Genomic DNA, 53,540 nt, shown 5'->3' with positions numbered 1-53,540 from the left:
GTCGTCGCCGGGGCGAGTTCGCGGGCCAGCCGACCGCCCTTCAGCGCGGAGACGTGCTTTCGGACGGCGTTGATCCGATCGATCGGGGCGCCGCTCCGGAGCAGTTCCTCGGTGAGTGCCTGCAGATCGGGGAGTGGGATCTCCTCGACGGGCGCCGAGAGTAACGCGCTGCCGCCGCCGGTCACTGCGACGAGCACGAGCGTGTTCTCGTCACTCTCCCGCGCCCGTGCAAGCAGGCGGCGCGTGCCCTCGACGTTGGCGTCGCTGGGGACGGGGTGGGTCCCGTCGACGATTTCCATCGGACCGGCGGGCGCCGGATCGTCGGTCACGACGACGCCCCCCGACAGCGACGACCCCAGCAGGTCCGAGAGGTGAGTCGCGATCTCTCCCGCGGCGTTGCCGCCGCCCAGGACGAGAACCTCGTCGTATGCGGAGAGATCGTATCGCTCGCCGTCGATGCGCAGGTCGTGGTTGTCCAGTTCGACGGCGGTTTCCAGCACTGTCTTCGGACGGGCGGCCTCGATACCGGCCTCGACGGCGTCGAGCGCGAGGCCGACATCGGGGTCGTCTCCGAAACTGCTCCGATCGATCATATCCTCAACTCGTTTTGCTGTATCTAAAAGCTCCCGGAGCAGCGGGGACACCGGGATCGAGTGGTCCCTCGTGATGCGCAACGAGTAACGACGATATCGGGGACCTGGCCGCAACGAGAGTACGGTGCGGTGATAGGAGCTGCGAGGTCGAAGCTGAGAAAGGGACCCTGTTCCCCGGCGACGGCGCGGAACTGGTCGAGATCCGCGAAAACAGAGTTCGGCGGTGCGGACTGCCGGCCGGCTATCTGGTCCCACCTGCGGAACAGTTCAACGACCACAGTCACGCGGAGGCCGAGCGCACTCTCAGCAAGTTGTTCGAGTACGACATCTCGACGATCCAGGCCAGCCACGGGAGCCACGTCACGGAGGACCCGCTCGGTGAAGTACCTCGGGGTCGAGCCCCGTGGCATTCGCCTTGCGATTCTGTAAACGCCACGACTGGCTGCTGAATCGTGAGTGGTCGCTGCTGCACGAGTAGTGGGTTGCTATGACGGGGACCTGCTGTTATATTATAAGATATATTTGTATTATAGAAATTTGTTATTTTATATCTTATACCAGTTATTATATCTATTTTCAAATTTTACTTCTTCACATATTTCACTGAATATAACGGTATTATAATTGAAATCTGCTATAAGTTACAGAATTCAGCCCTCTCTTTTAATATAATATATCATACTTTTTCAAGTGAATATAATTTCAATATAATATCGGATTTTGATACACCGACCGTACCCGAGGGCCACCATCCCGTCACGGAAGCGTCGCACCGATGAGCAAATTTATAACCGGGAGAGTGCTATCGGTTCACATGAAGATCGACGACTTCGCCCTCGCCGCCACGACAAACGACCTGACACGGGAGGGGCGAGCCCGCGCGGCGGCGGACCTCGTCGAGTTTCGGATAGACAAAGCCGACGACCCGATCGAGCAACTGGAGGCGTACGACGGCGAGTTGCCGATTATCGCGACGAACCGAAATCAGTGGTTCGGCGGCAAGGCGAAGGACACGGGACGACTGGATACGCTCTTTGCAGCGTCGCGGTTCGACTCGGTGGCGTACGTCGACATCGAACTCGAAACGGCACGGGCCAAAGAGTGGCTCCTAGAGGAGTTCCGCGCGAACGACGTTCGGCTCATCATCTCCCATCACGACTTCGATTCGACGCCCGAGAAGGACGTTCTGACAGCGATCATCGACCAGTGTGCGAGCTACGGTGACGTTGCGAAGGTCGCGACCTACCCCCAGGACCTCTCGGACACGCTCACGCTCCTGCAGACGCTACACGAGGCCACCCAGGCCGGCATCGACGCCGCAGGGATCGCGATGGGCGAGACGGGAAGTCACACGCGGGTGATCGGGCACATCTACGGCTCGAAACTCGGATACGCGCCGCTCTTAGACGACGAAAGCGAGTACGCGCCCGGACAGATTCCGCTGGGGAAACTCGCCGCGCTCGTCGAATCGACGCGAATCGACGGGACGAATATCGAGCGGATCGAGGCGGTCGAAGACGAGGCGACCGCCCCCTCCGAACTGACCCTCCCGAACTGATTCTGCCGCGCGTCGGTTCTGACCGGCGTACGTACCCGTCTCCGAGCGAAATTCAAGCCGGTGTCCCGCCCGCCAGGGGTTCGATGAGCGTCAGATCCTTTTCGGCGGCGACGTCCCGAAGCCGCTCGATGACCACGTCCGCAGCGCCCGCTTCGGCGGCGATTCCGATGCGGGCGCTGGAGACGTTGGCTGTGCCTTCGGGCGCCGCAAGCGACAGGTCCGTCACGGACGCGTTCGACGACTCCTGGATCCGCGAGAGCGTATCGGAGACGTCGGTGTCGATGACATGCCCCGAGAGGATGACGGTCAGTCCCTCGCTGTACCGCTCGGTGCCTGCCTGAATCACGTTGATTCCGGCGTCGCGCAACCCCTTGATGATCTTCTCGAACCGATCCGGCGGGGCCTCCATATCGACCTCGACCGGGATATGCCCGCGCGGCGTCACGTTCCCTCGCTCGTGAAAGATCGAGAGGAGATTACCGCCGTTCTCCGCGATCGGGCGGAGGGCCCGGAGCAACTCTCCCGGCTCGTCGACCAGTTCGAGTCGTAGCGTGTATGCACGAACGTCCGTCTGTACGTCACTCATCGAACGACCACCGCCCGTTCGTTACGTCCATATCGGTTTCAGTTCTGCAACGAAAATAAGTATACTGTCGGAGTGGCTCGCTCTCGATTCCCCGACACACCTCCCGACGGCGAGGTACGTTCGGAGAAGACGGCAACTCCGAGACCCTCCCGGCTCGAGGGAAGCTACTATAGAATAGATCTCCCTGGTCAGCCTGGAGGGGTTGGACAACTTCGTTCACAGTGTTCCAGATTTTTCGGCTGAACTCCCTGGCGACTCTCGGGTCGAATTTGGGTCTAAATCGGGAAAATGATCATATTCTGATACTACATCGGATCGGATGGGTTCATCCCATGACAACACGACGTGCAGTACTGAGGGGGATTGGAAGCGGAATCGCAGTAACCACCGTCGCGGGAAGCGGCATCGCGGCGGCCGAACCCGGAGAGGAAGCTGGATTGCGGGTCGCCCACGCCTCGCCGGACGCGCCGGCGGTCGACGTCCTCGTCGACGGCAGCGCCGTGATCGAAGGGCTCGCCTTCCGCGACGTCACTGACTACCTCGAGGTCCCCACTGGCGCGTACGACGTCGCGGTCAACGTCGCGGGCACCGACACGACGGTCTTCGAGGCCGAAGACCTGGAACTCGCCGCCGAGGATTACACGGCTGTCGCCCGGGGCGAGGTGACAGCGGATGCCGACACCTCGTTCACCGTCTCGCTGTTCGAGGATACGAACGGCGCGAACATCAGCGACGACGAGGCGCGCGTGCGGGCGATCCATCTCTCGCCCGACGCCCCGGTGGTCGACGTAACCGTCAACGACGGTTCGCTGACGCTCTTCGAGGACGTCTCCTACGGCGAGTCCAGCGGCTACGCGGTCGTTCCGGCCGCCGAGTACGAGGTCGAGATCCGACCGGCCGGCGGCGGCGACCCGGTTTTCGAGGCCGATGTCGCACTCGAAGGCAGAAGCACATACACTGCCTTCGCGGTGGGCTATCTGTCGCCCGACGACGAACCGGCCGACGAGCCGTTCGGCCTCGTCCCGACTCAGGACAAGGGAGCACCGCCCCGAGGTGGTCCCGGCCGAGGTGGTCCCGACCGAGGTAGTCCCGGTGGATCACCGCCCCGAGGTGGCCCCAGCAGATAGGGGTCTTCGCTGGCGCGCTTCGACGGTGCCACACCCGGACTTACCGACCCGGAGATACGAGTCGAGGCATCGTAATTGCTCACGGACTGTCGGCGACAGTAGCAGCGGAGACGCACCTCTCGGAGAGGTGGCCGGTGGGCTTACAGTGCAGGGTCTAGTCTGTCCGGTCGATGGAGGGGGTTCTCTGGTACGTGCTGACTGGGACTCGGGGGGGTAAGAACCGAGTCCGAATCATCCGGGCGCTGGACGACCGCCCCCGGAACGCGAACCAGCTCGCAGAGGACCTGGACCTCGATTACAAGACAGTCCGACACCATCTCGACGTACTGATGGACAACGACGTCGTTGCGAAGAGTGGGGACGACTACGGCGCGGTGTACCTGCCGACCGAGCGGACGCGCAAGCACTGGCAGACGATCGAAACGATATGCGAGGAGGTAGACTGACGATGACCGAAATCAGGGGAAGATATAATCGACGGGAGTCTCGACGGAGGGACAGATGGGCATCTGGTTAGACGCCGCGAGTGCCGCGACGGCGCTGAACATCGTGCTGTTACTCGTGCTCGTGAGCATCTGGGGGCGGAACTACCTGGAGTTCCGCTCGAAACACACCCTCGGGCTCGCGGTGTTCGCCGTGCTCCTGCTTGCGGAGAACCTTCTGTCCTTCAACTACTACGTCCTCGACCCCCAGGTCGCGAACTACCTCGCCGAAGCCGATCCCGTGGCCGGCAGGGCGATGACCTTCGTCCAGCTCCTCGAATTTGGCGCTATTCTGTTTCTCCTCTGGGTCACCTGGGATTGACTCCGTCCCGCTGGTCGCGAGCCGAGAGGGGCGGCTCGCCGGAAAAGCGTACGAGCGTTGCGGCTCCCAGAAGTCGTCTGCGATCGATTGGATCCGAAGAATACGTCCCGACTAGCTGATGAACTTGTTGTCACGCCAGTTCACGCCGTTGGAGCCACCTTCGCCCTTCGAGGGGTTCTCGACGACCTCGATGCTCGCCGGGCGCTCTTCGCCCTCGACGATCCGGTGGGCAGTGAGTTCGCCGTCGACCTCGACGATCGCAGTAAGCGTGCCCTTCTCGGCGCGGAGGGCTATCTCCCGGAGGACCAAAAACATCGGATACTGCAGCGCGGTGTTCTGCAGGACGGTCTCGCGGTCGCCTTTGAAACAGGCGAACTCGACGAGTTCCGATGGAATCTCCTCTTCTTCTTCCTCCCAGCGTGGTGCGCCCGCGCGCGGCGGTTCCTCCTCGTAGACGCGGTTTTCCGTGATGCTCGCTTTCAGCTGTGCGGTCGGCGTGTACTTGCTGAGGTCGTCCTCCGCAGCGACGGCTTTGAGAATGAGCGTGTTGTTTCGACGGTTCACCTCCACGTTCTCGACCTCGGGCGGCAGGTCCGGGTCACCGTTCAGATACGCTTCGACATCTTCGAGGGGCAGTTCCAGTGTCGAGTGTAGTCGGTATACGCGGCCTGACATAGTTAATTTGGGAGGTACTCGTACGAGACGAACGCGACGACGGTACCTGCCTAAGTATACGTACCGGGACCTTATAAACAACACGAGGCGGCCACAGGACGGAGCGGGCGGAAGACCGCCGTGGCTGTCGCTTCCTCCGCTCGGGTGCGTTGGCGGGGTTCGGAACCGAACGGGAACGACGCTGCCGACAGCAGGCTTACGCCTGCAGCGTCTCCTCGAGTTCGCCGCGTTCGTCGAGTTCTGCCAGAATGTCGCTGCCGCCGACGAACTCGCCGCCGACGAACGTCTGTGGGATGGTCTCCCAGCCGCTATGCTCCTCCAGGGCGCTTCGGTAGCCGTCGAGTGCCGGCAGCACGTCGATCGTCTCGAACTCCTCGACGTACTGGGAGATGAGGTTCACCGCGCGCTGGGAGTAGCCGCACTGCGGCATCAGTCGGTTGCCCTTCATAAACAGGACGACGTCGTTGGACTCGATCGCCTCGTCGACGCGCTGTCGAACCTCCTCCTCGCTCAGTTCGGATTCGGGCTGAAACGTCATAGAATCCCATATGCGGTCGGGAGGCATATGGGTTGCGTCGAACGGAGTCACAATGATTACTCTCGTCTCTTCCCGCCGAGTGCCATCCCCGTTGGCGGCGCTCGGCGGTAACAAGTGAGAGTAATCAGTGTCAGCGCTCGTCGTTGCCGACGCGGACGACGTCGATGAGCGAGTAGACCGGGACGTCCTCGATGGATTCGACGCCCTGCTTGTCGACGATGACGACGCAGGCGACGGGGTCGCCGCCCTCCTCCTGAATCGACGTCACCGTCTCGCGCATCGTCGTTCCCGAGGTGATCGTATCGTCGACGACGTAACACTCCCGACCCCGGATCCCCGCGAAATTCCGCGAGAACGAGCCGCCGAGATCGTCGATGTCGCCCTCTTCCCACTGGTGTTTCGCGGGCGCATACGAGCCCAGATCCGTGTCGAGTTCCTGTGAGACGACCGTCGCCAGCGGCGCGCCGGCCTTCTCGATACCGATCGTCAGGTCGACTTCTTCGCCTTCTTTCACCAGCAGGTCGGCCATCGCCCGCCCCACCTGTGTGAGCCGGGCAGAGTCGCGGCCGATCGCGCTCCAGTCGACGTGGATGTCGTGGGGACCGCCGACATCGTCGGTACTGGCAGCCGAGTCGGGTTCCTGCACGCTTCCGGCGGAATCGCCGCGCTCGACCAGCCAACTCGCCGTCTCCCGGGAGACGTTGAGTTCGTCCGCAATCTCGCCTTTCGAGAGGCCGCGCGCAGCCAACTCGGCCGCACTCGAGATCAGATCATCGACGTTCTTCATACGAACTGAATTGCACGGCCGTTTTTATAGTGGTGTCGTCGTCCTCGAACGCCGCCTCGAAGTCGTCGAGATCGTACACGCCGGTGACCAGGACGTCGAGGAACTCCGCAGGGAGCGACGGGAGCGCCTCCGCAGCGGCCGCGAAGTGCCGGACGTTCGAGTTGACACTGCCGACGAGCGCTTTGTTCTGCAAAACAAGCTCGCGATGCAGGCGGCCGCCGTCGACCTCGAACTCCCAAGGTTCGGGGACGCCGAGGAGCGCACCCACACCGTTCGGCGCCAGCGCCTCGATCGTTTCGAACGCGTGTTTGGCGTAGCCGGTCGCCTCGAAGACGAGATCCATCGGCTCGTGTTCGGCCGCGACGGCGTCGACCGGCGTCTCCCGCGAGTCGACGTACGTGGCACCGAGATCCTCGATGATATCGATCGTCGGATCCGGCCGGTCGCGACGACCAAGACAGTAGAGGCGGTCGTAGTCGTAGGCGTCGTCCAACAGCGCGAGCGTGAGCAGCCCCAACCCGCCGTTACCGAGGACGAGCGCCGATTCGGGGGCCCAGTCGAACGACGACCGGGATGCGTACGCGAGGTCGATCGCCTTCTCCGCGACCGAGAGCGGTTCGACGAGAAATCCGACGTCGGCGATCGAATCGGGGATGCGCACGAGGAACTCCTCGGGACTGGTGAAGTACTCGGCCATAAACCCGTGTTCGCCGAGGATCCCGCGTTCGTGGTACGTCCCGGAGGGGGCCATATCTGGCTCGCCGCGCTCGAAGTACTCGTTTGACTCTCCGGGCGGCCGGCGGACCGTCGGCACGACGACGTCGCCAGGTGAAAAGCGCGTTTCCCCGGCCTCCTCGACGACGCCGACCGCTTCGTGACCGAGCACGAAGTGATCCGCTCCTCCCGGGGGACTACCGTGAGTGCCGGCGATGACATCGTGGTCGGTACCGTCGACGCCCACCCGAAGTGTCCGGACGAGCGCCTCGCCGGCAGTCAGGGTCGGCCGTTCCCGCTCGACGACGACCGGCCGGTCTCCCTCACGCTCGACTGCGATGGCCTTCATACCCGGTCCGTAGCGCGCGAGGCGCTAAAAGATTTATTCTATCCCGAGTTAATTATGACACTCAGTCGTCGGGATCGAGTTCGTCGACGAGTTCGTCGCCGACGCCGACGTACTCGGCCGGCGAGAGCGCTCGCAACTCGGCACGGACGTCCTCGTCGACGTCCAGTTCCCCGAAGAGCTCTCTGAAGTCCGCGAGCGTGACGTCCCGGCCGCGCGTGAGTTCCTTGACGCGTTCGTACGCCTCGGTGTCGCCCTCCCGCCGGAGGATGGTCTGGACCGCCTCGCCGATCAGTTCGGGGTGGGCGTCGAGGTCCTCGAGCATCACCGTCTCGTTGGGGACGACCTTGCCGAGTCCGGTTTCGGTCTTCCCGTAGCCGATCAGACAGTGGGCGAACGCCGCGCCGATGTTCCGCTTGACCGTCGAATCCGAGAGGTCCCGCTGGAGCCGCGAGGTGGTGACGTAATCCGCCAGGAATCCCAGATCCGAATTCGCCTTCGAGAGGTTCCCCTCGGAGTTCTCGAAGTCGATCGGGTTGACCTTGTGCGGCATCGTCGAGGAGCCGGTCTCGCCCTCGGAGGTCTCCTGGCCCAGGTAGCGGTCGGAGACATACAGCCAGACGTCGCGGTCGAGATCAAGCAAGACGTTGTTGACCCCGCGGAGCGCATCGAAGAGGGCCGCGAGGTCGTCACAAGGGTTCACCTGCGTCGAAAGCGCCGTGTGTTCGAGGCCGAGGTCGGTGACGAACGACCGCGAGAACGCCCGCCAGTCGACGTCTGGATAGGCCGCGACGTGGGCGGCGTAGGTCCCCGATGCGCCGGCGAGTTTCCCTGAAAGACCGGCTGCGGCGTCGGCGACCCGACCCATCGCGGTTCCCAGGCGCGCGGCGTAGACGGCCATCTCCTTGCCGAACGTCGTCGGCGTCGCTGGCTGGCCGTGCGTCCGCGCGAGCATCGGCGTGGCCCGGTACTCCTGGGCCAGATCGACCAGTTCCTCGCGGACGCCGGTCAACGCCGGCAGCAACACGTCCTCGACCGCCGGCTGCACGAGCAGCCGGTGGGCGAGGTTGTTCACGTCCTCGGACGTGAGCCCGAAGTGGATCCACGGGTGGACGCGCTTGTCGGTTTCCGTTCGAAGGAAGTACTCGACGGCTTTGACGTCGTGGTTGGTCGCGCTGTAGCCCGCCGCGCCCTCGGTTTCCAGCCGCTTTATCAGCCTGGCGTCGTCGGCGTCGAACTCGGCGACGACGGTCCGCAGCGACTCGCGCTCGGCGTCGGTCAGCGACAGCGGCGTGGCGTCCAAGTCGGCCAAAGCGAGGAGGTACTCGACTTCGACGCGGAGCCGTGCCCGCATCAGCGCCGCCTCGCTGGCGTACGGGACCAGCGGTTCGGTCCGGCCCGCATAGCGCCCGTCGAGCGGGGCGACCGCCGCGAGCGGATCGGAACGGGAGAGGTCGTCCATACGCGGACCCTCCGCCGTTCGCTAAAAAAGCGTGTCGATGGGAAGCCCACTTCCGTGCATAGATCGGGAAGAGAGACGCCCCAGTCGCCGAATCGCTATCCGCGATCGTGGATAGATCACCGGCGAGACCGCAACTGACTTACTGTCCGCGCGAGGGGCCAGATGTATGACTACGATCGCCGGCCTGGCGAGCAACCGCGGACGGAACCTGCTGCACATCGAGGATCGACGCCCCGGCGGCGCGGAACTCGGCGTGGTACTCTCGAACCACGCCGAGGCGCCGGTGCTCGACGCCGCCAGCGAGCGCGGCATCCCCACGGAGGTCGTCGAACGCGGCGACGACGAGTCCCGCGAGGCCCACGAGCGGCGCGTGCTGGACGCCCTATCGAGTTACGATTTCGATCTCGTCTGTCTCGACGGGTATATGCGGGTGCTCACGGACACGTTCCTCGATGCGGCCCCGACGACGCTCAACGTCCATCCTTCCCTGCTCCCGTCGTTCCCCGGGACGGACGCTCACGAGCAGGTGCTCGACGCCGGCGTGAGCGTGACCGGCTGTACCGTTCACGTCGTCACCGAGGAGGTCGACGCGGGCCCGATCGTCACCCAGGAGTCCGTCCCCGTCTACGCCGACGACGACGCCGACGCGCTGAAATCGCGTGTTCTCTACGACGCGGAGTTCAGTGCGTACCCGCGCGCAGTGCGGTGGTTCGCCGAGGATCGACTCCACGTCGAGGGCGACCGGACGGACGCGGATGGCGACCTCACCGTGACCGTCGACGGCGACGACGGCGGTGACTTCCCGGAACGCCGCGTCGTCTCCGACGACCGCTCGGCGACCCTGCGCTACGGCGAGAACCCCCACCAGGACGCCGCAGTCTACGCGGACACCGCCGCGTCAGAAGCCAGTGTCGTCGAGGCCCCGCAGTTGAACGAGGGCGCGAAGGCGCTGTCGTACAACAACTACAACGACGCCGACGCCGCCCTGAACCTGATCAAGGAGTTCGAGGCGCCCGCGGCGGCGGTGATCAAACACACGAACCCCGCCGGCTGTGCGACGGCCGACACCCTCGCCGACGCGTACGCCGACGCGCTCGCGACGGACCCGATGAGCGCCTTCGGCGGCATCGTCGCACTGAACCGCGAGTGCGACGCCGCGACCGCGGAAGCGATCGTCGACTCGTTCAAGGAAGTCGTGGTCGCGCCGGGGTACACAGAGGCCGCACTCGACGTCCTCACTGCCACGGAGGACCTGCGCGTCCTCGATGTCGGTGCTCTCGACGAGCGGACGGACCGGCTGACCGAAAAGCCGCTCGTCGGCGGGCGACTCGTCCAGGAGCGGGACCTCTGGGCTCCCGACCGGGCGGATCTCGACATCGTCACCGAGACCGAGCCGACCGACGCGGAACTGGAGACGATGCTTTTCGCCTGGAAGGTGCTGAAACACGTGAAGTCCAACGGCATCGTCCTCGCAGACGGCACAGAGACCGTCGGCGTCGGGATGGGACAGGTCTCCCGGGTCGACGCCGTCCGCCTGGCCGCGATGAAGGCAACGGAACACGCCGAGGGCAAGGGACCCGAAGGGACCGTGATGGCGTCGGACGCCTTCTTCCCGTTCCCGGACGGCGTCGAGGAAGCGGCGGAATCCGGCATCGAGGCAGTTATCCAGCCCGGCGGCTCCGTCAACGACGAGGACGTCATCGCCGCCTGCGACGAACGGGATATCCCGATGGCGTTCACCGGGCGGCGGTGCTTCCGGCACGACTGATCAGTACGAAAGCGCGGGAGAACGGGCCTCAGCCGCGCGATCTCACTCCGACTCCATCCTGATCACGAGAATCGGCGTCTCGGTGTTCTCGACGACGCGTTCGGTGACGCTGCCGAGGTTCGCGAGTTTGTCCCGGCCAGAGCGGCCGTGTGTTCCCATCACGATGAGGTCGACGGGAGTCTCGGCCGCGTAATCGAGGATCGCCCGGTAGGGGATGCCGTCCTGTACCGTCGTGGTACACTCGACGCCCGCGTCTTCGGCCGCCTCGGCGACGCGCTCGACAGCCGCCTCTGCGTTCTCCGTCATCGTCTCTTTCAGTTCCGGCTTCTGTTCCTCGCCGGCGGCCAGATACAGCCGCTTGTCGACGACCGAGAGGCCGTGAATGGTTGCCCCGCGCTCGGCCGCGATGTCGAGCGCGTGATCGAGCGCCTGCATCGTCCCGTCGCTTCCGTCGGTGGGAACGAGGATGTCCTGGTACATCTCGTCTCGCCGTTCGCTCGGCACCCTCTTGATAATGACTGCTCTCGTCTTACCGGCGATCGCCATCCCGTTCGCGGCGATCGCCGGTAAACGGTGAGGGCAGTCAGTATGAACGGTTTCCCCGGTTGTCGGTTCGCGAACGCGACACCCTGGGGCGAAACACCCCAACCGACACCCGCAGTACATAAATGCCAAAGACGCCTCAGTGAGAGAGAGTAGAATGGTGGACGTAGACGTCAGCGAGTTTTTCACGTGGTTGTACCGGGCGGCGCTTTTCCTCATCGGGCTGTGGATCGGACTCATCGCTCTCTCGCTCGTCTCAGCCAGTGCCGACCTCGGGGACGCCGGATCGGTGCTGCTCATCGGCGGTTTCGGGATCATCGTTCCCCTCCTCGCGTATGGACTCCGCCAGGTGATGTTCCCGAATTGATCGAGCGCCGGTCGCCCCCGTCGATGGCGACACGGAATCCGAGGCGGGAGGTATATCCTCCCGACCGCCGTACCACAGCGCGTGTGCACACTGACACTCGCCTGGCGTACGTTCGACGCGGCGCCGGTCGTGGTGGCCGCAAACCGCGACGAGTTGCTGGATCGGGATGCCGATCCCCCGACCGTCGAGGCGGGCGATCCGTCCTTCGTTGCGCCGCGTGACGCCGAGGCGGGCGGCACCTGGATCGGCTACAACGAGTCCGGCGTGTTCGCCGGGATCACGAACCGCTGGGTCCAGGTTGCCGAGGGTGGCGAGCGATCCCGTGGACTGCTCGTCCGAGACGTGCTCCGTGCGGAGAGCGCCGCGGCAGCGCGAGCGACGGTCGAGGCGGCGGTCGAGGCGGATACCTACGACGGGTTCAACCTCGTCGTCGCCGAACGGGACGGCGGGTCGACGGACGAGACGCCGGCAGCGTACCTCTTCGAGTGGGACGGCGACCTGCGGGTCCGCCGCCTCGACCCCGGCGTCCACGTGGTCGTCAACGTCGGCCTCGACGGCGAGTACGTCGAACCAGAGAGAGAGCCCAGCCGCGGTCGCGAGCAGGCACAGAACGCCGAACGAGTCCGCGAGACGCTCGATCCGGAGGCCTTCGAGTCGGCCGCGGCGTGGCGGGATGCCGCAGCCGAGGTTCTCGGCGACCACGAGTTCGGCGTCTGCATCCACGAACCCGAGCGAGGGTTCGGCACCCGATCGTCCTCTCTCGTCACCCTTTATGACGACGGCAGCGCCGACTTCGCCTTCGCCGATGGGCCGCCGTGTGAGACCCCGTTCCGTCGGGTCGAAAGTCAACTTTAAACGACTCGCGGGCGTCCGTCGGGGTATGAGCGCAGGAGCCGCCGAAGCGGAACTCTCGGAGGACGAACTCGAAGGGCTGGAACTCATCCGGGAGACGGGAGGGATCCACCAGAGCGACTTCTGGAAGGAACTCGACATCTCCTCGCGGAAGGGCAGCCGGATCGCCGACCAGCTCGCCTCCCTCGGTCTCATCGAGCGCGAGGAGACCGTCTACAACGGTCACAACACGTACCACCTCGAACCCGCCGCCCGCGACCTCGACTTCTCGCTTTTGATGGCGGGCGATATGCTCTCGCCGTTCATCGGCGAAGAGGAGGTCAACCACAACAGCGACGCCTTCTCGCAGTGGCTGATGAACCTCGCCTACGAGGAGTACTGAGCTTTTCACCCCGGCAGTTTCGCGAACGTCGTCACCCAGGAGTGGCGGGGTTCTGCAGTCACGTGTCTACAGAGAAAGCAAGGCGAGTGCCTCGGGGCTTGACCCCGAGGCGGTTCACCAGGTGTAGTTCGCTCCGTACTCCGATCGGACGTGCTAACGACGGACAGCACCGTGGAGTCGACGGATCGAACCCACGGCCCTGAAAAATCGACGCAGGGTAGTTCCCGCACGCGATGTGCGCTTGCGAGGGATCGTCTCGCCCCCACCGACGGGGCGTTACTCCTCGTCTTCCTCGCCTTCGTCGGCCTCGTCTTCGGACGGTTCGAGGTCGTTCTCGGCGATGTACTCGGCGATCTCGTCGTTGTCGAGTTCAACGAACGCCTCGGTCTCCGTCGAGACTCTCGCCACGTCGACGCCGTCGGCGGCGAGTTCGTCGTCGTTGGCCGTGGCGATGGCGCGCAGCGCCAGCCCGACGCCCTCGTCGAGCGTCAGGTCGTCCTCGTAGTTCTCCTCTAAGTACTCCTGGAGTTCGCTGCGGTCGGCGCCGATCGAGACGGCCTTCCACTCGTAGGGGGTCCCCGAGGGGTCCGTCTCGTAGAGCCGGGGTGTGCCGTTCTCGATGCCGCCGATCAGCAGGGCGACACCGAACGGCCGCGCGCCGCCGACCTGCGTGTACTGCTGGATGTGGTCGGTGACGTTCTTCGTCAGCGTCTCGATGCCGACCGCCTCGCCGTACCGCAGCCGGTTGACCTGCGCCTGCCGGCGCGCGAAGTCGATGAGCTGTCGGGCGTCGGCGACGTGGCCGGCCGAGGCGATCCCGGCGTGGTCGTCGGCCTTGTGGATCTTCTCGACGCTCGTCGGCTCCATCAGCGGGGAGCGCGATCGCTTGTCGGCCGCGAGCACGACGCCGTCCGGCGTCCGGACGCCGACGCTCGCTGTCCCTCGCTTCACCGCCTCCCGGGCGTACTCCACCTGGTAGAGACGACCGTCCGGCGAGAAGATCGTGATTCCACGGTCGTATGCCTGCTGTTGGGCTTGTCCCTGCATAGTATCACTCGAAATCGAGCCGCGTCGCGCCCGCGAACCCATCTGCTCCCGCGACGTCGACGCGCCTGTCGCGAACGACGGCGGAGTGTGGTTCGTCCTCGAACACGACGTCTCTCTGTTCTTCACCTCCGGCCCGACCGTTCAAATACCTTTCCTCACAGGCACGAACGGTCCCCGAGATTCCCCGCACGCGGACGCCCACTGGCTGGCCGTCGACCCGATCCAGCGACGCGATCGCCGCCCGGCCCCGGTCTTCGGTCCCCCTGTACGCCCGGACGATCGCCTCGCCGTCGCCGTCGACGAACTCGAACGAGATCACGGTCAGATCCGTCTCGGCGCTGCCGACGTCGCCGTAGAGATTCTGTGCGGCGTACCAGAGGTCCCGCTGGAACGTCCCGCGGTCGATCGTCGCGTCGGGCCACGCCTCGATCTCGACGGCCAGGTAGCGCCACCGCGGCTGGAGATGTTTCGGGAGGTGTTTCATTCGTCCTCAGTCGGGATAGATACCCGCTCGCTCGCCGTCCCGTACCGCTCGGCGACGAGGACGCCGACCTGCTCGTGGACCCGCTCGACGCCGGTGAGGACGAAGCCCTCGTCGGTCAGGGAATCGACGAGCAGGCCGACCGTCGCGGGGTCGTCGACCTCAGGGCTGTAGAACGGTTCGTCGGGATCCGGTTCGCCGAAGAACATCACGTCGCCGAGGACGAACCGGTCGGGGTCCAGGTCGGCGATGATCGCGATCGCCTCGCGCTTTTCGTCGTCCGAGAGGTGATGCATCGCGAAGTTCGAGGTGACGATATCGACCTGGCCGTCGTAGTTGGGCTCACGAAAGCTCCCCTCACCGAATTCGACGTTGTCGATCCCGGCCGCTTCGGCCTTCGACCGCGCCTCCGCAAGCATCCCCTCGCTGATGTCGCGGCCGACCACGCGCTTTGCGTCCGGTGCCAGCGCGAGTGCGATTGCGCCCGTTCCCGTCCCGAGATCCAGGACGACGTCGTCGGCGTCGGGCGCCGCGTTCTCGACGACGAGATCCGCACACGCGAGATACTCAGTGGAGTCCTGCTCGTCGTCGTACGACGAGGCCGCCTCCGAAAAGCGCGCCGCGTGTTCGTCAATCGTCTTCTTCATACCGGCCACGTTCGACGCCCGGGGCAATGAACGACTCGGACAGTCGCCGACGGTTGCGGTCGACGAGTCGCTCCCACGCTTCGAGGCCGTCGCGGATCCACGCCGCGCCGAGCCCGATCTCCTCGCCGACGGCGGCGAGTTCCCGGTGGGCTCGCACCTCCAAGTGCGAGTTGGCGTTCGCGCTGACGACGTACGGCGCGTCGTAATGATCGAGCAGATGCTTCAGCCGCCGGAGTTTCTCGAGGTGGCGGACGCGGCCGCCGCCGCGGGCCCGCAGCGCCGGGCCGAGATTCACCTCGATCCGGACGTCGTTGTCGCGGGCGGCCTTCGCGAGCACGTGGTTGACGTCGCCGTCGCCGCCGACCGCCCCCTCGTCCCGTGCTGTCCCCTCGAACGGACGCGTGAGCACGTCGACTCGCGCCTGTTCGACGGCGAAGCGGTTCAGCGCGTCCGTCCCACCGCCGACCAGAACGAGCGTGTGATCCGTGCGGGCGTTTCCGACTGCGCCGCTGGCGTGTTGGGGGTCGGGGGCGACGATCTCGGCGGCGTCGACGACGTCGACCGGATACGCCTCGCGCAGGCGCTCGTAGTCGGGGGCGGCCTCGTTCGCGCGGACGACCACACCCTCGTACCCGTAGCGGTCGACCGTCGTCGCGAACCGGGCGGCCGTGCTGCGTCCGTCGGGGTGGGCGTGGACCGCCTCGTACATAGCCGCGAGAACGCGGCGGGGGCGTATGGGGGTTACGGATCAGCGGGCGCTCGGACAGGAAGGGCGAGGATGCCCCGCCGGCGTGTTACTGCCGTGACTGCAGGGCCGCCGCGCCAGCCACAAACGACGCGAGGGCTGCGACGATCCCGAATCCAGGCGTCGAGATCGCGGACCCGGAATCTGTTGCTGTGGCCGCGTCGTCACGGATCGGAACGTCGAAATCCGCGGACTGGTCGCCGTCGGCGACGCTTACCGAGACGGTAACCGAGTCGTGTGTCTCCACCGCCGAGAGATCGAACGTCGCGTTCCAGGCACCGTCCGGACCGACGGTGGTCGACGTGGTCTGCAGGAACTGCGGGCTCGTCTCGCCGGCGGAACTGACTCGCACGCGGATTTCCGTCCCGGAGTCGAGGCTCGTCGTTCCCTCGATCGTCGCGTTAGCCGTCGAATGGACGGATTCCGTCTCTACCTCGAAGATCGATCCATCCGACTGTCCCACGGCAGGACCGACAGCCACCGCCGAGAGCACGAGCAACGCGGCGATACCGAGCGCGATGGTCGAGCGGGTGAATCGTCTGTCGTTCAGCCGATCGAGACAGTCGGGTGGAGGGCTCACAGTCATCTGCGTTCGGGAGAACGAGCGTGCACGACAAGTACCCAGGGAATACTTAAATCGCCGCTTTAACCGTTCTGAGAGCGGTTACTCAACCAACCGCCGCGTCGCATCCGTCAGCGCCGTGGCCGCGCGGCGAACGTCGTCGACGTCGACGTACTCGCGTTCGGCGTGGGCGACCGCGCCCTCCTCGTCCGCGAGGACGCCCGGGCCGAAGACGACGACCGGGGCGGGCGAAAAGTACGACGCCTCGGTCGCGGCGGTGAAGGGGCGGACCGTCCCGGAGCCACCCGCCCGCTCGGCGGCGGCCGCGAGCGTCCGGACGAGTTCGTGGTCCTCGTCGGTCGCAAAGGCCGCCAGAAACGGCGTCGGCCGGTCCGTCAGCGCGAAGTCGACGCCGACCGGATCGGGGACCGACTCGCGGACGGCGCTCTCCAGTTCCCGCCGGAACTCCTCGGCGGTCTCCGGCGGGACGCTCCGCCTGTCGACGACGAGTTCACAGCGCGCCGGCACCTGGTTCGTCGCCGCGCCGCCGGTCACCGTCGTCGGCGTCAGCGTCGCCGGGCCCAGTTGGGGATGGGGGTCGCGGCCGGTGTCGAACTTCCGGATCGCCGCCAACGCCCCTTCGAGGCCCGCGATGGCGTTGACGCCCGAGTCGGGTTCGGCGGCGTGGGCGGCCGACCCCGAGAGCGTGAGCGTGCCCTGGAAGCGACCCTTCGCGGCCGAGCAGACGTCCAGCCCGGTCGGTTCGCCGACGACGTACAGGTCGCCGTCGAGGTCGAGCGCGTCCGCGCCGGTCGAAAGCGCCTCCTCGTCGGGCGTCACCGCGAGCGTGACGCGGGCGCCGTCGGCCGGATCGACCGCGAAGAAGGCCGCGAGGATGGCCGCGAGCGGCCCCTTGGCGTCGCAGGAGCCGCGGCCGTGGATCCGGAGCAGATCATTGTCGTCCCCGTCTGCCTGCTCACTCTCGCCGGCGAACTCGCGCTCGAACGGCACGTGCGGCGAGACGGTGTCGATGTGCGTGTTGAAGACGAGATGCGCCTCCGCGGTCGCAGCGTCAGCGCCCTTCGAGGCAAGCGTGTTGCCGGCGTCGTCCACGCGGACGTCGACCCCCCGTGTCTCCAAGATCTCGACCAGCAGGTCCCGCATCTCACCGACGTCCTCGTTCGAGGCGACGGGGACGGCGCGTTCGAGAAAGGCGATCGGATCGAAGTCGTCGCCGCCAGTCTCGGCCACAGCGTCGCCGCCGTCAGTGCGTGCTGCGCCGGGGGCGCCCACTCCCTCGCTCATCTACCTCGACCGGACGACCAGTGCCAGGTCGTCGGCGAACTCCCGTTCGGCGGGGCCGGCGAGCGTCGCCGGGCCGTCGTCCGGCACGGTGATCCGCAGGTCGCCGCCCGGCGGACTGACGATTACGGGGTCGTCGCCGTCGATGCGTCCGAGGCGCTTTGCGACAGCCGCGACTGCGACCGCACCCGTGCCACAGGAGCGTGTCTCGCCCTCGACGCCGCGCTCGTAGGTCCGCTGGCGGAAGCGCGGCAGGTCGTCGCTTCGGGTGTCGTCGTCTTCGGTCGCCGCCGCATCGCCGCGTTCGTCCGTCGGATCGACCCGAGACGCGACCGTGACGTTCGCGCCCTCCGGGAAAACGTCGGCGTAGCGGACGGCGGGCGCGATCGCATCGAGATCGACGTCGTCGACGTCGTCGACGAGGGCGACGGCGTGGGGGACGCCCGTATTCACCGCGGTGACGGTGAGTCCCTCGACGTCGGACTCGATCAGTTCGGTGTCGCGTGCGAGCGGCACGTCCTTCGGTGCGAACGAGGGCCGCCCCATCTCGATCGTGACGTCGTCGCCGTCGACGGCCGCGTGGCGCGTGCCCGCGGGCGTGTCGATCATCAGTTCCGTGGCCCCGGTCCGCTCGGCCGCCCACGCCGCTGCGACGCGGGCGCCGTTGCCGCACATCGCCGCGACGGACCCGTCGGGTTGCACGAGGGTCATCACGACGCGGGGCGGCGAGTAGCGCTCCTCCAGAGCGAGAAAGAGCACGCCGTCGGCGCCGGTTCGTTCCGAGGACTCGTGGGTCACGCCGGTCTCCCGGTCGCAGTGGGCCGCCGCAAAGGCCGGCCGGTCGGGAATCGACTCGGCGGCGTCGACGACGATGAAGTCGTTGCCGGTGCCGTGGTACTTCTCCACGGCGACGTGGTCGTGCTGTAGGCTCATTGTTCGAGTGCTGTGAGGTCAGTCAGGGACTCCCGCCGCCGCGCGAGTCGGACGGTCGTGCCGGAGCGGACGACTTCCGCCGGCCGGGGTCGCGAATTGTAGGTGCTGGACATCTCGTATCCGTACGCGCCCGCGTTCCCCACCGCGAGGATATCCCCCCGTCGAGGCCGCGAGAGCGGTCTGTGTTCACATAGTACGTCCGCGGACTCACAAATAGGTCCCGCTACGGTCGTATCAACCGTTTCGGCGTCCTCTGCCGCTGTGACGTTCGAAATCGCGTGATACGCGTCGTACATCGCCGGACGGAGGAGCGTCGTCATCCCGGCGTCGACGCCGACGACAGTCGCATCGCGCGCCCGCTTCACTGTGTTGACCCGGGTGAGGAGGACGCCCGCGTCGGCCACGACGTAGCGGCCGGGTTCGACTGCGAGCGCGGCGTCGACGGTTCCGAGGGCCTCACGCGTCGCTTCCGCCACCGCGTCGAGGTCCAGCGGCGGTTCGTCCTCGCGGTACGGGACGCCGAAGCCGCCGCCGACGTCGACGAACTCCAGGGAGCCGCTCTGCGATTCGATCTCCCGCGTCAGATCGCCCATCCGCCGGACGAGTTCGCGGTGCGCCGAGAGGTCCTCGCCGGAGATACCGCTGCCGGCGTGGGCGTGGACGCCGACGAGGTCGAACTCCGCGGCCCACTGGCCGGCGAGATCCGCGACGCGTTCGATCGGAATGCCGAACTTCGCGTTCGCGCCGGTCTGGACCTTCTCGTGGTGGCCGGCGCCGACGCCGGGGTTCGCGCGGATGCAGAGCCGCCCGTCGAAGCCGCGATCCCGAAGCCGATCGACCGTGTCGGCCGCGCCGACCGTGACCGTGAGTCCGGGATGGTCGCGCCAGCGGCCGACGACGTGGTCGAGGTCGCGTCCCGGCGGATTGACCGCCGTATACTGGATCCGGTCGCCCGTGAAGCCGGCCGCGAGCGCGCGCTCGACCTCGCCCGCGGAGGCGCACTCGACGTCGAGCCCGGCCTCGCGGACGGTCTGCAGGACGGGTCGGCCGATGTGGGCCTTCGCGGCGTAGCGGACGTCCGCGTCGGGAAACGCCGCCTGCAGCCGTGTGCAGTTCTCCTCGACCCGATCGAGGTCGACGACGTAGAGCGGGGTCTCGTACTCCTCGGCGAGCGCCCCGAGGTCGCCCTCGTCCCACTCGGCGAGGCGACGGACCGCCGGCCCTCCGCCGTCGACGTCGCTCATTCTCGCAGCGCCTCCTCGCGTCTGGTGTTATCGAGGGTATCGTCCTCGATGTCGAGTGCGACGACCGCGGGCTTGTACGCGCCGGACTCGAAGAGGTCGTGGTCGCCGAGCGACGACTCCACGTACCGGGTGAACGCGCGGCGGTCCGAGGGCAGGTGGCCGTAGATGACCTCCTCCTCGACGAGGTCGTACACCGGAATTCGCGGGCTGAGAAGCGTGTTCTCGCCGACGACGGTGTTCTCCCCGACGTGGAAGCCGGAGGTGACCCGACAGCCCGCGCCCAGTGAGACGCCGTCCTCGACGATCACCGGGGCGTCCTCCACAGGTTCGAGCACGCCGCCGATGAGCGTGTTGGCGCCGAGCTTGACGTTCTCGCCGAGCTGGGCGCAGGAGCCGACGGTGTCACAGGAGTCGACGAGCGTCCCGTCGCCGACGTGGGCGCCGACGTTGACAAAGGAGGGCGACATCATTATACAATCGGAGCCGAGGTACGCGCCGCGGCGGATGGCGGTCCCGTCCGGCGTGTTTCGGGTCCCTCGGCGGCCGAGATCGGTCGTCGAACGCAGCGGCAGTACGTCGTAGTACGTGACGCCGCCGTACTCTCGGGGTTCCGTCTCGCGCAGGCCGAAGTTCAAGAGGATGCCGCGCTTGACCCACTCGTTGACGACCCAGCCGTCTGGGCCGCTGCCGCCTGTCTGTTCGGCCGCGCGGATCTCGCCCGCTTCGAGCGCGTCGATGAAGGCATCGAGCGTCGACTGCGCCGCCGAGCCGGCGGTCGCGGCGTCGAGTTCGTCGTCCTGGTAGCGCTGCCACAGGTCGTCGATGTCGGATTCGAGTGTCATCGTGTGTTCCCTCCCGCGTCGCCGCCATCCAAGACTTCATCGAAATCGTATCGCCCCGCCTCGCGGCCGGCGAGCCAGGCCGCGGCGTCGAGCGCCCCGTTGGCGAAGATGCTCCGCGAGCCGGCGCGGTGTGTCAGTTCCAGGACCTCGTCGTTGCCGGCGAGCAGGATCTCGTGCTCGCCGGTGATGTCGCCTGCTCGCCGCGCGTGGACGCCGATCTCGTCGCCCTCGCGCGGTTGGTCGCCGACGCGCCCGTGGACGCGGTCGGCGTCGTCGTCCGCGCTCGACGCCCGCGCGTCGGCGATGTCGTCGAGGATCGTCAGCGCGGTCCCCGAGGGCGCGTCCAGCTTGCCGTTGTGGTGCGTCTCAGTCACTTCGATGTCGTACCCGGGGAGCGCGGCGACGGCCTCCCGAACCGCCCGCCGGAGTGCGCCGATGCCCCGTGAAAAGTTCGAGGCCCGCAGGAACGGGACCGCTGCCGCGACGGAATCGAGCGTCGCGACCTGCGCGTCGTCGTACCCGGTCGTGCCGACGACGACGGCGACGTCGTTATCGGCGGCGGTCCGGAGGTACTCGACGCTGGCATCAGGGACGGTGAAATCGATGAGTACGTCGACGTCGTATTCGGCGAGCGCCGAGCCGAGTTCGTCGTCGGCGACGACAGCGTCCGGTGCGGCGGGAGCGTCGCCGCTCGGAACGGCGGGAGGGTTTCGGCTGGCCGCGAGGACGTGGTCGACATCCTCGCGGTCGGTCGCGGCGGCGAGGAGTTCGCCGCCCATCCGGCCGCTCGCTCCGGTGATCGCGACGCGGAGGCCGCCGGCCATCACACCGCCTCCGTCTGCTCGCGGTCCGGCTCCTCCGCCTCATCGAGTTCCGCGAGGATGCGTTCGAGTTCCTCGCGGGGCTCTTCGGAGAGATCCGTCAGCGGCGAGCGCACCGTGTCGGCGCTGTGGCCGCGGATCTCCATCGCGGCCTTGACCGGGATGGGGTTCGTCTCGGCGAACAGCTGGCGGAACAAAGGCGAGAGCTCGTAGTGGAGTTCGCGGGCGCGCTCCATCTCGCCGGCGAGCGCGGCGTCGACCAGGGCGACGGTCCGCTCGGGCTCGACGTTGCCGGCGACGGAGACCACGCCGCGGCCGCCGAGCGCACAGATCGGCAGCGTCAGCGCGTCGTCGCCGGAGAGCACCGCGAGGTCCTCGTCGCGGGTGTACTCGATGACCTCCGAGATCTGTGCGATGTCGCCGCTTGCGGCCTTGTACGCCCTGATGTTCTCGTGGGACGCGAGCTCGGCGACCGTCTCGGGTTCGATGTTCTGTCCCGTCCGCCCCGGGACGTTGTAGACGATCTGCGGGAGGTCGACCGCGTCGGCGATCGCCCGGAAATGTTCGCGGAGGCCCGCCTGCTCGGGCATATTGTAGTACGGCGAGATGAGCAGCAGGCCGTCTGCGCCCGCCCCGGCCGCGCGTCGGGAGAGGTCAAGCGCCTCGTGGGTCGAGTTCGAGCCGGAGCCGGCGATCACCGGCACGTCGTCGACGGCCTCGACGACCGTCTCGACGACCTCGATGTGTTCGTCGTGTGTCAGCGTCGCGCTCTCGCCAGTCGAGCCGGCAGGAACGAGGCCGGCGACGCCGGCGTCTTCCAGCCGCTGGGCGTCGGCAGCGAGCGTTTCGTGGTCGATCTCTCCGTCGGGTGTAAAGGGCGTGGTCATCGCGGGGAACACGCCGGTGAAGTCGAGTTCTGTCATAGGTTGTGTGTACTGTTGTCTGCGGTCGGTGGTATGTCGATCCGGGTCGGTCGGAAACCGGTGCGAGCCCGTCGAAAATCGCCAGGGACGGGGATGCCACTCCCGCCCAGAGCGTCAGGGCGCGCGTTTTTTACCACGGAAAAGAGTGCCACGCGCCGCTATCGGACGCGGCAGGTCCGTCGTCGGCGTGGCTCGGCTCACGTACGGCAAACTGTTCGCCGGTATAATATACGTTTCGACGTCGGTGCGCCAGCACGATTCAGCGCCGCCTCGGCGACGGCGGCCGTCGCACGACCGGACATTCATGTAGGATGCCGCCCCCACGTTGTGTATGACCGAAATCCACTCGAACCAGCGGGTGGCGATGCTCGCCGACGCGCAGAACCTCTATCACACCGCCCAGAGCCTCTACTCGCGGAACATCGACTACTCCGCGCTCTTGGAGAAGGGCGTCGCGGGCCGGGAGCTCACCCGGGCGATCGCGTACGTCATCCGCGCGGACTCGCCGGAGGAGGAAAGCTTCTTCGACGCGCTCGTCGACATCGGCTTCGAGCCGAAGATCAAGGAGATCAAGACGTTCGGGGACGGCTCGAAGAAGGCCGACTGGGACGTCGGGATGAGCCTCGACGCCGTCACGCTCGCGAACCACGTCGATACCGTCGTCCTCTGTACCGGCGACGGCGACTTCTCCAGGCTGTGTTCGCACCTCCGCCACGAGGGCGTCCGCGTCGAGGTGATGGCGTTCGGCGAGTCGACCGCCGAGGAGCTGATCGAGGCTGCGGATACGTTCCTCGATCTCTCGGAGCGACAGGAGACCTTCCTGTTGTGAGCGCGTCGGTCCGAAGGAGCCCGCCCCGTCGACGCCGCCGTCAGAAGGGGACTACAGTTCGAGCTCCGTGACGGAGTCGACCTCGAACTGGTAGACCTCCGGTTCGCCGGCCAGCAGGTCCGGAAGCGCCGCTTCGAGCCGCTGGAAGTGCTCCGAGTCGGTGTGTGCTTCCAGCGCCTCGGCGTCCTCGTACTGCTCGAAGAAGCGGATGACGTTGCCGTCCTGAATGTCCGTCGCCGCGCGGTAGTCGATGGTACCGTCCTCCTCGTTGGACTCCTCGACGAGCGTCTCCGCGATGTCGAGCGCCTCGTCGAGCCTGTCCGGTTCGATGGGGAACGACGCGTGGAGTACGATCATCTGACCACCTGACTGGTCATCCCACAGTCACTAAATAGTACGCGAGAATAATTCTCGATTATGGCAGACTCAGGTGTCACAGAGTATATTTTTGACACTCAAGGCTCTATAAAATCATCTCCAGTATTGAGGGATGGAACTCTGTACGTCGGTGACGACAGCGGCTACCTGTACGCGGTAGACGCTGACTCGGGGGATGAGGAATGGCGGTACAGCACCGATGGTGGTATACATACATCACCCACAGTTTGTGAGGACACCGTCTACATCGGCAGCAGGGACGGTTACGTGTATGCGCTCGAGGCCGCAACGGGAGTGACGAAGTGGAAATTCGAAACAAACGACCGTATTGAATCTTCGCCGGTTGTGTGCAACGACACCGTGTATGTAGGCAGCGACGACACTCGTTTTTACGCCATCGAAGCTACTACTGGAGCTCAAAAGTGGCAGTTCGAAACCAACCGCCCCGTGAGGTCAACACCAGTCGTATACGAGAAGGCAGGACTCGTCTTTGTTGGGAGCAACGATGGTCATCTCTATGCGATATATACGTCGGAGGACCACTGGAGCGATGCTCGCCCTGGAAAAGAACACTGGAGTTTTGAAACCGGAGAAAAGGTCGAATCCTCACCAGACGTTGGTAGAAACACCGTCTACATCGGGGGCAGCGACAACCATCTCTACGCGATCAATACAAATTCCGGGAAAGAACGCTGGCGGTTCACCGCCGAGAGAGGTGTCACTTCTCCGGAAGTAAATAGAGGGACCGTTTACGCCGGGAGTTACGACGGCCACTTATACGCCGTTGACTCTGAGACGGGGGCCGAGCGCTGGCGATTCGAGGGTCGAGACGCGATGTCTTCCTCACCGACGGCCACTACTAATGCCGTCTATATAAGTAATCGAGATGACTCTTTGTACGCCATCGACACTGACTCGGGTGAGCGACTGTGGCAATACGACGTTGACGGCAGAGTGTGGTCGTCGCCAACAGTAAAAGAACGTATGGTTTTCGTCGGAGACACGAACGGTCAGGTCTATGCAATAGATAGTAAGAGAGCAAATCCGGCAGCCTACGACGGGCCACCGTTCCCGACGAATGGCCCCACCTCTGCGCAGTCTTTCAAAGATCCTGCGACGGAACGACACTACGCTGAGCGAACCCGCACCTCTTATTTAGTTGATCGTTTGATTGAGGTGGCCGATATTGGAGGACCGACTACTTTTGATCCAGACGCCGATGAGACAGTTTCGGTCAGTTTCGACAAAAAAGCTGAGGGACGTATGGTATACATTACTGATCATGTAGAGCCGGAAACAGCCGATGATTCAGCCGATTCTGACGACCAATCGACCGATCACTGTCCTGCCTGCGGGGAAGATGTATTTGAAGAAATCTCTCCTAATACCGAAAATGTGAATTTCTGCCCGTATTGTGGTGAAGACGTCTCAGACGTGAGTTTTGAGAAGGAGACGTCCAGTGAGTTCACCCCGTATACTCGAAACACCGTGATGGGATATTTCGAGGACGACAAACTCGAAGCGGTTTGTATTTTCCACGAGTTCCAGCACGCACCGCTATACGGTCGGGGCATCAAGTACGGACCACTCCAGAGGACGGAGACAAATACGGGTGACGTGCGCGCAGAGATGGTCTGGATGTCCTAACGCAGAACGAGCGACGGCGAACCGCGGATCTCTTGCCGGACGGCGTCGAAACGGGGGTAATGACCGACACGACCGCCGAGGAGACCGTCGCGGAACTCCGGACGATCGCCGACTACCAGTTCGGGGCCGGGGCGGGGGCTGCGCTTTTCCCCCCCGATCGCGACGGCGAGCGGACGCTCCACCGCTCGACTGGCGGGCGGCCACGGCAGGTCGTCGCGGCCGAGGGGCGGATCGTCTCCTTCGGGACCGACGGGCGGTTCACGCTGGGGCTCGTGGGGGGGCAGCGACTGGTCGACGCGCTCGATGCCCCCGCGTACCGCGTCGTCGTCGGCGAGGAGAGCGAGCCGTTCGTCCGCGACGGCAAGAACGCCTTCGCGAAGTTCGTCCGCGAGGTCGACCCCGCGGTGCGGCCGGGCGACGAGGTCGCGGTCGTCCGCGGCGACGACACCGTCCTCGCGGTGGGCCGCGCGGAGCTTTCGGCCGACGCAATGGCCGATTTCGAGACGGGGATGGCTGTGCACGTCCGGGAGGGGGCCGGGGCCGACAGCGACGGCACCGAGAAAACGGATGGCGACGGGGACATCGCCGGGTGAGCGATCGGCAACCGCGGCAACAGCAGAGGGGTATCGCAGACTGATCAGAGACCGAGCGCCGTCAGGAGCGGAACGCCGCTGGCGAGCGCCCCGAGGAGATAGCCGAGGATCGCCCCGCCGTTCAGAAGCGGGAGCCCCGCGTGCGCTCGCCCCTTCAGGACCATCCACAGCAGCGCGAACAGGCCGGCGAACGTCCCGATCATCGCCGTCAGCGCGGGGAGCGTCAGCGCCGGGAGCCCGGGGACGCCGAGCGAGGGCGCCAGCGACGGATCGAGGAAGAAGGCCGCGCTCGCGATCAACACGGTCGGGATCACGGCGTCGCCGAGACCGATGAAGAACGCGTCGCGGACGTCCTCTTCGTCCTCTCCGTTGGCGGGTACGTCCTTGTCGTCTCCGTTCTCTTCGTCTGCGGAGTCATCGCTTTCCCGCTCGTCACTGTCGTCGACTTCACCCTCCGAATCTCCCTCGATCGCTTCCGAGCGAGCGTCCGCGAGCGAGTACGACAGCGTCGTCGGGACGACCAACACCACCGGGAGGTTCAGGTCCATCACGCCCTCCGCGAGATCGAGCATATGCTCGGTGCCGTAGACGCTGATCGCGTCGTAGACGGCCAGTACGGAGAGCAAAAGGAGTGCCGGCAGGAGGCCGAAACTGATCCCGAACAGCCCCGCGGCGCCGGCGCCCATCACGACGCCAGCGGCGTCGATGACGTACCACTCGGGGTGCACGACGAGGAGAGCCGCCAGTGCGACCGACGCCCCGATCGCGGCCAGCGGCGGCAGCAACACCGAGAAGACGTACCACGCGATCGACGCGGCCGCGAGGACGACGAACCCGCGGACGATCCAATCGAGGTCGAACTTGAACGCCGCGAGCATCAGCGCGGTTGCGACGAGGATCGCGCCGATGTAGACGAGGCTGTTCGTCGGATCCGAGGGGTCCTCGACGGTCTGGTACCCCTGCTCGTAGAACGTCGGCACGAGCGCCAGCGCACCGAGTTGGACCAGGAGAAACAGCAGGGCGGCGAACCCGACGCCGGCCGCGACGCGTTTTCGCATACGCCCGAAGTTGCAACTGCCCCACCAAGGGGGTTGTGTTTCGGCGCGCTCGAAGCCGGACCGGCCGTTCGACGCGCCAGAAGCTGAGCGGGGCGACGTTACCGCGCGTACAGCCGCTGGCCGATGAGCGAGGCTTCGCGGACGCCCGCTTCGGGCGTGACGGCCACGAACGGGCGGTCGACGGGGCCGAAGACGTCGACGACGCGGCCCACAGTCGACAGCGACTCGTCGACGGCTTCGGCGCCGATGCCGGGATGATCGGGGCCCTCACAGCGAACCACGAGGAGGCCCTGTGCCATCCGTGAGACGGTTCCGAGGCGTTGCATCGTCAGTCCCGGAGGATGCCGACGTAGGCGGCAACCGCCTGCAGGAGATCGTTCTTCGTGGAGTCGTCGGCACCTTTCACGAGGACTCGACCCCGAGCGTCCCACTCCCGCGGGTGGGTCACGTCGCGTTCGATGACCGCGTCGTAGCCGATCTGCTGGACGGCCTCTGCGATCTCGTCGACCGTCGGCTCGTCGACGGCGTCGTCGAGCGGGACCCGCCGCCCGTCGTCACGAGAGACGGATGCATCGAGGTAGCGCGGCCAGATGACGTTCTCGACAGCCATAGTCGAACGACCGCGTCGCGACCGTAATACGGTTGTGGTCCGGCCGCGCCCCAGCGAGGGTCGCCAGCGGCTCACCGAACCCGCGGCGAGAGAGCCGGTCGATGCGTGGAACTTTATTCGATCGCAGCCCACGCGTCGGTATGGATCCAGACCTCGCTCGGCTCGACGAGTTCCTCTCAGACGGGGGGTTCGACGGATACCTCGTCGACGCAGACGGGACAGACTCGACTCAGCGGTATCTCTCGGGCTTCGGCGCGCCCGATCCGTTCGTCACGGTCTACACGCCCGAGACGATCGCGGTTCTCGTCTCGACGCTGGAATACGGCCGCGCACGGGCAGAGAGCCGGGCTGACGAGGTGGCGCGGCTGGCCGACTACGACTACCGAACGCTGGCCGACGAGCACGGCTCTACCGAGGCCAGAGCGCGCGTCGTCGCTACCTGGCTCGACGATCTGGGTGTCGAGCGCGTCGCGACGCCGGAGCGCTTCCCGCTCGGTCCCGCGGACAGCCTTCGGGAGCAGGACCTCACGGTCGAGCCCGAACGCGAGAACGTCGTCACCGAGATCCGGGCGGTGAAGACCGACGAAGAGATCGAGCACATCCGCGAGGCACAGACAGCCAACGAGGCGGCGATGGAGGCGGCCGAGGAGCTCCTGCAGGCGGCCGAAATCGTCGAGGACGGCGACGGCTCCCGCCGGCTCCGCCACGAGGGGGAACCCCTGACGAGCGAGCGTCTCAAGGAAGAGATCGAGGTGACGCTGCTCCGGCACGGCTGTGCGCTCGACGAGACCATCGTCGCCTGCGGCGCGGACGCCGCCGACCCCCACGACCGCGGGAGCGGGCCGCTGACCGCCGGCGAGACCGTCATCGTCGACATCTTCCCGCAGTCGAAGGCGACGAAGTACCACGCGGATATGACGCGGACGTTCGTGAAAGGCGAGCCCTCGGCCACCGTCCGGGAGTGGTACGACCTGACCCACGAGGCGCTGGAGGCCGCCATCGACGCCGTCGAACCGGGCGCGACCGGTCAGGCCGTCCACGACGCCGTCTGCGACGTCTACGAGGCCGCCGACGTCCCCACGCTGCGTTCGGATCCGACCGCCGAGACCGGATTCATCCATTCGACGGGTCACGGCGTCGGCCTGGACGTCCACGAACTCCCGCGGCTCTCCCCGGACGGCGGCGAGTTGCAATCGGGCCACGTCGTGACTGTCGAACCCGGGCTGTACGACCCGGCCGTCGGCGGCGTCCGAATCGAGGATCTCGTGGTGGTCACCGAGGACGGCTGTGAGAACGTGACCGAGTATCCGATTCAGCTGCAGGTATCGGACTGAACGGACCGGAGACGACCCGACGAGTGGCCGCTAGCTCGACGATTCGCCGGGGCTGGCAGCCCCGCCCGAGCGTCCCTTGTCATCCCGGTACGCCCGCAGCAGCGATTCGAGTGCGTCGGCTGTCGAGGGAGTGAGAACGCCCGCCTCCTGGCGGACCACACGGTCGCCCTCGACCAGGAACGCGTAGATCGTCTCCTCGTCGATGATGCCAAGGCGGCGGCGGAACGCCTGTTTGTCGACCGAGAGCAGCAGCGTGTTCTCGTGCCGGGACGTGCGTGCATTGGTCGGCGTCATTCCCCCCGACGACGAGGGCGGTAACATCCCCCTTCGGCTCCCGACGACGACCAGTTCGTAGTACGCGAAATGTTCGAAGCGGTCACACAGGTCGGACGCGAGTCCCCGCCAGGAACCCACGAGCGACCGTTGTCGCTGGTGAAAACTGACGACCAGAAGCGTCTGTTCACCGTCGAGGTCGCCGGGTAATTTCATCTTGCGACCGTTCGTGTCTTTCCCGGGGACCGTGGGAAATTTCATTTGTGAGTGTATCCGTGTTATGTCTGTTCGTACGGGCGTCCGGTCGCGGGCTGGCTGTTGCGACGAACTCCCTGCTGGAGCCTTGTGAATCGGGGGGTCGGGCGGCCTCGGAGCGGTTGGTGCATCCCGCGTGCGGACAGACTGCGGACCAGAGAATTAAATCTATGGATCCAAAAATCACACTTGATACTAGTCTGCCCACCGGAGTACCGGACGAGGTGGACGCGATCACGGCACCGAACCCCTTTTGATTGCGGCGGCGCGTAGTCGGCGGCAATGGAGGTACTCGTCGTCGGTGCCGGCGCGATGGGCCGCTGGGCCGGCGAGACGCTCAGGGCCGAATTCAGCGTCGCGTTCACCGACCGGGACCGGGCGGTCGCCGACTCCGCCGCAACCGCGGTCGACGGACGATCCGTACCGCTCGAGACCACGGAGACGTTCGCGGCGGTCTGTCTCGCCGTGCCGATCAGCGTCGTCGGGGAGGCGATCGAAGCGCACGCCGGGAAGGCGTCCCGGGCGATGATCGACGTGACCGGCGTGATGGCCAAGCCCGTAGAGGCGATGCGCAAGCACGTCCCGACGTGTGAGCGTGCGAGCCTGCACCCGCTCTTTGCACCCGAGAACGCCCCCGGCAACGTCGCCGTCGTCGTCGACGAGTCAGGTCCGGTCGTCGACCGCGCGCTGGATGCCATCGCCGAGGCCGGCAACGACATCTTCGAGACCGGGCCTGCGGAACACGACACCGCGATGGAGACGGTACAGGCGGGCGCCCACACCGCGATTCTCGCGTACGCGCTCGCGGCCGAGGACGTCCGCGAGGAGTTTGCGACGCCGGTCTCCAGAACGCTCTCCGAACTCGTCGGGACGGTCACCGGCGGCACCCCGCGCGTCTACCGGGAGATCCAGGAATCCTTCGAGGGCGCCGACGCCGTCGCTGACGCCGCACGACGCATCGCAGACGCCGACGGTGAGACGTTCGAGCAGTTGTACGAGGTCGCGGGCGAACATCCCGACCCGTCGGCAGCGGACGACCAACCCGCCCACACATCCGAGAGCAGCCACACGTCGGAGAACGACCAACGAACCGCCGACCGGTCGCAGTCCGGCGGGGACAAGTGATGATCGACCGCGAGGCCGTCCGCGCGAACGCGAAGTACCTGCGGGAAGTCCGGCCGATCGACCCGGATGAGATCCACGAGTACATCGAGGGGACGCCGCATCCCGCCGTCGTCCGCGAGACGCTCCGCGAGGAGGCGTACGACCTCGGTCTCTACGAGCGGGCGGACGGAACCTTTGTTCCGGTCACCGAGGACCCAGTACCGTTGCCGGGGTGGTCGCCCGACGCCTTCCCCGAGGAGTACGCCTTCGCCCTCGAGGACCAACTCGTCGAGCGCTACGGGCCCGACTGGCACCGCGGCGAGAGCGGCGACCGGCTACGGGACACGATCCGGCGGCTGAAAGAAGACTACTACCGGGGCAATCCGGTCGAGTACGACGCTGAGGCCGCCCTGGCGTACGCGATCTACCATCTGCCGGACTACTACGCGGCAATCGGCTACGTGCTCGACGATCTTGCCGAGCGAGAGCGACTCCCGCGGACGCTCCAAGTGCTCGACGTCGGCGCGGGCGCTGGCGGGCCGGCGCTTGGCCTCCACGACTACCTGCCGGACGACGCCGTCGTCAACTACCACGCCGTGGAGCCTTCGGCGGCGGCCGACGTGCTCGAGGAGATGCTGACGGAGACGGGGCGGAACTTCCGGCCGACGATCCACCGCGAGACGGCCGAGGCGTTCGATCCCGCATCCCTCAGTAGCGAGGGGATCGATCTCGTCCTCTTCGCGAACGTGCTGAGCGAACTCGACGAGCCGGCGGCCGTCGCCGCCCGGTATCTCGACGCCGTCGCCGCCGACGGCTCGTTCGTCGCGATCGCGCCCGCCGACCGGGAGACGTCGATCGGCCTCCGCGAGGTCGAGCGCGCGCTTTCCCCGGCGGCGTCGGACGTGTCCGTCTACTCCCCGACGCTCCGGCTGTGGCCGGACGCGGCGCCGTCGGACCGCGGCTGGTCGTTCGACCGCCGGGACGACATCGCTGCGCCGGGGTTTCAGCAGCGACTCGACGAGGCGGGGGTCGCGGACGCGGACCCGACGGGACCGCGCGAGAGTCGCAGCCCCGGCGACGGCACCTTCCGCAACGAGACGGTGCAGTTCTCGTATGCGGTCCTCCGACCGGACGGCGCCCGGCGTGCGGACGTCCGCGCCGACCCCGACCGTCACGCGAAGATGGCCGAGATGGAGCGCCACGTCACCAACCGGATCGATCTGCTGGCGGTGAAGTTGAGTCGCGATCTGACCGACGACCCGGACGCCAACCCGCTTTTCAAGATCGGCGACGGCAGCGAGGCGGTCGAACAGTACGCCGTCTCGACCGTCCAGGATCCGCTGACCGAGCCGCTGGTGACGGCGGACTACGGCGACGTGCTGGCCTTCGAGAACGTCCTGTGTCTGTGGAACGACGACGAGGGCGCTTACAACCTCGTCGTCGACGGCGAGACTGTCGTCGAGTTCGTAGCGTGAGCCCCACTCGCCGCCTGCGGGCTGCGGCGGCCGGAAAGAGGTCCGGCGGGCCGGTCGCAGTCCGCCGAGCGGTACACATTTCCCCGATCCACCGAAGTAGGGGGTATGAGTGAATCGCTCTCCGTCCTCCTGACGAACGACGATGGGATCGACGCCGTGGGGTTCCGGGCGCTGTACGACGCGATCTCGGAGTTCGCCGAGGTGATCGCCGTCGCGCCGGCGAACGACCAGAGCGCCGTCGGCCGACAGCTCTCCTCGGACGTCGCGGTCCGCGAACACGAACTCGGGTACGCCATCGACGGCACGCCGGCCGACTGCGTCGTCGCCGGACTCGAATCCCTCTGTCCCGACGTCGACGTCGTCATCGCGGGCTGTAACAAGGGGGCGAACCTCGGAGAGTACGTCCTCGGTCGCTCCGGGACGGTCAGCGCGGCCGTCGAAGCGGCGTTCTTCGACGTGCCGGCGATCGCGGTCTCGCTGTACGTCCCGGGCGACGGCGACACGCCCTGGCACGAACAGGCAGACGACACCGAAGACTTCCGTGAAGCCAAGCGCGCGACCTCGTATCTGCTCCGACACGCGCTCGGCGCCGGCGTGTTCGAGCAGGCGGATTATCTGAACGTCAACGCCCCGATCGCCGACGGCGAGGGTCCCGCGCCGCTCGAAATCACGCGGCCGTCGCGGCTGTACGATATGACCGCCGAACACGACGGCAACGGGACGATCACCCTCTACGATCGCATCTGGGAGCGGATGCGCGTCGACGACATCCCCGACCCCGAGGGGACCGACCGGCGCGCGGTCGTCGACGGCAAGGTGTCGGTCTCGCCGCTGACCGCGCCGCATACCACGGAGCACCACGAGGCGCTCGACGGCCTCGCGGAGGCGTACCTCGATACGGTCTGAGTGAGGCGAGTCCGTTCCGTCGACGTCACTTCTCTACCGCTGGCAGACTGCGACCACCCGGAGCCGCCGGTAGTCGGCGGTCCACGTGCCGTCGCGTCCCAGTCGTTCCGATCGTCCTCGCTCGGGGCAGTCATCGCTCCGAGTTGGACGCTCGATCGTATATAAACTCCCGGCCGGACGCGACCGAGCGCCGAAGGGAAACGCTCTTTTCGGGTACGGACGGATATCAGGCATATGAGCGACGGGGACGACGACACGGCCGCCGATTCCGAGGCGGAGACGCCAGCGGAGTCGACAGACGCGACGCCCGAGACCCTGAACGAACGCCTCGACGCCGTCGAGTCCGCCTTCGAGGCGGCGGAGACGGAGGCCGACCTCGACGACGCCGAGGCCGACCTCGACGAGATCGAGGCAGATCTCGAGGACACCGACCTCCCGGAACCGGACGAGGACGACGAGGATCCGGGCGAGGCGCTCGAATCGCGCATCGGGGACCTCCGCGACGACCTCGAGGCCCAGCGAGGCCCCTACGCGAGCGACGTGCTCGACGATATCGACGCGGCGCAGTCGACAGTGACCGACACCCGCTGGACCGACGCCGGGTTCCCGGCGGTGGTCGATGCGGTCTCGGCGTTCGCCGACGCCGTCTCGGAGGCGCTCGACGCCGACGTCGCGGTCGACGGGGACGAGACGGACGCCGCCGCGCTCGATGCAGCGCTTTCGGACGCAGCGGACGTGATCGAGGACGCCGACCTCGATGCCGACGACGACGCGGAGACGATCGAGACACTCGTCGAAGCAGCCGACGACCTGCAAGCCGGTCTCGACGACGCCGAAGAGTGGGACGACCTGGAGACGAACGAACAGCTGATGGCCGAAGGCTTCTACGACGTGCTCGGCCACTACAAGGACTACCCGCCGGAGCTGTCGGCGCTGAAGGAGTGGGAGAGCCGCGGCCGCGTGGATATGGTCCTGCTCGCGAAGGACAGCCTCCAGTCGGACTTTATGGAGGAACACTGTATGGACGCGCTGGTCCGGATGGCCAACGCCGACGCGTTCGAGGAGATGCACGGTCTCGCCGAGCGGCGGGACAAAAAGGCCATCAAGGCGCTCGGTCGGATGGGCGCGGGCGCCGAGGAGGCCGTCGAAACCCTCGTCGAGTACGTCGACGCAGACTCGGATCCCGGACTGCAGAAGGTGACGCTCCGCGCACTGGGCGAGATCGGCTCGACGGAGGCGACGCAGGCGATCGCTGACAAACTGGAGATGGACAACGACAACGTCCGGCCGTACGTCGCCCGTGCGCTGGGCCTGATCGGTGACACGCGCGCGATCGACCCGCTCGCCGACACCCTCGCCGAGGACGACAGCGACACCGTCCGCGCCGCCGCCGCCTGGGCGCTCCGCCAGATCGGTACCGAATCGGCCCTGGAAACCGTCGCGGAGTACACCGACGAGCGGTCCTACCTCGTCCAGCACGAGGCCGACCTCGCCGCCGCAGCTCTCGAAGACGGCGACACTGACGCAGAAGCGCCGGCGGCGTAGCGCTGAACTTTTTGTAGGATCGGCGGGCCAGACGCCCCGTGCTCGCAGGGGACCACCCCGTCCGACTCGTCTGCCTTCTTCTCGTGGTGAGCACCGCCCTCGGAAGTGTCCCAGCCGTAGTGGGCGGCAGCAGCCAACAGGCGGAATTCGGTGTGCCAACCGACAGAGCCGGTGCGCCAACCGACAGAGCGGCGGTCTCCCCCGACACGACACAGACACCAACCACTGACGCAAACACGTCGACGCCGACAGGGCCGCCGCGTATCGTCGCCGTCTTTCCGGATCCGGTGGCCGACGGCGATACCGGCGAGTACGTTGTCGTCAATCCGGGAAACGCGTCGAACTTGACGCTTTCGGATGGGGAAACCACAGTGAGCGTGCCGCCCGACGCTCCCGTCGCGCTCTCGGCAACGCCGAACGCCACTCGTTCGCTCGTCGATGTTCAGGTCGCCGAGGCGAACCTCCGCTTGTCGAATGCGGGCGAGCGCCTCCTGCTTCGCAGCGATGGCGAGGTAGTCGACCGACTTTCGTACGAGGAAACCGACGAAGGCGAACGGCTGAACGCGACGACCGGCCGGTGGACGCCGCGGGGGCTGACCCCCCGGTCGGCCGTCGAGACGGGATCGGCCACCGCGACGGCGTTCGTCCTTCCCGACGCGCCGGACGTGCCGATCGAAACCATCCGCGAGGCTGACGAGCGGCTCCTCCTCGCTGGGTACACCTTCACCTCCGCCCGCGCGGCCGACGCCCTGCTGGCTGCGGTCGACCGCGGCGTCCGCGTCCGGGTGCTGCTCGAAGGAAGCCCGATCGGCGGGATGACGACCGTCCAGCGCGACCGCCTCGACCGGCTCGTCGCCGGCGGCGTCGAGGTGCGCGTGATCGCGGGCCCGCACGACCGCTTCGCGTACCATCATCCGAAGTACCTCGTCGCCGACGACGAGGCGCTCGTGATGACGGAGAACTGGAAGCCGGCGGGGACCGGCGGACGGGACAGCCGCGGCTGGGGTGTGCGGGTAGATTCGGCGGCGACGGCCGACGAACTCGCCGCCGTCTTCGCGCACGACGCCGACGGAATAGACGCCGTGCCGTGGCGAGAACACCGGCGGAACGCGTCGATCGTCGACGGGGAGGCCGCCACCGCCAACTACGACGCGAACTTCGAACCCGCGACGGTCGATATCACGGAAACCCGCGTCCTGACGGCCCCCGGGAACGCCGGGGGAGAAATCCGGGAGTCGATCGCGGCCGCAGACGAGAATATCAGCGTCCTCGTCCCGCGAATCGATCCGGACGGTCCCTACTTCGCCGCGCTCGTCGCCGCCGCCGAGCGTGGCGTCCGCGTCCGGCTGTTGCTCTCGAACGCCTGGTACGACGCGGAGTCGAACCGGGCCGTCGTCGACCGCGTCGACCGCCTCCGCGACCGCGGGCACCCGATCGAGGCGCGGATCGCCCGACCCGCGGGTCGCTTCGGGAAGGTCCACGCAAAGGGCGCCATCATCGACGGCGAAACCGTCCTGCTCGGCAGCCTCAATTGGAACGAGGTGTCGGCGTCCGAAAACCGAGAGGTGGTCCTCGCCCTCGACTCGACGGAGGCCGCGGCGTACTACGGCGAAACGTTTCGCGCCGACTGGGAAGCCGCCGGATCAGGTCGTAGCAACGGTGACTTCCGGGTGAGACTGACGCTGGCTCTCGGTGCGCTCGCCGCAGTCGTGCTCGCAGGGTTCATTCTGCGGCGGACAGTCGAATTCGAGTGAGGAAAGGCGCTGTCGGAGGCTGCCGGGGCTCAGGTTTCGGTATCTACGATCGCCTGCGAGGAGAGTTCCTCGTCAAGTTCGGCGTCGCCCATCTTCTCGACGAGGCTGTCGATCACCGTCTCGCGCATCCCCTTGACGAACTTGATCGAGCCGACGACGAGGTGGCCACCGCCGGAGACGCCGCCGCCGACGACCTCCTCGTTGAGCTCTTCGACCATCCGCGGGATGTCGAGGCGGACGCCGTCCGAGCGCAGGACGGCGAAGTCGGGGCCGTAGCCGATCGTGATCACCGGCTCCCCGTGCTCGCGGACCTGCCGGTCGTGGAGCTTCCCGGTCGTCTTCCCCGGCGCGGGGTAGGTAAAGCGGTGGGCCCACTCGTCGAGGTCGGCGGTGTAGAGGTGTGCGCCGGAGTCCAGCCGTTCGTGTTCGAGGTGCGGCGCTGCGGCGTCCATCTGGCGTTCGATGTCGCGCTCGGCACGCGTCGCGAGGAACTCGACGAGTTCGCGGTGCCGTTCCTCGTCGTCGCAGCCGACGTTCAGGACGTCGTTGACGAGCGACTGGCCATCGTTGTAGCGCAGCCAGTGGGCGGCGTAATCGAGCGCCTCGCCGACGTCGAGGAGCCGCTTGCGGTCGTAGCCTTCGGATTCGGCGAGCGCGATGTACTCCTCCATCGCGTCGGCCTTCGAGCGGTCCGCGAGGCCGGCGACGGCGGGGACGTGTCGCAGTTCGTCGGTCACATCGGGGTCGATCATCCGGGCGAGTTCGACGCACATCATCCCCGTCGTGACCCGGTAGTCCTCGTCGTAGAGGTACGGGTTGACGTGGGCATCGAGCAGGTCCTCGACGGCCTCGGGGTCGGGGTGGTGATGGTCGACGACCGCGATGGGGACGTCGTAGTGGGCGAGGTTCTCGTAGGCCGGAACGTCCTCCTCTGTCGAGCCGTTGTCGAGCATCAGGAGGAAGGGGAGCCGCTGGCCGTGTCGGGCGCGGCCCTCGAGTGCGAAGTTCAGATCGCGCGTGACGTCCTCCATCTCGTAGTACGGCGCTTTCGAGGGCAGTCGCTTGATGAGGTGTCGGGAGGCGTCCTCGTCGTCGTGGACCGACTCGATGAAGTTCGAGAGTGCGAGCTGAACCGGCACCGACGCGCACATCCCGTCACCGTCGGCGTGGTGACGCACGCGGATCGGCCGTCCCTCCAGTACCGTCCGGCGAAGGAGCGCTGCGAGTTCCTGCAGGTCCGCGCGGAGTTTCTCGAAGGCGGGCCATTCGATGAGCGGCTCGACGGAGGCGGGCTCGGCCCGCTCGTCGAAGGTCGTATCGAGGCGTTCGCGCGCCTCGGCGAGTTCCTCGTCGGCGAGTCGGGTCATCGAGTCGACCTCCAACTGGAGCGACCCCTCGTGGGCTTCGACGTCGCCGCCGATCCGGACGACGTCGTCGATATCGACAGCCGGGAACGCGCGGACGCCCGCCTCACGGAACGCGGCCGCGGAGACGATTCCCGTCTCGTCGGCGATCCGGAAGACCGTCGGGCCCCCGGTCTGTTTGATCTGCGCCACCTGGCCCTCGATGTGGACGGTGTCGCCCGCGTTCAGCCCCGCGATCGGGGAGATATCCGGTTCGTGGTCGACGACGACCGTCTGGTACGTCGATCCGGTGAACACGTCGAAAGCGAGGTCGCCGTTCTCCTTGATCTCCTCGAGCGTCACCGTCAGGCGGTCGCCGACCTCGTAGGAGCGATCCAGGTTCGATTCGTGGACGAGCCCCGAGACTTCGTCGGAGATGTCGACGAAGACGCCGTACTCGACGACGCCGTTGACGACGGCGTGGTAACGATCGCCCTCCGCGACGTCTTCGAGCGTACAGTTCGGTGCGAGATCGTAGACGACAGGTCGCGAGTCGGCCTCCGAATCCGGAGAAGACTCGCCGCCGGAATCCCCGGCGTTATCGGCGTTCATATGGTCTGACAGTGGTGCGCCGCGGTTAAGACTTTACAATCGGCGCGCGCCGGACGTCAGTTTGCAGTTGCTCGGTTTCGCCCCCGACCGGAACCCTTAGAAGGCGACCACCCCGAATTTCGGCTATGCGACTCTTCCGGTCGAGCGAGGTACTCGGCATCGCTGCCGACGCCCTCGACTTCGCACGGGAGGCCGCCGGCGAGACTCACCCGGACGAGTATATGGGATTACTCCGGGGCGAGGACGCCGAGGGCCTCGGCCTCGATCGCTCGGGGACCGTCATCACCGACGTGCTGATCATCCCGGGGACGCGCTCGAACCCGATGAGCGCGACGGTCGACTCCAATATGATCCCGAACGACAGCCGGTCGGTCGGATCGATCCACTCCCATCCGAACGGGGTCCTCCGGCCGAGCGACGCCGACCTGGACACCTTCGGGCAGGGCGACGTACACATCATCCTCGGGCATCCCTACGGACCGGACGACTGGGAGGCGTTCGACCAACACGGCGACATCCGCAAACTGGACGTCCTCGACGTCGACCTTCCGGATCCCGAGGACTTTTTCGATTTCACCGAGGAAGACCTAGACGTCGACTACTCCGAGGACTACCGGAGTTCCGGGGGGCGTTTCCAGTGAGAGAGCGCGTCGTCGCGCAGGGCACGTTCGACCTCATCCATCCCGGCCACGTCCATTACCTCTCGGAGGCGGCGTCGATGGGCGAAGAACTGCACGTCATCGTCGCCCGCCGGGAGAACGTCACGCACAAAGAGCCGCCGGTACTACCCGACCGGCAGCGCCGCGACGTCGTCGGCGCCCTCGACGTGGTGACGGCGGCGCACCTCGGCCACGAGGAGGACATCTTCGTGCCGATCGAACGGATCGACCCGGACATCATCGTGCTCGGTCACGACCAGCATCACGACGACGAGGCGCTCGCGGAGGCACTCGCCGCCCGCGGAATCGACTGCGAGGTCGCTCGCGCGTCCGCACGCGAGCCACAGTACGACGGCGAACTCCTTTCGACGGGCCGCATCGTCGATCGGATTCTCTCGGAGCGCGGCGGCGACGACGCGGACGCCGAAGTCGAGATCTCGGACGTCGACGGCGGATGACCGGCCGCGTAGATCTCGGACGTCGACGGCGGATGACCGGCCGCGTGTCACCGACGTCGGGGTAACGTGGCCGCTGGCGAAACAGCGGAACGAACTGGACACGGATTCCGACGAGTCAACCGACTGCCCGGACGGGATCGAGCGGACACCTGCTCGTCAAAATAAGCGAGCGGAGTCGGATCGATCGCGGGAGAGAAAACTGGGCTACTCGTCGCTCTTCTGCTCGTCAAGCCACTGCTGGTACTCCTCCTCGGAGACGACTTCGACGGTGAAGTACATCTGCGAGTGGGAGACACCGCAGTACTCCGTACAGTATCCCTGGTAGGTGCCCTGTTCGTAGGGTACCGTCTTGATGGTGTTCACCTGGCCGGGCATCGCGTCTTTCTTCAGCGCCAGCTCCGGCACGTGGAAGCCGTGAATTACGTCCCGTGAAGTGACGCGGATGTGGACGGGGCGGTCCTCGGGGATCACGATCTCAGTGCCGGTCGTGATGTTGCCCTCTTCGGGGTAGGACATCTCCCAGCCCCACTGGAACGCTTCGGCCTCGACGACGACCGGATCGCCCGCGGCGTCTTCGACCTGCGGCTGGTACGTGACGTTGTCGTTGGCGAGCACGCCGTACGAGGAGACGCCGACGAAAAGCAGGATGATCGCCGTCGCGATCGTCCAGGTGATCTCCAGCCGACGGTTCTCCTTCGTCGGCGAGGGATCGTCGTTGTTCCGGAACTTCACCACGGTGTAGATCAGGATTACCTCCACCAGGATCGTGATCGGGATCGCGATGTACAACAGTTTCCCGTTCAGCCCGTTGATGAGCTCCGCGCTGGCCGACGTCTGTGCGGCGACCGGGTCCGCGAGGAGAACCACCGCTACCACCGAGAGCAGTGAAACGAGTGCGGAACGCGTCTTTCGCATCAATCCGGGCTTAGGAAGAGCAACGTAAATAGTTGCTGATAGGGGCGGGCGAGGGGGTCCCTGCCGGGAGACTAGAGTGGCAAAGCGGGGGGCCTAAATATGGGGACTTCCAAGTCAAAATCAATGAGTCCCGTGGCGCCGGAAACGACACACACGCGCTTTCACGGCCTGCTCGCTGCGACGGCCATCGGCGTCTACCTTCTCCTTCTGATCGGCGCAACGACGGCGCTGACAGACGCCGCGGCATCGTGTGCGGCCTGGCCAGTCTGCGGGGACGGATGGACGACGCCGACGTCGGTCGCCGGCTGGATCGCGGTGGGTCACCGGCTCGCGGCAGTCGCTGTCGGCGTCCTCGGGCTGGTGACCCTCGTGACCGCCATCCGCGTCGACGTCGAACGACGCGTGCTGGGTGCGGTCGCGGTCGCGAGCGTCCTCTATCCGATCCAGGCGGGCCTGGGTGCCGTCGTCGCAATCGGCGGCGGCAACACGACCCTCTCTGCCGCCCACCTGACGCTCGGGATGGGGATTTTCGCTTCGCTGCTCGCGGCACTCGCGTGGACGCTGGAACAGGAGACCGGCGACCCAACCGAGGAGCCGGCGGAGAGCGTCGATCTCGACCCGCCAGTCGAAAGGGAGCACAATCCGACGCTTCCCGAGGGGCGACAGGAACGCCTGATCGCGACCGCGCGGGCGTATGTCCGGCTGACGAAACCGCGCCTGATGTGGCTGCTCTGTCTCGTCGCCGCCGCCGGGATGGCGCTGGCGGCGACGACGAACGGCGGCCTCACGGTCGGCGTCGTTCTCGCGACGCTCGGGGGTGGCGTCCTCTCGATCGGCGCCTCCGGGACGTTCAACCACGTGTTCGAGCGCGACATCGACAGGCGGATGCAGCGGACCAGCGATCGGCCGCTGGCGACGGATCTCGTTCCGGTCCGAAACGCACTCGCCTTCGGCGTGCTGTTGGCCGTCGGCTCGATTGCGCTGTTCGCCTGGGTGAACCTGCTCGCGGCCGTCCTCGGCGTCGCCGCTATCGTCTTCTACAGCGTCGTCTACACGCTGCTTCTGAAACCGAACACAGTCCAGAACACCGTTCTCGGCGGGGCCGCGGGCGCGCTCCCGGCGCTCATCGGCTGGGTCGCCGTCGCCGGCGAAATCGGGCTCGCCGGCCTCGCGCTCGCGGCGATCATCTTCCTGTGGACGCCGGCGCACTTCTACAACCTCGCGTTAGCGTACAAAGACGACTACGAGCGCGGTGGCTTCCCCATGATGCCGGTCGTCCGGGGGGAGACGACCACGCGGAAACACGTGCTGTGGTACCTCGCTGCGACGCTCGTCGCCGCGGGCGCACTGGCGTCGCTGGACGCACTCGGCGTCCTGTACGCGCTCACGAGCGTCGTCTTCGGCGGACTGTTCCTCTACTTCGCCGTGCGGCTACACTACGAACAGACTGAGACGGCCGCGTTCCGCTCGTTCCACGCGTCGAACGCCTACCTCGGGGCGCTGTTGCTCGCGATGGTCGTCGACGCGCTCGTGGTGTGACGATGTCGGTTCCCTCCGTGTCTGCCCGGATCGATCTCCGGCAACTCCTCTACGGCGTGCTCGTGGGAAACACACTCGTTGCGCTCACCGTCCTCTACCTACTTCTCGCCGGAATCACGATCAGCGAGCCCCGATATACAGTCTACGGGCTGATCTGGGTCGTCGTCGGCCTGTTCGTGCTGTGGCGGACCGATCCGGCCCCGACCGACGACCGGACGCGCCGCCGGGCAGTCGCGGTCGCGGTCGTGTACTTCCTCGTCCTGGCGGTCGCCGGTGGCGTCGTCGTGGCCGCGATGCAGTTCGGCGAGGGCGAGTTCGGCGTCAGGGTCGCGACGCTCGCGCCGGGCTGGGGGCCCGCACCGATCATCTCGACGCCGTGGGCCGCCCTGGTGCTGATGCCCGCCCGGGTCGTAGGCTACCTCGCTCTGGCGTATCTCGTCTATGCGACCGTCATCGACGCCGCGGGAGCGGCCGTGTCAGGTGTACTCGGCTTACTCTCCTGTGTCTCCTGCACGTGGCCGATCCTGGCGTCGCTGCTCTCCGGCCTGCTTGGCGGCGGGTCGGCCATCGCGGCCGCGACGTTCGATCTGTCCTACGACATCTCGACGGTCGTCTTTCTCGTGACCGTAGCCCTCCTCTACTGGCGGCCGCTGATGGGCAGAGCCAGCGACACGGGTGAGTAACGGAAAAGGACGCGGCGACGGGGACTCGACACCGCGGCCCCGTTCCGGATCGGGGCTCATACTAATCACTCTCACTGTTTCCCGCCGAGCGCCACCCCCCGTTGACGGTGCTCGGCGGCAAGAGACGAGAGTAATTAGTATCAAGCGAAGCCGAGCGGTTTCGGTTCCCCGTCGACCGCGTCCGGTTCGTCGGGACTGTGCTCCTCGACGGCGTCCTCGTCGTGAGGCGCCTCCGCTTTCTCCTCGGCTCCCTCCTCCCACACAGCCGGCACCGCTCGCCGCTGGGTATGATAACACATACCAAAATAGTGGTACACGATTAGCACACAAAAACTTACCCCCGCATCGACCGGAGGGAACCGGACAACGCACTTAACCGACGGCGCAGCCAACGGCTGTCGATGTCGACGATCGAAATCGAATACTGCGTCCCGTGTGGATTCCTGGATCGTGCCGAAGAGATCCAGCACGCACTCCTAGAGCAGTTCGGCGACCGGCTCGATCGGGTCGCACTGGTGACCGGCGACCACGGGGTTCTGACGGTTGCAGTCGACGGCGAGGTCGTCTGGGACAAAGCCGACGACAACTACGACGTCGACGGGATCGTCCGGCGAGTTCGAGACGCGATCTGAGGGCGACTCCCAGGCTCTGCGATCAGTCCCGGTGGCCCCACCGCTGCCCCTCGTCGTCGTAGCGGGCATCGAAGATCCGCTCCCACTGCGCCGAAGAGAGGTCGACCTCTGCCGCGCCGAGGTTTTCGTCGAGCTGGTCGGTCGTCCGCGCGCCGACGATGGGGACGACAGTCGCCTCGGGGTAGTCCATCAGCCACCGGAGCGCGACCTGTGCGGGCGAGGCGTCGACCTCGTCGGCGACCGCGCGGATCGCATCGAGGACGTGCCAGCCACGCTCGGAGAGGTAGTACTCGTCGAACTGATCGTCCAACGACCCGCGGGAGCCGTCGGGAGCGACGACCTGCGTCGGATCGTCCGGGTCGGCCCGCTCGTACTTGCCGGTGAGAAAGCCGCCCGCCAGCGGGGAGTACGGGCAGACCGCGAGGTCCTGATCTGCACAGACGTCGAGGTATCCCTCGATATCCTCGTAGTAGCCGGCGTGAAACAGCGGCTGCGTGACCTCGAAACGCTCCCAGTCGTTGACGTCGGACTTCCACAGCGCCTTGGTGAGCTGCCACGCCGCCATCGTCGACGCTCCGAGGTAGTTCACTTTCCCCTCCTCGACCAGCCGATCCAGCGTGGAGAGCGTCTCCTCGATCGGCGTCTCGTCGTCCCAGCGGTGGATGTAATACAGGTCGAGGTAGTCGGTACCAAGTCGGTCGAGCGTCCCCTCGATCTGATTCCGGATGTGCGTCCGCGACAGGCCGGAGCCGTTCGGGTTGTCGGGATCGAACCCGAAGTACACCTTCGAGGCGATGACGAAGTCCGCGCGGTCCCGCCCGGAGAGCCAATCGCCGATCCACGATTCGCTGCGACCGTTCGGATCGCCGTAGACGTTTGCGGTATCGATGAAGTTCCCGCCCGCCGCCGCGAACGCATCGAGCAGTTCGTGTGCCTCCTGTTTGTTCGTCTCGACGACGCCGTCCGTTTCGCGGCCGAAGCGCCACGTGCCGAAGCAGAGTTCCGAGACCTTCGTTCCCGTCGAGCCGAGTCGTCTGTAGTCGAGGCTCATACTGGTTCGATTCGGGCCGCCGACAAAAAGCGTCGGTGTCGACGTCGGCAAGTCACTCGATCGGCTCGAAACGGAAGCCGTCCCACTCCTGACTCGCCGGTTCCCGGATGCCCGCCTCGGGATCGCGCAGTTCCGGACAGTAGACGGGGCGGACCTCGTCGCCGATCTCGACGTCCTCGGTCGTCACCTGCCCGATCGCGCGGACAGGCTCGCCGTCGACGTCGAACTCGACGATCGCGATCGTGTTTGGCTCCCGCACGCCGGGCGGCGTCGCGGTCGACGTCGTCCACGTCACGACTTCGGCACCGTACTCGCTCAGGTCGACCGTCCCGACAGGTTCCCGGCCGCCCGGGCCGTACGGGTGGCCGGGGTAGGTGATGCTCCCGTCGGGGTAGCGGGACGCCTCCATCGTGTGCCCGGGGTCGGTCGTGTCAGTCGGCTCTTCTATGCCAGTCCGTTCGTCCTCGCCGATCGATTCGCCGTCTTCAGTGCGCTCGTCGCTCATTGTGCTCCCTCCAGGATGGTCGTGGTCACGCAGTTGCCGAATCCGCCGACGTTGCAGGCGAGGCCGATTCCGGCGTCGACCTGCCGCGGTCCCGCGTCGCCGATGACCTGTTTGTAGATCTCGTACACCTGTGCGACGCCGGAGGCACCGAGGGGGTGGCCCTTCGACTTCAGGCCGCCGGAGGTGTTGATCGGCAACTCGCCATCGCGGTCGGTGACGCCCTCCTCGACCGCCTTCCAGCCCTCGCCCTTCTCGAAGAAGCCGAGGTCCTCCGACTGGAGGAATTCCAGGATCGTGAACATATCGTGGAGTTCCGCGACATCGACGTCGTCGGGACCGATATCCGCCATCTCGTAGGCCTGTTCGGCGGAGTTTTCGACGCCGCCCATCGTCGTCGGGTCCGCGCGCTCGTGGACGACGTGGGTGTCGGTTGCGCCGCCGATTCCTGAGACGACCGCGTACTCGTCAGCGTACTCGCGGGCGACCGATTCCGGGCAGAACAAAAGCGCCGCCGACCCGTCCGTGATCGGACAGAAATCGTAGAGCCGCAGGGGATCGGCCACGATGGGCGATTCCAGGATCGTCTCGAGGTCGACCTCCTTCTGGAACTGCGCGTGGGGGTTATCGACGCCGTTCAGGTGGTTCTTGACGGCGACTTTGCCCAGCGACTCCCGCGGGGCGTCGTATATATCGAGGTAGTGGCGTGCGGTCAGCCCTGCGAAGGAGGGAAGCGTCACGCCGTGTTTGTACTCCACCGGGTGGGTGAGCGACGCGATGACGTCCGTCGCCTCCGCGGTCGTCCGATGAGTCATCTTCTCGCCGCCGACGAGCAGGGTCATCTCGGAGGCGCCGGAGGCGACCGACTGCCAGGCGGCGTACACGCCCGCACCGCCCGACGAGGACGTCTGATCGATGCGGGCGGTGTAGGCGGGCACCGCCGAGAGGTCGTGTGCGAGGGCGTTCGGGACGCCCGTCTGTCCCTCGAACTCCCCGCTTGCCATATTCGAGACGTACAGGTGCTCGACGGCGTCGGCCGACACGCCCGCATCCGCCAGACAGGCGCCGCCGGCCTCCGCCAGCAACTCGCGGATCCACGCCTCCCGCTGCCCAAACTGGGTCATCGACGCGCCGATGATCGCTACGCGCTCCATAGTCGGTAACGCGAGGGCGGTGGCTTACCGGTTTCCCTTCGAGACGATGATCCATGTTCTCCCAGCCGCGAACGTCGCCGAGGACATCCGCGCTCTCGCCCCCGCCGATCGCGTCGGCTGCGACGACTCTCGAAGCGCTTACACCCCCGCCGGTTCGACGGGTGCATATGGACACGGATTCGAGTTCGTTCGCCGCCCGGATCGGCGCGATCGCGTCGCTGTTGCTTGCGGCCGTCATCTTCGTCCCGGCACTGGTCGTCACGGCCCCTGGGACCGGCGTCGGTGATTACTACGCGTCCGGGCCGCTCGGCGTTTCGATCGTCGGGTTCCTCGCGCTGCTCGGTGTCGTGGTCTTCCTGGCGGGCGCACAGGAGCGTTCGGACCCGGTGACCCTCTCGGGCATCGCGCTGGTTTCGGGCCTCGCGATGCTCCTGTTTTCGCTTCTCTGGGCCGTCTCGATCGATCAGACGCTGCTTTTCAGTTTCCCCGCGGAGTACGCGTGGATGGAGAACCACCGCTGGGCAGTCGTCGCAGTCGCGCTGGTGGTCGCCGCCACAGGCGGCGGCTACGCCCGGACCGTACTGAATCCGTGACAGTCACGCGGCCACCAATGACCACCTGAATCCGTGACAGGCACGCGGCCACCAACGAATACCGCCCGGCAGGCGATACCCGAGAACACTGCACAGCGCGCGATACCTGACCGCGGCACGCCCTCCAGACACGTTCCTTCCCGCAGCGGCCCCACGGCGTCCTGCGATCCCGGGGTCAGTGAGTCGAAAGCCCCTTATGTGGCCCCGCTGTACTCTGTAATGGACTAGGTCGGGCAGTTAGGCCCTGCTCTTCACCCGTACTTTCGGTCTTCAACGGGGACCGAAGCCGGGGGCGTCCGGTCAGACCGACGCGGGCCCCGGAAGCCAACGTAGAAACCTCGTCCTTCGGGGACGGCGGTTCGCGAACGCCGGCCGCAGGGTCGGTCAGACGCGATTCGCCGCTGGCACCCCGCCAGGCGCGGAAGCGAGCAGCGGACCAGTGGACGTTCGTCGCTCGAAGGATCGCGGGGTGGAGGAGGCAACCGGGATTCCCCGTGCCGGAACGCCGGGCAATCCCGCTGTCCACCATTCATACCGATTTTTCGTCGCCAGCAGCGGCACTCGCGAGTGCTCCGAGAAGGTGTCTCGATCAGAGTCGCCCGCGACGTTGTGGCCGACGGCGCTCAAAAGAGCCTGCGTTCGTCCAGTAATCAGGCGTCCGCTGTTGTGGCCGTCTCGTTTGTCCCGGCCTCCTCGTTTTCGTCCGGTTGTTCGTCGAACTCGACTTCCAGTTCAGTCTCCGCGTCCTCGTACGTGACCGTCACCTCAAGTTCCTCGGCGTCGTCGGGAACGGAGACGACGAGTTCACCGGTCGCGTCGGTAGTTCCGACAGCTGTATCGTCGACCGAGACAGTCGCGTTGGCGACGGCGCTCCCGTTCTGCGTGACGAGGAGCGTCGCGTTCTCGCCGGGAGTAACGTTGTCGCTGAACGTGGCGTTCAGCGCCGATTCGGCCCGCTCTTCCGCGGCATTCTCGGCGTCTTCGCCGTCCGTTTCCTCGTCATCCGTGTCGTCCTCGTCGACGCTTTCGATCTCGACGCCCGTCCCGGATTCCGAGATCACCGGCTTGAGAATGTACTTTCCACTGTTCCCGGCTTTCACCGCGGTGATGTCGAACACGAAGTCGACGGATTCGCCGTTTCCGACGGTGAACTCCGAGTTCAGCTGCAGTTTCCCACTCGGTAGTTTCACGCGCTGGTCGCTGCCGTCTTTGAGCGTCCCGTTCACCTCGGCGACGTAGACGAAGACCTTCTCGTAGGTCCCGTTCGGGACGTCGAGCGAGGAGAGCTTCGTCGCGTTTGCGCCCTGTAGCTCCGTCAGGTCGACGGTTCGGTTGTCGACCTCGTACTCGACCCACTCGTCGTCACCGGATTCGTCTTCCCCGTCTGCCTCCGGTTCTTCGGGCTCTTCATCCGATTCGTCGTCGACCTCCGTCTCGTTGCCGTCGTCTTCGTCGTCGACATCCGTCTCGTTGCCGTCCTCGACATCGTCAGACTCGTTCTCGTCGCTGTCGTCGGTCTCGTTTTCGGTTGACTCGTCACCGTCTTCCATCTCTCCGCCGTCGGCCGTGCGCTCGAACCCGACGCGCGTGATCGTGACGTTCAGGTGCTCGAAGTCGCTGATCGCGTTCTCCTCGTCGCTGATGTAGAGGTTCACTGTGCCGCTGTCGCCGTCCAACTCACCCTGTACCGATCCCGCTTCGGTCGTCGTGCTGTCCGTCCCAGAGCTATCTGTCGCAGGGCTGTCCGGCGAGCCCGTGATCCCGCCGCTACACCCGGCCAGAAGCACCAGGGCAGCGACGAGCAGCGTCGCGATTGATTTTCGATTCATCGTGATCGGTCCAAGGGGCCGAACGGGTATTTAAATAGAACATAGTGAGGCCGGATTCAGTCGAATTACGACCGTTTAATCCGGATCCGTCGCGGGGCTGCGACGGAGTTCGCCGGGAATCAGTCCCACGCGCCGAGACTCGCCTGGAGATCCCGCGTCGACGCCTCGGGCGTGGCCTCGTAGCCGACGAGCTCCCGGAGGTCGACAGCGTATGTACTGCCGCCGCGGTCGAGGACGAGCAGCCGCCCCTTCACGCCCCGGACCGTCCCCGTCGCGATGGTCTCCGCGACGGGTCTGTCCCGGAGGTCGAGGCCGTAGTCGAAGGAAAAGCGATCTCCAGCGTCGACCTCGAACTCCGCGAGGAGCGCTTCCCACGCCGCCTCGTCGACGTCGCGGTGGAGGCCCGCGCGCTTCTGTGGTACCCGGACTCGATCGGTGATCGATTCGGCGATCTCCGCCTCCCGCTCGCGGGCGATCCGGCCGTCCGGGACGACTTGCAGCAGCGCCCCGCGGTCGGCGCCCTGCTCGCGGAGGCGCGTCTCCAGCCGCCACTCGCGGGTGACGCCCACTTTGAAAGTATCGGGCGCGAAGGCCGCGAGGTAGATCGCGTGGGCCTCGTGACAGTCCATCTCGTCTTTCAGACAGGTGCCGGTACATTTCGCACACACCCACGTCGAGCGGTGCTCCGGGCAGTAGGGCGCCGTCGGATTCGCACAGGGTATGTGGCCGTCTGCAGTGACCGCGCCTGCACAGTGGCGGTCGCCGAGCGTGTAGGCGAGTTCCGTGTCCGGTTCGAGCGAGACGAGGTCGACCTCCCGCGACGACTCCGCGGCGTCTTCGGAGCCGTCAGCGGACGACTCGCGCTCCGTGACGTCACGATCGCCGGCGGGGCGGCTCACCAGGAGTCCGGGCGCGCCCGTATCGTAGCCGACGATCTGCACGGCCGCCGGTAAGAGACGAGGGATCAAAGCCGTGCCGTTCCGGCGGTGAGGACCGCGGACGGCCGGTTAGGGGTCGGCGTCGTGTTCGGCCCGCAGTTCCTCGTACAGTTCCTCGGCCGCGCGCCGGACGGCGTCGTCGCTCGACGAGTCGGCCTCCCAGCCCAGCCCCGACAGTTTCTCGACCGAGAGGCGCATCCGCGGGACGTCGCCCTCCCAGCCGCGGTCGCCGCCGGTGTACTCGTACTCGGGATCGAGGTCCATCACGTCCGCGACGATGTCGGCGATCCGCGTGACCGAGGTAGTCGTCCGCGTCCCGAGGTTGTAGATATTCATCGCGTCGTCGGCGTGTTCGACGACGTGGCAGATGGCGTCGACGCACTCGGTGACGTGCAGGTAGGACTTCTCCTGGCGGCCGTCGCCGAGGATCGTCAGCGTCCCCGAATCCGCCATCAGTTTCTCGATGAAGTCGGGGATGACGTTGCCGCGCTGGTTGGGACCGACGATGTTGGCGAAGCGGAAACACCAGACGGTGAAGTCCTTCGCGTGAGCGTACGTGGACAAGAGGCCCTCGTCGGCGAGTTTCGCGGCGCCGTAGACGCTGATCGGTTCGAGGGGGGCGAAATCCTCGGGTGTCGGCCGGGGGGCCTCGCCGTACACCGTCGACGAGGAGGTGAAAGCGAGATTCGAAACGCCCACCTCCTCCATCCGTTCGAGGACGTTGTAGGTCATCTCGGTGTTCTCCTCGAAGAGCTTCCGCGGCTCGGCGAAGTTCGTGTCGGTGTAGGCTGCGAGATGGAAGACGACGTCGACGTCGGCGGTGATCACGTCGGCGACGTCCGCCGGATCGGTCATATCGGCCTCGACGAACGCGACGCCCGCCGGGATGCGGCCGCGGGTCCCCTTCGAGAGGTCGTCGGCGACGACGACGTCGTTGTCCCCGCGAAGCCGACGTGCGAGGTGCGAGCCGACGAGGCCCGCACCGCCGGTGACGACGATCCGCTGTCCTGTCAGATTCATACCGGGTGTGCGCCGGCAGGGAGTAAGTGCGTTCTCCTTCCGGCCGCGAAGTGGGGGCGAACTCTCAGTCACCCCGGCCGACCGGGAAGCGAAGCCCCTTAGCGCCCGCCCCGCCTGGGGACGGCTATGCAGGACGAACCAGAGGTGGCTGTCCTCCGGTACGGCCACCGCCCCGGTCGGGACGACCGGATGACGACCCACGTCGGCCTGACCGCGCGGGCGCTCGGCGCTGATCGGGTGCTCTTCCCGGACAACGCGAGCCAGTCGGAGGAGACGGTCGCGGACATCACCGACCGCTTCGGCGGGCCGTTCACCGTAGAGCGGACGGACGAACTGGACGCGACGATCCGGGAGTGGCCCGGGCGCGTCGTCCACCTCACGATGTACGGCGAGCGCGTGCAGGACGTCGCGGGCGAGATCCGCGAGGCGCACCGCGAAGATCCGATTCTCGTGGTCGTCGGCGGGGAAAAAGTCCCATTCAGGGTGTACGACCAGGCCGACTGGAACGTCGGCGTCACGAACCAGCCTCACTCGGAGGTCGCGGGGCTGGCGGTCTTCCTGGATCGGCTGTTCGAGGGTCGGGAACTCGAACAGGAGTGGCCGGATGCGGAGCGGCGAGTGATCCCGCAGGCGTGCGGCAAGCGGGTCGTCGACGGGGACGCAGAATAGAGTACGTTGCAGCGGCGTCGACGGCACGGACCGACACCCCACTTCCGCAACTTTAAAACGACTGAGCGGCGCAATTATGCGTAATGGCTTTTGAGGAGCTGCTGAACGACCCTGTCATCCAGAAATACCTCCACGAACTGGTCGGACCGACGGGGATGCCGGTGGCCGCGGCCCCGCCCGACGGCGAGGTGACCGACGAGGAACTCGCCGAGGAACTGGGCCTCGAGCTCAACGACGTCCGGCGTGCGCTCTTTATCCTCTATGAGAACGATCTGGCCGAGTATCGCCGGGTCCGCGACGAGGACTCCGGGTGGCTCACCTACCTCTGGACGTTCCACTACGAGAACATCCCGGAGAACCTCCGCGAGGAGATGTACCGCCTGCTGGAGGCGCTCGAAGAGCGCTTAGAGTACGAGCGGACCCACGAGTTCTACCTCTCGGAGCCGGCGGGCATCCGCTTCGAGTTCTCCGAGGCGATGGAGCAGGGCTTTCAGTGTCCCGAGACCGGCGCGCCGCTGGAACCGATGGAGAACGACGAGATGGTCGAGGCGATGGAGCGCCGGATCGAAGAGCTCCGCGACGAACTCAACGTCGACGTGGGTCGGGACGACTGATGGTCGTTCTCGCAACGAAGTGCTACGTCGAGGGCGACGCCAGGGAACGGGCGCTCGACAGCCTGGGCTCGCTGATCGCCAACGACGTCGGGGAGCTGGACGCCACGTGGTCGATCGACGTCCGCGACGACGAGTTCGTCGCCGTCGAGTTCGACGGCGAGGACGCGACGGTCGCGGACAACCTCCTCGCGGAGACGTGGGGGTCGGTCACCCCCGAGTTCGTCGAGGGCGAGACCTACGTCGCAACGCTCGATTCGTGGGACGACGAGAGCTGGGTTCTCGATGCGGGTAACGGCGAACGGATCCGGATTCCCACCGAGGAACTCGGCCTGGGGACCGGCACGCCGTCGCAGATCCGCGACCGGTTCGGCGTCGTCCAGCACACGCCGCTGCAGTTCGTCGCGGGCGAGACCCCCCGGCTCGCGGACGCGACGCGCGACCGCCTCTACGAGTGGACCCGCGAGGAGGGCAGCGGCCGAGTCAACGTCAACAGCGCCACGCGTGGGGAGGTCCGGGCGACGGTCAACCGCGCCGGTCACGCCTCGGACATCGTGACCGTCGAACGACTGGGACTCCTCGAACAGAGCATCGTTTGCCCCGAGGGAACAGATCCGCCGGGACTCCTCGCGAGTATCGGCTCGTACCTCCGCTCGGAACTGAAGTGCGTCCTGACGTGAGAACGCGACTGGGGAACATCCATCTATGAACCGCCGACTCCTGCTCGCCGCCGGCTGTCTCGCCTTACTCGCCGTCACGAGCGGCTGCCTCGGCATCGGCACCGGCCCGGTCGACGGCGAGCGGCTCGACAGCGACCCCGCAGCGCCGTACGAGTGGGAGACCAACCGCACGGTTCACATCACCGTCGAAGAGAACACGCAGTTCCGCACGGTGATGACCACGAACGAGTCGACGATCGAACTGTTCAGACGCGACGGTTTCGGCGGGACGAACCCGCTTTCGGTCGAGTCGGTGCGCTACCGCTACCCCAACGGAACGGTCCTCACCGGGACCGAGATCCGCGAACGTGGCGGCGAGGTCCGGCGGACTCGCGACGAGACGATCGTCGAACTGCCACGCGAGGATCCGCCCGACGGCAGCGCGCTCGCGTTCACCAGCGAGGGCACGCCGAAACGGTTCACGCTCCCGACGTACGTCGAGGGGACCTACGAGGTCGTCCTGCCACCCGACCGGGGCATCGACTTCCCGATCTTCGGGCAGGTCTCTCCGGGCGGGTACGACACGTTCCCCGACGACGACGGCCAGGTCCACGTGATCTGGACGGAACCGGTCACGGCGGACACCATCTCCGTCCGCTACTATCTGGAGCGGGACCTCTACATCTTCGGCGGGATCGTCGCCCTCGTCGGCGTGATCGGCATCGGGGGGCTCTTCTACTACCGCCGGAAGATCGAGCAGTTGCGCAAGCAGCGCGAGGAGATGGGCATCGACGTCGAGACCGACGACGACGAGTTCGACGACGGCCCGCCGCCGGGGATGCGCTGACCTGTTGTCGGCCAGGGCGAGAATGCGCTGACCTGTTGTCGGTCAGGGCGAGGATGCGCTGACCTTTTGTTCGCCTCGGGACTACGGAACATATGCGAGTCGCAGTCGTCACCGTCGGGGACGAACTCCTCTCCGGTGATACCGTGAACACGAACGCCGCGTGGCTCTGCGAACGGCTGACCGACCGCGGCGTCGACGTCGCTCGCGTCACCACCATCCCGGACGACGTCGGGGAGATCGCCCGCGTCGTCAACGAGTACCGCGCCGAGTACGACGCTGTCCTCGTCACCGGCGGACTCGGTCCCACGCACGACGACGTGACGATGGAAGGCGTCGCCGCCGCCGTCGGCCGCGACGTCGAACCCCACGACGCGGCCCACGAGTGGCTGACCGAGGAGGGTGGCTACGCCGCCGCG

General features: G+C 66.4%; 61 protein-coding genes and 1 other RNA gene (2 of these 62 only partly in view). 29 read left to right on the top strand and 33 right to left on the bottom strand.

Annotation, left to right across the window (positions count from 1 at the left end; translation table 11 throughout):
• Nucleotides 1-593, bottom strand: partial view of a glycerate kinase type-2 family protein gene (locus RJT37_RS08070; RefSeq protein ID WP_313689278.1) — the 5' portion only. The gene continues 733 nt to the left of window position 1, outside the view; only the first 593 of its 1,326 coding nucleotides appear in the window; the start codon lies at nucleotides 591-593; its stop codon lies beyond the left edge, outside the window.
• A gap of 814 nt (nucleotides 594-1,407) precedes the next feature.
• Here RJT37_RS08070 and RJT37_RS08065 point away from each other — a divergent pair.
• Nucleotides 1,408-2,151 carry a type I 3-dehydroquinate dehydratase gene (locus tag RJT37_RS08065; RefSeq protein ID WP_345785387.1) on the top strand — a complete coding sequence of 248 codons (744 nt, stop codon included), beginning with the start codon at nucleotides 1,408-1,410 and terminating at the stop codon, nucleotides 2,149-2,151.
• Nucleotides 2,152-2,203: 52 nt separating this feature from the next.
• Here the strand turns inward: RJT37_RS08065 and RJT37_RS08060 are convergent, their stop codons facing one another.
• Nucleotides 2,204-2,737 carry an amino acid-binding protein gene (locus tag RJT37_RS08060; protein WP_313689276.1) on the bottom strand — a complete coding sequence of 178 codons (534 nt, stop codon included), beginning with the start codon at nucleotides 2,735-2,737 and terminating at the stop codon, nucleotides 2,204-2,206.
• 332 nt (nucleotides 2,738-3,069) lie between these two features.
• Here RJT37_RS08060 and RJT37_RS08055 point away from each other — a divergent pair, with 332 nt between their 5' ends.
• The 3 genes from RJT37_RS08055 to RJT37_RS08045 all read left to right on the top strand — a co-directional run bounded on the left by RJT37_RS08055 (nucleotide 3,070) and on the right by RJT37_RS08045 (nucleotide 4,668).
• On the top strand, nucleotides 3,070-3,864 hold the full coding sequence (locus RJT37_RS08055) for a DUF4397 domain-containing protein (RefSeq protein ID WP_313689274.1): 795 nt from the start codon (nucleotides 3,070-3,072) through the stop codon (nucleotides 3,862-3,864).
• Between the two features lie 170 nt (nucleotides 3,865-4,034).
• Nucleotides 4,035-4,310, top strand: coding sequence for an ArsR/SmtB family transcription factor (locus tag RJT37_RS08050; RefSeq protein ID WP_313689272.1), 276 nt, complete (start codon nucleotides 4,035-4,037; stop codon nucleotides 4,308-4,310).
• A 55-nt stretch (nucleotides 4,311-4,365) separates the two neighbouring features.
• A complete protein-coding gene (locus RJT37_RS08045) occupies nucleotides 4,366-4,668 on the top strand; it encodes a DUF8036 family membrane protein (RefSeq protein ID WP_313689269.1) in 303 nt (100 codons plus the stop codon).
• Between the two features lie 111 nt (nucleotides 4,669-4,779).
• Here RJT37_RS08045 and RJT37_RS08040 read toward each other — a convergent pair whose 3' ends face one another.
• From RJT37_RS08040 to purB, 5 genes are all read right to left on the bottom strand, one after another.
• The gene (locus RJT37_RS08040) at nucleotides 4,780-5,343 is read right to left on the bottom strand and encodes a DUF7110 family protein (RefSeq protein WP_313689266.1); all 564 of its coding nucleotides are present in this window, start codon (nucleotides 5,341-5,343) and stop codon (nucleotides 4,780-4,782) included.
• Nucleotides 5,344-5,539: 196 nt separating this feature from the next.
• Entirely contained in the window at nucleotides 5,540-5,881 is a 342-nt protein-coding gene (locus RJT37_RS08035; RefSeq protein WP_313689265.1) for a glutaredoxin family protein, read from the bottom strand.
• 130 nt (nucleotides 5,882-6,011) lie between these two features.
• Nucleotides 6,012-6,668 carry a transcriptional regulator GfcR gene (gene gfcR / locus RJT37_RS08030; protein WP_313689263.1) on the bottom strand — a complete coding sequence of 219 codons (657 nt, stop codon included), beginning with the start codon at nucleotides 6,666-6,668 and terminating at the stop codon, nucleotides 6,012-6,014.
• A complete protein-coding gene (locus RJT37_RS08025) occupies nucleotides 6,652-7,731 on the bottom strand; it encodes a glucose 1-dehydrogenase (protein WP_313689261.1) in 1,080 nt (359 codons plus the stop codon). Before RJT37_RS08025 ends, gfcR begins: the two co-directional genes overlap by 17 nt.
• Before the next feature lie 61 nt (nucleotides 7,732-7,792).
• Entirely contained in the window at nucleotides 7,793-9,190 is a 1,398-nt protein-coding gene (purB, locus tag RJT37_RS08020) for an adenylosuccinate lyase (protein ID WP_313689259.1), read from the bottom strand.
• A gap of 166 nt (nucleotides 9,191-9,356) precedes the next feature.
• Between purB and purN the strand changes: the two genes are divergently transcribed.
• Nucleotides 9,357-10,958 (top strand): phosphoribosylglycinamide formyltransferase, encoded by a 1,602-nt coding sequence (gene purN, locus RJT37_RS08015; RefSeq protein ID WP_313689257.1) that lies wholly within the window; start codon nucleotides 9,357-9,359, stop codon nucleotides 10,956-10,958.
• Nucleotides 10,959-11,000: 42 nt separating this feature from the next.
• On the opposite strand, the gene RJT37_RS08010 is transcribed toward purN, so the two are convergent.
• Nucleotides 11,001-11,438, bottom strand: coding sequence for a universal stress protein (locus RJT37_RS08010; RefSeq protein ID WP_313689255.1), 438 nt, complete (start codon nucleotides 11,436-11,438; stop codon nucleotides 11,001-11,003).
• Between the two features lie 220 nt (nucleotides 11,439-11,658).
• On the opposite strand from RJT37_RS08010, the gene RJT37_RS08005 reads away from it, so the two are divergent.
• The 3 genes from RJT37_RS08005 to RJT37_RS07995 all read left to right on the top strand — a co-directional run bounded on the left by RJT37_RS08005 (nucleotide 11,659) and on the right by RJT37_RS07995 (nucleotide 13,102).
• Nucleotides 11,659-11,868, top strand: coding sequence for a hypothetical protein (locus RJT37_RS08005; protein ID WP_313689252.1), 210 nt, complete (start codon nucleotides 11,659-11,661; stop codon nucleotides 11,866-11,868).
• 81 nt (nucleotides 11,869-11,949) lie between these two features.
• Nucleotides 11,950-12,723, top strand: coding sequence for an NRDE family protein (locus RJT37_RS08000; RefSeq protein WP_313689249.1), 774 nt, complete (start codon nucleotides 11,950-11,952; stop codon nucleotides 12,721-12,723).
• Between the two features lie 25 nt (nucleotides 12,724-12,748).
• Nucleotides 12,749-13,102, top strand: a complete 354-nt coding sequence (locus RJT37_RS07995) for a helix-turn-helix transcriptional regulator (RefSeq protein ID WP_311171017.1) — start codon at nucleotides 12,749-12,751, stop codon at nucleotides 13,100-13,102.
• A gap of 276 nt (nucleotides 13,103-13,378) precedes the next feature.
• Here RJT37_RS07995 and psmA read toward each other — a convergent pair whose 3' ends face one another.
• From psmA to dapA, 11 genes are all read right to left on the bottom strand, one after another.
• Nucleotides 13,379-14,149: an archaeal proteasome endopeptidase complex subunit alpha gene (psmA, locus tag RJT37_RS07990; RefSeq protein ID WP_313689245.1), complete on the bottom strand. Its 771-nt coding sequence runs from the start codon at nucleotides 14,147-14,149 to the stop codon at nucleotides 13,379-13,381.
• A gap of 4 nt (nucleotides 14,150-14,153) precedes the next feature.
• Entirely contained in the window at nucleotides 14,154-14,633 is a 480-nt protein-coding gene (locus RJT37_RS07985) for an Rpp14/Pop5 family protein (RefSeq protein ID WP_313689243.1), read from the bottom strand.
• Nucleotides 14,630-15,277: a class I SAM-dependent methyltransferase gene (locus RJT37_RS07980; RefSeq protein ID WP_313689241.1), complete on the bottom strand. Its 648-nt coding sequence runs from the start codon at nucleotides 15,275-15,277 to the stop codon at nucleotides 14,630-14,632. The genes RJT37_RS07985 and RJT37_RS07980 overlap by 4 nt, the downstream gene beginning before the upstream one ends.
• On the bottom strand, nucleotides 15,261-15,986 hold the full coding sequence (locus RJT37_RS07975) for an RNase P subunit p30 family protein (RefSeq protein WP_313689239.1): 726 nt from the start codon (nucleotides 15,984-15,986) through the stop codon (nucleotides 15,261-15,263). The genes RJT37_RS07980 and RJT37_RS07975 overlap by 17 nt, the downstream gene beginning before the upstream one ends.
• 85 nt (nucleotides 15,987-16,071) lie before the next feature.
• Nucleotides 16,072-16,602, bottom strand: coding sequence for a BGTF surface domain-containing protein (locus tag RJT37_RS07970; protein WP_313689236.1), 531 nt, complete (start codon nucleotides 16,600-16,602; stop codon nucleotides 16,072-16,074).
• An 84-nt stretch (nucleotides 16,603-16,686) separates the two neighbouring features.
• Nucleotides 16,687-17,889 carry a M20 family metallopeptidase gene (locus tag RJT37_RS07965; protein WP_313689234.1) on the bottom strand — a complete coding sequence of 401 codons (1,203 nt, stop codon included), beginning with the start codon at nucleotides 17,887-17,889 and terminating at the stop codon, nucleotides 16,687-16,689.
• Nucleotides 17,890-18,819 carry a diaminopimelate epimerase gene (dapF, locus tag RJT37_RS07960; protein WP_313689232.1) on the bottom strand — a complete coding sequence of 310 codons (930 nt, stop codon included), beginning with the start codon at nucleotides 18,817-18,819 and terminating at the stop codon, nucleotides 17,890-17,892.
• Nucleotides 18,816-20,063: a diaminopimelate decarboxylase gene (gene lysA, locus RJT37_RS07955; protein WP_313689230.1), complete on the bottom strand. Its 1,248-nt coding sequence runs from the start codon at nucleotides 20,061-20,063 to the stop codon at nucleotides 18,816-18,818. Before lysA ends, dapF begins: the two co-directional genes overlap by 4 nt.
• On the bottom strand, nucleotides 20,060-20,905 hold the full coding sequence (locus RJT37_RS07950; RefSeq protein WP_313689228.1) for a 2,3,4,5-tetrahydropyridine-2,6-dicarboxylate N-succinyltransferase: 846 nt from the start codon (nucleotides 20,903-20,905) through the stop codon (nucleotides 20,060-20,062). Before RJT37_RS07950 ends, lysA begins: the two co-directional genes overlap by 4 nt.
• On the bottom strand, nucleotides 20,902-21,729 hold the full coding sequence (gene dapB, locus RJT37_RS07945; protein WP_313689227.1) for a 4-hydroxy-tetrahydrodipicolinate reductase: 828 nt from the start codon (nucleotides 21,727-21,729) through the stop codon (nucleotides 20,902-20,904). Before dapB ends, RJT37_RS07950 begins: the two co-directional genes overlap by 4 nt.
• Entirely contained in the window at nucleotides 21,729-22,649 is a 921-nt protein-coding gene (gene dapA / locus RJT37_RS07940) for a 4-hydroxy-tetrahydrodipicolinate synthase (protein ID WP_313689225.1), read from the bottom strand. Before dapA ends, dapB begins: the two co-directional genes overlap by 1 nt.
• A 331-nt stretch (nucleotides 22,650-22,980) precedes the next feature.
• On the opposite strand from dapA, the gene RJT37_RS07935 reads away from it, so the two are divergent.
• Nucleotides 22,981-23,478 carry a LabA-like NYN domain-containing protein gene (locus RJT37_RS07935; RefSeq protein WP_313689223.1) on the top strand — a complete coding sequence of 166 codons (498 nt, stop codon included), beginning with the start codon at nucleotides 22,981-22,983 and terminating at the stop codon, nucleotides 23,476-23,478.
• A gap of 51 nt (nucleotides 23,479-23,529) precedes the next feature.
• On the opposite strand, the gene RJT37_RS07930 is transcribed toward RJT37_RS07935, so the two are convergent.
• Entirely contained in the window at nucleotides 23,530-23,835 is a 306-nt protein-coding gene (locus RJT37_RS07930) for a putative quinol monooxygenase (RefSeq protein ID WP_313689222.1), read from the bottom strand.
• A 60-nt stretch (nucleotides 23,836-23,895) separates the two neighbouring features.
• Here RJT37_RS07930 and RJT37_RS07925 point away from each other — a divergent pair, with 60 nt between their 5' ends.
• Both RJT37_RS07925 and RJT37_RS07920 read left to right on the top strand, forming a co-directional pair.
• Nucleotides 23,896-25,503, top strand: a complete 1,608-nt coding sequence (locus RJT37_RS07925) for an outer membrane protein assembly factor BamB family protein (RefSeq protein ID WP_313689220.1) — start codon at nucleotides 23,896-23,898, stop codon at nucleotides 25,501-25,503.
• Between the two features lie 59 nt (nucleotides 25,504-25,562).
• A complete protein-coding gene (locus RJT37_RS07920; protein WP_313689218.1) occupies nucleotides 25,563-26,096 on the top strand; it encodes a PUA domain-containing protein in 534 nt (177 codons plus the stop codon).
• Nucleotides 26,097-26,140: 44 nt separating this feature from the next.
• Here RJT37_RS07920 and RJT37_RS07915 read toward each other — a convergent pair whose 3' ends face one another.
• From RJT37_RS07915 to srp19, 3 genes are all read right to left on the bottom strand, one after another.
• Nucleotides 26,141-27,154 (bottom strand): presenilin family intramembrane aspartyl protease PSH, encoded by a 1,014-nt coding sequence (locus RJT37_RS07915; RefSeq protein WP_313689216.1) that lies wholly within the window; start codon nucleotides 27,152-27,154, stop codon nucleotides 26,141-26,143.
• 98 nt (nucleotides 27,155-27,252) lie between these two features.
• Nucleotides 27,253-27,480, bottom strand: coding sequence for an H/ACA ribonucleoprotein complex subunit GAR1 (locus RJT37_RS07910; protein WP_313689214.1), 228 nt, complete (start codon nucleotides 27,478-27,480; stop codon nucleotides 27,253-27,255).
• A gap of 2 nt (nucleotides 27,481-27,482) precedes the next feature.
• Complete coding sequence (gene srp19, locus RJT37_RS07905) at nucleotides 27,483-27,764, bottom strand: signal recognition particle subunit SRP19 (protein ID WP_313689212.1); 282 nt, start codon at nucleotides 27,762-27,764, stop codon at nucleotides 27,483-27,485.
• A gap of 140 nt (nucleotides 27,765-27,904) precedes the next feature.
• On the opposite strand from srp19, the gene RJT37_RS07900 reads away from it, so the two are divergent.
• Nucleotides 27,905-29,098 carry a M24 family metallopeptidase gene (locus RJT37_RS07900; protein WP_313689210.1) on the top strand — a complete coding sequence of 398 codons (1,194 nt, stop codon included), beginning with the start codon at nucleotides 27,905-27,907 and terminating at the stop codon, nucleotides 29,096-29,098.
• A 30-nt stretch (nucleotides 29,099-29,128) separates the two neighbouring features.
• Here the strand turns inward: RJT37_RS07900 and RJT37_RS07895 are convergent, their stop codons facing one another.
• Nucleotides 29,129-29,587: a hypothetical protein gene (locus RJT37_RS07895; protein ID WP_313689209.1), complete on the bottom strand. Its 459-nt coding sequence runs from the start codon at nucleotides 29,585-29,587 to the stop codon at nucleotides 29,129-29,131.
• Nucleotides 29,588-29,908: 321 nt separating this feature from the next.
• Here RJT37_RS07895 and RJT37_RS07890 point away from each other — a divergent pair, with 321 nt between their 5' ends.
• From RJT37_RS07890 to RJT37_RS07870, 5 genes are all read left to right on the top strand, one after another.
• Nucleotides 29,909-30,751 carry a prephenate dehydrogenase/arogenate dehydrogenase family protein gene (locus tag RJT37_RS07890; RefSeq protein WP_313689208.1) on the top strand — a complete coding sequence of 281 codons (843 nt, stop codon included), beginning with the start codon at nucleotides 29,909-29,911 and terminating at the stop codon, nucleotides 30,749-30,751.
• On the top strand, nucleotides 30,751-32,205 hold the full coding sequence (locus RJT37_RS07885; protein ID WP_313689207.1) for a small ribosomal subunit Rsm22 family protein: 1,455 nt from the start codon (nucleotides 30,751-30,753) through the stop codon (nucleotides 32,203-32,205). Before RJT37_RS07890 ends, RJT37_RS07885 begins: the two co-directional genes overlap by 1 nt.
• 105 nt (nucleotides 32,206-32,310) lie before the next feature.
• Entirely contained in the window at nucleotides 32,311-33,111 is an 801-nt protein-coding gene (gene surE / locus RJT37_RS07880) for a 5'/3'-nucleotidase SurE (protein ID WP_313689205.1), read from the top strand.
• A 234-nt stretch (nucleotides 33,112-33,345) separates the two neighbouring features.
• A complete protein-coding gene (locus RJT37_RS07875) occupies nucleotides 33,346-34,656 on the top strand; it encodes a HEAT repeat domain-containing protein (protein ID WP_313689203.1) in 1,311 nt (436 codons plus the stop codon).
• 152 nt (nucleotides 34,657-34,808) lie between these two features.
• Nucleotides 34,809-36,410: a phospholipase D-like domain-containing protein gene (locus RJT37_RS07870; protein ID WP_313689201.1), complete on the top strand. Its 1,602-nt coding sequence runs from the start codon at nucleotides 34,809-34,811 to the stop codon at nucleotides 36,408-36,410.
• Nucleotides 36,411-36,439: 29 nt separating this feature from the next.
• On the opposite strand, the gene han is transcribed toward RJT37_RS07870, so the two are convergent.
• Nucleotides 36,440-38,365 (bottom strand): Hef-associated nuclease, encoded by a 1,926-nt coding sequence (gene han, locus RJT37_RS07865; RefSeq protein ID WP_313689199.1) that lies wholly within the window; start codon nucleotides 38,363-38,365, stop codon nucleotides 36,440-36,442.
• Between the two features lie 125 nt (nucleotides 38,366-38,490).
• Between han and RJT37_RS07860 the strand changes: the two genes are divergently transcribed.
• Both RJT37_RS07860 and RJT37_RS07855 read left to right on the top strand, forming a co-directional pair.
• Nucleotides 38,491-39,006 (top strand): Mov34/MPN/PAD-1 family protein, encoded by a 516-nt coding sequence (locus tag RJT37_RS07860; protein WP_313689197.1) that lies wholly within the window; start codon nucleotides 38,491-38,493, stop codon nucleotides 39,004-39,006.
• Nucleotides 39,003-39,482, top strand: a complete 480-nt coding sequence (locus tag RJT37_RS07855) for an FAD synthase family protein (RefSeq protein ID WP_313689195.1) — start codon at nucleotides 39,003-39,005, stop codon at nucleotides 39,480-39,482. Before RJT37_RS07860 ends, RJT37_RS07855 begins: the two co-directional genes overlap by 4 nt.
• A 204-nt stretch (nucleotides 39,483-39,686) precedes the next feature.
• Here the strand turns inward: RJT37_RS07855 and coxB are convergent, their stop codons facing one another.
• Nucleotides 39,687-40,397, bottom strand: coding sequence for a cytochrome c oxidase subunit II (gene coxB, locus RJT37_RS07850; RefSeq protein WP_313689193.1), 711 nt, complete (start codon nucleotides 40,395-40,397; stop codon nucleotides 39,687-39,689).
• Nucleotides 40,398-40,520: 123 nt separating this feature from the next.
• Between coxB and RJT37_RS07845 the strand changes: the two genes are divergently transcribed.
• Together RJT37_RS07845 and RJT37_RS07840 are read left to right on the top strand one after the other, a co-directional pair.
• Complete coding sequence (locus RJT37_RS07845; protein WP_313689191.1) at nucleotides 40,521-41,936, top strand: heme o synthase; 1,416 nt, start codon at nucleotides 40,521-40,523, stop codon at nucleotides 41,934-41,936.
• Between the two features lie 2 nt (nucleotides 41,937-41,938).
• Entirely contained in the window at nucleotides 41,939-42,619 is a 681-nt protein-coding gene (locus RJT37_RS07840) for a DUF7546 family protein (protein WP_313689190.1), read from the top strand.
• Between the two features lie 140 nt (nucleotides 42,620-42,759).
• Here the strand turns inward: RJT37_RS07840 and RJT37_RS07835 are convergent, their stop codons facing one another.
• Complete coding sequence (locus tag RJT37_RS07835; RefSeq protein ID WP_313689189.1) at nucleotides 42,760-42,918, bottom strand: hypothetical protein; 159 nt, start codon at nucleotides 42,916-42,918, stop codon at nucleotides 42,760-42,762.
• A 102-nt stretch (nucleotides 42,919-43,020) separates the two neighbouring features.
• On the opposite strand from RJT37_RS07835, the gene RJT37_RS07830 reads away from it, so the two are divergent.
• Nucleotides 43,021-43,251 carry an Rdx family protein gene (locus tag RJT37_RS07830; RefSeq protein ID WP_313689187.1) on the top strand — a complete coding sequence of 77 codons (231 nt, stop codon included), beginning with the start codon at nucleotides 43,021-43,023 and terminating at the stop codon, nucleotides 43,249-43,251.
• 22 nt (nucleotides 43,252-43,273) lie between these two features.
• Here RJT37_RS07830 and RJT37_RS07825 read toward each other — a convergent pair whose 3' ends face one another.
• The 3 genes from RJT37_RS07825 to RJT37_RS07815 all read right to left on the bottom strand — a co-directional run bounded on the left by RJT37_RS07825 (nucleotide 43,274) and on the right by RJT37_RS07815 (nucleotide 45,958).
• Complete coding sequence (locus tag RJT37_RS07825) at nucleotides 43,274-44,302, bottom strand: aldo/keto reductase (protein ID WP_313689185.1); 1,029 nt, start codon at nucleotides 44,300-44,302, stop codon at nucleotides 43,274-43,276.
• A 52-nt stretch (nucleotides 44,303-44,354) separates the two neighbouring features.
• A complete protein-coding gene (locus RJT37_RS07820) occupies nucleotides 44,355-44,711 on the bottom strand; it encodes an OB-fold domain-containing protein (RefSeq protein ID WP_313689910.1) in 357 nt (118 codons plus the stop codon).
• 92 nt (nucleotides 44,712-44,803) lie between these two features.
• Entirely contained in the window at nucleotides 44,804-45,958 is a 1,155-nt protein-coding gene (locus RJT37_RS07815; protein WP_313689183.1) for a thiolase family protein, read from the bottom strand.
• Nucleotides 45,959-46,125: 167 nt separating this feature from the next.
• On the opposite strand from RJT37_RS07815, the gene RJT37_RS07810 reads away from it, so the two are divergent.
• Nucleotides 46,126-46,551, top strand: coding sequence for a DUF7548 family protein (locus RJT37_RS07810; protein ID WP_313689182.1), 426 nt, complete (start codon nucleotides 46,126-46,128; stop codon nucleotides 46,549-46,551).
• 217 nt (nucleotides 46,552-46,768) lie between these two features.
• Nucleotides 46,769-47,079, top strand: an RNA gene (ffs, locus tag RJT37_RS07805) — signal recognition particle sRNA.
• A 122-nt stretch (nucleotides 47,080-47,201) separates the two neighbouring features.
• Here the strand turns inward: ffs and RJT37_RS07800 are convergent.
• The 3 genes from RJT37_RS07800 to RJT37_RS07790 form a co-directional block, all read right to left on the bottom strand.
• A complete protein-coding gene (locus RJT37_RS07800) occupies nucleotides 47,202-48,380 on the bottom strand; it encodes a DUF4382 domain-containing protein (protein ID WP_313689181.1) in 1,179 nt (392 codons plus the stop codon).
• Between the two features lie 119 nt (nucleotides 48,381-48,499).
• Nucleotides 48,500-49,321, bottom strand: a complete 822-nt coding sequence (locus RJT37_RS07795; RefSeq protein WP_313689180.1) for a DUF2797 domain-containing protein — start codon at nucleotides 49,319-49,321, stop codon at nucleotides 48,500-48,502.
• A gap of 66 nt (nucleotides 49,322-49,387) precedes the next feature.
• Nucleotides 49,388-50,338 carry an NAD-dependent epimerase/dehydratase family protein gene (locus RJT37_RS07790; RefSeq protein WP_313689178.1) on the bottom strand — a complete coding sequence of 317 codons (951 nt, stop codon included), beginning with the start codon at nucleotides 50,336-50,338 and terminating at the stop codon, nucleotides 49,388-49,390.
• Between the two features lie 126 nt (nucleotides 50,339-50,464).
• On the opposite strand from RJT37_RS07790, the gene RJT37_RS07785 reads away from it, so the two are divergent.
• The 5 genes from RJT37_RS07785 to RJT37_RS07765 all read left to right on the top strand — a co-directional run.
• On the top strand, nucleotides 50,465-51,007 hold the full coding sequence (locus RJT37_RS07785; RefSeq protein ID WP_313689177.1) for a tRNA (cytidine(56)-2'-O)-methyltransferase: 543 nt from the start codon (nucleotides 50,465-50,467) through the stop codon (nucleotides 51,005-51,007).
• Nucleotides 51,008-51,090: 83 nt separating this feature from the next.
• Nucleotides 51,091-51,621 (top strand): transcription factor, encoded by a 531-nt coding sequence (locus RJT37_RS07780; protein ID WP_313689175.1) that lies wholly within the window; start codon nucleotides 51,091-51,093, stop codon nucleotides 51,619-51,621.
• On the top strand, nucleotides 51,621-52,298 hold the full coding sequence (locus RJT37_RS07775) for a DUF2110 family protein (RefSeq protein WP_313689173.1): 678 nt from the start codon (nucleotides 51,621-51,623) through the stop codon (nucleotides 52,296-52,298). Before RJT37_RS07780 ends, RJT37_RS07775 begins: the two co-directional genes overlap by 1 nt.
• Before the next feature lie 25 nt (nucleotides 52,299-52,323).
• Nucleotides 52,324-53,124, top strand: coding sequence for a DUF5803 family protein (locus RJT37_RS07770; RefSeq protein ID WP_313689172.1), 801 nt, complete (start codon nucleotides 52,324-52,326; stop codon nucleotides 53,122-53,124).
• 92 nt (nucleotides 53,125-53,216) lie between these two features.
• On the top strand, nucleotides 53,217-53,540 hold the start of the coding sequence (locus RJT37_RS07765; protein WP_313689170.1) for a competence/damage-inducible protein A. 393 nt of this gene lie beyond the right edge of the window; 324 of the gene's 717 nt are visible here — the first part of the coding sequence; the start codon lies at nucleotides 53,217-53,219; its stop codon lies beyond the right edge, outside the window.

This window comes from Halobellus marinus, from assembly GCF_032113415.1.
Taxonomy (GTDB): domain Archaea; phylum Halobacteriota; class Halobacteria; order Halobacteriales; family Haloferacaceae; genus Haloquadratum; species Haloquadratum marinus.
This window is presented reverse-complemented; position numbering and strand designations above follow the sequence as displayed.

Excerpts from the sequence above, each read along its gene's own strand:
- RJT37_RS08065 (WP_345785387.1), top strand. The coding sequence starts at position 1,408 with ATGAAGATCGACGACTTCGCCCTCGCCGCCACGACAAACGACCTGACA.
- RJT37_RS08060 (WP_313689276.1), bottom strand. The coding sequence starts at position 2,737 with ATGAGTGACGTACAGACGGACGTTCGTGCATACACGCTACGACTCGAA.
- RJT37_RS08055 (WP_313689274.1), top strand. The coding sequence starts at position 3,070 with ATGACAACACGACGTGCAGTACTGAGGGGGATTGGAAGCGGAATCGCA.
- RJT37_RS08050 (WP_313689272.1), top strand. The coding sequence starts at position 4,035 with ATGGAGGGGGTTCTCTGGTACGTGCTGACTGGGACTCGGGGGGGTAAG.
- RJT37_RS08045 (WP_313689269.1), top strand. The coding sequence starts at position 4,366 with ATGGGCATCTGGTTAGACGCCGCGAGTGCCGCGACGGCGCTGAACATC.
- RJT37_RS08040 (WP_313689266.1), bottom strand. The coding sequence starts at position 5,343 with ATGTCAGGCCGCGTATACCGACTACACTCGACACTGGAACTGCCCCTC.
- RJT37_RS08035 (WP_313689265.1), bottom strand. The coding sequence starts at position 5,881 with ATGACGTTTCAGCCCGAATCCGAACTGAGCGAGGAGGAGGTTCGACAG.
- gfcR (WP_313689263.1), bottom strand. The coding sequence starts at position 6,668 with ATGAAGAACGTCGATGATCTGATCTCGAGTGCGGCCGAGTTGGCTGCG.
- RJT37_RS08025 (WP_313689261.1), bottom strand. The coding sequence starts at position 7,731 with ATGAAGGCCATCGCAGTCGAGCGTGAGGGAGACCGGCCGGTCGTCGTC.
- purB (WP_313689259.1), bottom strand. The coding sequence starts at position 9,190 with ATGGACGACCTCTCCCGTTCCGATCCGCTCGCGGCGGTCGCCCCGCTC.
- purN (WP_313689257.1), top strand. The coding sequence starts at position 9,357 with ATGACTACGATCGCCGGCCTGGCGAGCAACCGCGGACGGAACCTGCTG.
- RJT37_RS08010 (WP_313689255.1), bottom strand. The coding sequence starts at position 11,438 with ATGTACCAGGACATCCTCGTTCCCACCGACGGAAGCGACGGGACGATG.
- RJT37_RS08005 (WP_313689252.1), top strand. The coding sequence starts at position 11,659 with ATGGTGGACGTAGACGTCAGCGAGTTTTTCACGTGGTTGTACCGGGCG.
- RJT37_RS07995 (WP_311171017.1), top strand. The coding sequence starts at position 12,749 with ATGAGCGCAGGAGCCGCCGAAGCGGAACTCTCGGAGGACGAACTCGAA.
- psmA (WP_313689245.1), bottom strand. The coding sequence starts at position 14,149 with ATGCAGGGACAAGCCCAACAGCAGGCATACGACCGTGGAATCACGATC.
- RJT37_RS07985 (WP_313689243.1), bottom strand. The coding sequence starts at position 14,633 with ATGAAACACCTCCCGAAACATCTCCAGCCGCGGTGGCGCTACCTGGCC.
- RJT37_RS07980 (WP_313689241.1), bottom strand. The coding sequence starts at position 15,277 with ATGAAGAAGACGATTGACGAACACGCGGCGCGCTTTTCGGAGGCGGCC.
- RJT37_RS07975 (WP_313689239.1), bottom strand. The coding sequence starts at position 15,986 with ATGTACGAGGCGGTCCACGCCCACCCCGACGGACGCAGCACGGCCGCC.
- RJT37_RS07965 (WP_313689234.1), bottom strand. The coding sequence starts at position 17,889 with ATGAGCGAGGGAGTGGGCGCCCCCGGCGCAGCACGCACTGACGGCGGC.
- dapF (WP_313689232.1), bottom strand. The coding sequence starts at position 18,819 with ATGAGCCTACAGCACGACCACGTCGCCGTGGAGAAGTACCACGGCACC.
- lysA (WP_313689230.1), bottom strand. The coding sequence starts at position 20,063 with ATGAGCGACGTCGACGGCGGAGGGCCGGCGGTCCGTCGCCTCGCCGAG.
- RJT37_RS07950 (WP_313689228.1), bottom strand. The coding sequence starts at position 20,905 with ATGACACTCGAATCCGACATCGACGACCTGTGGCAGCGCTACCAGGAC.
- dapB (WP_313689227.1), bottom strand. The coding sequence starts at position 21,729 with ATGGCCGGCGGCCTCCGCGTCGCGATCACCGGAGCGAGCGGCCGGATG.
- dapA (WP_313689225.1), bottom strand. The coding sequence starts at position 22,649 with ATGACAGAACTCGACTTCACCGGCGTGTTCCCCGCGATGACCACGCCC.
- RJT37_RS07935 (WP_313689223.1), top strand. The coding sequence starts at position 22,981 with ATGACCGAAATCCACTCGAACCAGCGGGTGGCGATGCTCGCCGACGCG.
- RJT37_RS07930 (WP_313689222.1), bottom strand. The coding sequence starts at position 23,835 with ATGATCGTACTCCACGCGTCGTTCCCCATCGAACCGGACAGGCTCGAC.
- RJT37_RS07925 (WP_313689220.1), top strand. The coding sequence starts at position 23,896 with ATGGCAGACTCAGGTGTCACAGAGTATATTTTTGACACTCAAGGCTCT.
- RJT37_RS07920 (WP_313689218.1), top strand. The coding sequence starts at position 25,563 with ATGACCGACACGACCGCCGAGGAGACCGTCGCGGAACTCCGGACGATC.
- RJT37_RS07915 (WP_313689216.1), bottom strand. The coding sequence starts at position 27,154 with ATGCGAAAACGCGTCGCGGCCGGCGTCGGGTTCGCCGCCCTGCTGTTT.
- RJT37_RS07910 (WP_313689214.1), bottom strand. The coding sequence starts at position 27,480 with ATGCAACGCCTCGGAACCGTCTCACGGATGGCACAGGGCCTCCTCGTG.
- srp19 (WP_313689212.1), bottom strand. The coding sequence starts at position 27,764 with ATGGCTGTCGAGAACGTCATCTGGCCGCGCTACCTCGATGCATCCGTC.
- RJT37_RS07900 (WP_313689210.1), top strand. The coding sequence starts at position 27,905 with ATGGATCCAGACCTCGCTCGGCTCGACGAGTTCCTCTCAGACGGGGGG.
- RJT37_RS07895 (WP_313689209.1), bottom strand. The coding sequence starts at position 29,587 with ATGAAATTACCCGGCGACCTCGACGGTGAACAGACGCTTCTGGTCGTC.
- RJT37_RS07890 (WP_313689208.1), top strand. The coding sequence starts at position 29,909 with ATGGAGGTACTCGTCGTCGGTGCCGGCGCGATGGGCCGCTGGGCCGGC.
- RJT37_RS07885 (WP_313689207.1), top strand. The coding sequence starts at position 30,751 with ATGATCGACCGCGAGGCCGTCCGCGCGAACGCGAAGTACCTGCGGGAA.
- surE (WP_313689205.1), top strand. The coding sequence starts at position 32,311 with ATGAGTGAATCGCTCTCCGTCCTCCTGACGAACGACGATGGGATCGAC.
- RJT37_RS07875 (WP_313689203.1), top strand. The coding sequence starts at position 33,346 with ATGAGCGACGGGGACGACGACACGGCCGCCGATTCCGAGGCGGAGACG.
- han (WP_313689199.1), bottom strand. The coding sequence starts at position 38,365 with ATGAACGCCGATAACGCCGGGGATTCCGGCGGCGAGTCTTCTCCGGAT.
- RJT37_RS07860 (WP_313689197.1), top strand. The coding sequence starts at position 38,491 with ATGCGACTCTTCCGGTCGAGCGAGGTACTCGGCATCGCTGCCGACGCC.
- coxB (WP_313689193.1), bottom strand. The coding sequence starts at position 40,397 with ATGCGAAAGACGCGTTCCGCACTCGTTTCACTGCTCTCGGTGGTAGCG.
- RJT37_RS07845 (WP_313689191.1), top strand. The coding sequence starts at position 40,521 with ATGAGTCCCGTGGCGCCGGAAACGACACACACGCGCTTTCACGGCCTG.
- RJT37_RS07840 (WP_313689190.1), top strand. The coding sequence starts at position 41,939 with ATGTCGGTTCCCTCCGTGTCTGCCCGGATCGATCTCCGGCAACTCCTC.
- RJT37_RS07835 (WP_313689189.1), bottom strand. The coding sequence starts at position 42,918 with ATGTGTTATCATACCCAGCGGCGAGCGGTGCCGGCTGTGTGGGAGGAG.
- RJT37_RS07830 (WP_313689187.1), top strand. The coding sequence starts at position 43,021 with ATGTCGACGATCGAAATCGAATACTGCGTCCCGTGTGGATTCCTGGAT.
- RJT37_RS07825 (WP_313689185.1), bottom strand. The coding sequence starts at position 44,302 with ATGAGCCTCGACTACAGACGACTCGGCTCGACGGGAACGAAGGTCTCG.
- RJT37_RS07820 (WP_313689910.1), bottom strand. The coding sequence starts at position 44,711 with ATGGAGGCGTCCCGCTACCCCGACGGGAGCATCACCTACCCCGGCCAC.
- RJT37_RS07815 (WP_313689183.1), bottom strand. The coding sequence starts at position 45,958 with ATGGAGCGCGTAGCGATCATCGGCGCGTCGATGACCCAGTTTGGGCAG.
- RJT37_RS07810 (WP_313689182.1), top strand. The coding sequence starts at position 46,126 with ATGGACACGGATTCGAGTTCGTTCGCCGCCCGGATCGGCGCGATCGCG.
- RJT37_RS07800 (WP_313689181.1), bottom strand. The coding sequence starts at position 48,380 with ATGAATCGAAAATCAATCGCGACGCTGCTCGTCGCTGCCCTGGTGCTT.
- RJT37_RS07790 (WP_313689178.1), bottom strand. The coding sequence starts at position 50,338 with ATGAATCTGACAGGACAGCGGATCGTCGTCACCGGCGGTGCGGGCCTC.
- RJT37_RS07785 (WP_313689177.1), top strand. The coding sequence starts at position 50,465 with ATGCAGGACGAACCAGAGGTGGCTGTCCTCCGGTACGGCCACCGCCCC.
- RJT37_RS07780 (WP_313689175.1), top strand. The coding sequence starts at position 51,091 with ATGGCTTTTGAGGAGCTGCTGAACGACCCTGTCATCCAGAAATACCTC.
- RJT37_RS07775 (WP_313689173.1), top strand. The coding sequence starts at position 51,621 with ATGGTCGTTCTCGCAACGAAGTGCTACGTCGAGGGCGACGCCAGGGAA.
- RJT37_RS07770 (WP_313689172.1), top strand. The coding sequence starts at position 52,324 with ATGAACCGCCGACTCCTGCTCGCCGCCGGCTGTCTCGCCTTACTCGCC.